Annotated in this window: 58 protein-coding genes; 24 read left to right on the plus strand and 34 right to left on the minus strand. The window is 42.3% G+C overall.

Annotated elements, in window-relative coordinates:
- The 17 genes from WC441_04700 to WC441_04780 form a co-directional block, all read left to right on the plus strand.
- Positions 1-477 (plus strand): hypothetical protein (locus WC441_04700; GenBank protein ID MFA5163783.1); only part of this gene is annotated, 477 nt, incomplete at its 5' end.
- A gap of 453 nt (positions 478-930) precedes the next feature.
- The gene (locus WC441_04705; protein MFA5163784.1) at positions 931-1,260 is read left to right on the plus strand and encodes a hypothetical protein; all 330 of its coding nucleotides are present in this window, start codon (positions 931-933) and stop codon (positions 1,258-1,260) included.
- Positions 1,250-1,585, plus strand: a complete 336-nt coding sequence (locus tag WC441_04710; GenBank protein MFA5163785.1) for a hypothetical protein — start codon at positions 1,250-1,252, stop codon at positions 1,583-1,585. Before WC441_04705 ends, WC441_04710 begins: the two co-directional genes overlap by 11 nt.
- A gap of 88 nt (positions 1,586-1,673) precedes the next feature.
- Positions 1,674-1,826, plus strand: a complete 153-nt coding sequence (locus tag WC441_04715) for a hypothetical protein (GenBank protein MFA5163786.1) — start codon at positions 1,674-1,676, stop codon at positions 1,824-1,826.
- Positions 1,823-2,014: a hypothetical protein gene (locus tag WC441_04720; GenBank protein MFA5163787.1), complete on the plus strand. Its 192-nt coding sequence runs from the start codon at positions 1,823-1,825 to the stop codon at positions 2,012-2,014. The genes WC441_04715 and WC441_04720 overlap by 4 nt, the downstream gene beginning before the upstream one ends.
- A gap of 2 nt (positions 2,015-2,016) precedes the next feature.
- Positions 2,017-3,030 carry a hypothetical protein gene (locus WC441_04725; protein ID MFA5163788.1) on the plus strand — a complete coding sequence of 338 codons (1,014 nt, stop codon included), beginning with the start codon at positions 2,017-2,019 and terminating at the stop codon, positions 3,028-3,030.
- Positions 3,031-3,086: 56 nt separating this feature from the next.
- Positions 3,087-3,734 (plus strand): hypothetical protein, encoded by a 648-nt coding sequence (locus WC441_04730; protein ID MFA5163789.1) that lies wholly within the window; start codon positions 3,087-3,089, stop codon positions 3,732-3,734.
- Positions 3,722-4,171 (plus strand): hypothetical protein, encoded by a 450-nt coding sequence (locus WC441_04735; GenBank protein ID MFA5163790.1) that lies wholly within the window; start codon positions 3,722-3,724, stop codon positions 4,169-4,171. Before WC441_04730 ends, WC441_04735 begins: the two co-directional genes overlap by 13 nt.
- Positions 4,172-4,387: 216 nt before the next feature.
- Complete coding sequence (locus tag WC441_04740) at positions 4,388-4,843, plus strand: hypothetical protein (GenBank protein ID MFA5163791.1); 456 nt, start codon at positions 4,388-4,390, stop codon at positions 4,841-4,843.
- Positions 4,844-4,860: 17 nt separating this feature from the next.
- On the plus strand, positions 4,861-5,142 hold the full coding sequence (locus tag WC441_04745; GenBank protein MFA5163792.1) for a hypothetical protein: 282 nt from the start codon (positions 4,861-4,863) through the stop codon (positions 5,140-5,142).
- A gap of 180 nt (positions 5,143-5,322) precedes the next feature.
- Positions 5,323-6,102 carry a phage replisome organizer N-terminal domain-containing protein gene (locus WC441_04750; GenBank protein ID MFA5163793.1) on the plus strand — a complete coding sequence of 260 codons (780 nt, stop codon included), beginning with the start codon at positions 5,323-5,325 and terminating at the stop codon, positions 6,100-6,102.
- A gap of 3 nt (positions 6,103-6,105) precedes the next feature.
- The gene (locus WC441_04755; GenBank protein MFA5163794.1) at positions 6,106-6,324 is read left to right on the plus strand and encodes a hypothetical protein; all 219 of its coding nucleotides are present in this window, start codon (positions 6,106-6,108) and stop codon (positions 6,322-6,324) included.
- 72 nt (positions 6,325-6,396) lie between these two features.
- Positions 6,397-6,873, plus strand: a complete 477-nt coding sequence (locus tag WC441_04760) for a hypothetical protein (GenBank protein ID MFA5163795.1) — start codon at positions 6,397-6,399, stop codon at positions 6,871-6,873.
- A 295-nt stretch (positions 6,874-7,168) separates the two neighbouring features.
- Complete coding sequence (locus WC441_04765; GenBank protein ID MFA5163796.1) at positions 7,169-7,603, plus strand: hypothetical protein; 435 nt, start codon at positions 7,169-7,171, stop codon at positions 7,601-7,603.
- A gap of 138 nt (positions 7,604-7,741) precedes the next feature.
- The gene (locus WC441_04770; GenBank protein MFA5163797.1) at positions 7,742-8,074 is read left to right on the plus strand and encodes a hypothetical protein; all 333 of its coding nucleotides are present in this window, start codon (positions 7,742-7,744) and stop codon (positions 8,072-8,074) included.
- Between the two features lie 2 nt (positions 8,075-8,076).
- On the plus strand, positions 8,077-8,901 hold the full coding sequence (locus WC441_04775; GenBank protein ID MFA5163798.1) for a DUF5131 family protein: 825 nt from the start codon (positions 8,077-8,079) through the stop codon (positions 8,899-8,901).
- 148 nt (positions 8,902-9,049) lie between these two features.
- The gene (locus WC441_04780) at positions 9,050-9,376 is read left to right on the plus strand and encodes a hypothetical protein (GenBank protein ID MFA5163799.1); all 327 of its coding nucleotides are present in this window, start codon (positions 9,050-9,052) and stop codon (positions 9,374-9,376) included.
- A gap of 363 nt (positions 9,377-9,739) precedes the next feature.
- Here WC441_04780 and WC441_04785 read toward each other — a convergent pair whose 3' ends face one another.
- The 30 genes from WC441_04785 to WC441_04930 all read right to left on the minus strand — a co-directional run bounded on the left by WC441_04785 (position 9,740) and on the right by WC441_04930 (position 38,237).
- Positions 9,740-10,372: a hypothetical protein gene (locus WC441_04785; GenBank protein MFA5163800.1), complete on the minus strand. Its 633-nt coding sequence runs from the start codon at positions 10,370-10,372 to the stop codon at positions 9,740-9,742.
- Positions 10,372-10,707 carry a hypothetical protein gene (locus tag WC441_04790; GenBank protein ID MFA5163801.1) on the minus strand — a complete coding sequence of 112 codons (336 nt, stop codon included), beginning with the start codon at positions 10,705-10,707 and terminating at the stop codon, positions 10,372-10,374. Before WC441_04790 ends, WC441_04785 begins: the two co-directional genes overlap by 1 nt.
- Complete coding sequence (locus tag WC441_04795) at positions 10,697-10,897, minus strand: hypothetical protein (protein ID MFA5163802.1); 201 nt, start codon at positions 10,895-10,897, stop codon at positions 10,697-10,699. Before WC441_04795 ends, WC441_04790 begins: the two co-directional genes overlap by 11 nt.
- Complete coding sequence (locus tag WC441_04800; protein ID MFA5163803.1) at positions 10,894-11,160, minus strand: hypothetical protein; 267 nt, start codon at positions 11,158-11,160, stop codon at positions 10,894-10,896. Before WC441_04800 ends, WC441_04795 begins: the two co-directional genes overlap by 4 nt.
- A gap of 18 nt (positions 11,161-11,178) precedes the next feature.
- Positions 11,179-14,523, minus strand: a complete 3,345-nt coding sequence (locus WC441_04805) for a hypothetical protein (protein MFA5163804.1) — start codon at positions 14,521-14,523, stop codon at positions 11,179-11,181.
- A gap of 2 nt (positions 14,524-14,525) precedes the next feature.
- Positions 14,526-15,341 carry a hypothetical protein gene (locus tag WC441_04810; protein MFA5163805.1) on the minus strand — a complete coding sequence of 272 codons (816 nt, stop codon included), beginning with the start codon at positions 15,339-15,341 and terminating at the stop codon, positions 14,526-14,528.
- Between the two features lie 8 nt (positions 15,342-15,349).
- Positions 15,350-15,973 (minus strand): hypothetical protein, encoded by a 624-nt coding sequence (locus WC441_04815; protein ID MFA5163806.1) that lies wholly within the window; start codon positions 15,971-15,973, stop codon positions 15,350-15,352.
- 232 nt (positions 15,974-16,205) lie between these two features.
- On the minus strand, positions 16,206-16,628 hold the full coding sequence (locus WC441_04820; GenBank protein ID MFA5163807.1) for a hypothetical protein: 423 nt from the start codon (positions 16,626-16,628) through the stop codon (positions 16,206-16,208).
- Positions 16,621-19,104 (minus strand): SBBP repeat-containing protein, encoded by a 2,484-nt coding sequence (locus WC441_04825; GenBank protein ID MFA5163808.1) that lies wholly within the window; start codon positions 19,102-19,104, stop codon positions 16,621-16,623. The genes WC441_04820 and WC441_04825 overlap by 8 nt, the downstream gene beginning before the upstream one ends.
- Before the next feature lie 117 nt (positions 19,105-19,221).
- Complete coding sequence (locus tag WC441_04830) at positions 19,222-19,662, minus strand: hypothetical protein (protein ID MFA5163809.1); 441 nt, start codon at positions 19,660-19,662, stop codon at positions 19,222-19,224.
- Positions 19,662-21,416, minus strand: coding sequence for a hypothetical protein (locus tag WC441_04835; GenBank protein MFA5163810.1), 1,755 nt, complete (start codon positions 21,414-21,416; stop codon positions 19,662-19,664). The genes WC441_04830 and WC441_04835 overlap by 1 nt, the downstream gene beginning before the upstream one ends.
- A complete protein-coding gene (locus WC441_04840; GenBank protein ID MFA5163811.1) occupies positions 21,413-21,556 on the minus strand; it encodes a hypothetical protein in 144 nt (47 codons plus the stop codon). The genes WC441_04835 and WC441_04840 overlap by 4 nt, the downstream gene beginning before the upstream one ends.
- Positions 21,553-23,313 carry a hypothetical protein gene (locus WC441_04845; GenBank protein MFA5163812.1) on the minus strand — a complete coding sequence of 587 codons (1,761 nt, stop codon included), beginning with the start codon at positions 23,311-23,313 and terminating at the stop codon, positions 21,553-21,555. Before WC441_04845 ends, WC441_04840 begins: the two co-directional genes overlap by 4 nt.
- Positions 23,314-23,315: 2 nt before the next feature.
- Complete coding sequence (locus tag WC441_04850) at positions 23,316-23,759, minus strand: hypothetical protein (GenBank protein MFA5163813.1); 444 nt, start codon at positions 23,757-23,759, stop codon at positions 23,316-23,318.
- Complete coding sequence (locus WC441_04855; GenBank protein ID MFA5163814.1) at positions 23,756-24,706, minus strand: hypothetical protein; 951 nt, start codon at positions 24,704-24,706, stop codon at positions 23,756-23,758. The genes WC441_04850 and WC441_04855 overlap by 4 nt, the downstream gene beginning before the upstream one ends.
- A gap of 86 nt (positions 24,707-24,792) precedes the next feature.
- Positions 24,793-25,611, minus strand: coding sequence for a hypothetical protein (locus tag WC441_04860; GenBank protein MFA5163815.1), 819 nt, complete (start codon positions 25,609-25,611; stop codon positions 24,793-24,795).
- Between the two features lie 10 nt (positions 25,612-25,621).
- Entirely contained in the window at positions 25,622-27,061 is a 1,440-nt protein-coding gene (locus tag WC441_04865; GenBank protein MFA5163816.1) for a right-handed parallel beta-helix repeat-containing protein, read from the minus strand.
- A gap of 96 nt (positions 27,062-27,157) precedes the next feature.
- A complete protein-coding gene (locus WC441_04870) occupies positions 27,158-27,511 on the minus strand; it encodes a hypothetical protein (GenBank protein ID MFA5163817.1) in 354 nt (117 codons plus the stop codon).
- 53 nt (positions 27,512-27,564) lie between these two features.
- Positions 27,565-28,182 (minus strand): hypothetical protein, encoded by a 618-nt coding sequence (locus WC441_04875; GenBank protein ID MFA5163818.1) that lies wholly within the window; start codon positions 28,180-28,182, stop codon positions 27,565-27,567.
- Positions 28,183-28,197: 15 nt separating this feature from the next.
- Positions 28,198-28,830, minus strand: a complete 633-nt coding sequence (locus tag WC441_04880) for a hypothetical protein (protein MFA5163819.1) — start codon at positions 28,828-28,830, stop codon at positions 28,198-28,200.
- Between the two features lie 74 nt (positions 28,831-28,904).
- Positions 28,905-29,663 (minus strand): hypothetical protein, encoded by a 759-nt coding sequence (locus tag WC441_04885; GenBank protein ID MFA5163820.1) that lies wholly within the window; start codon positions 29,661-29,663, stop codon positions 28,905-28,907.
- A 30-nt stretch (positions 29,664-29,693) separates the two neighbouring features.
- On the minus strand, positions 29,694-30,818 hold the full coding sequence (locus tag WC441_04890; GenBank protein MFA5163821.1) for a hypothetical protein: 1,125 nt from the start codon (positions 30,816-30,818) through the stop codon (positions 29,694-29,696).
- An 11-nt stretch (positions 30,819-30,829) separates the two neighbouring features.
- Positions 30,830-31,753, minus strand: coding sequence for a hypothetical protein (locus tag WC441_04895; GenBank protein ID MFA5163822.1), 924 nt, complete (start codon positions 31,751-31,753; stop codon positions 30,830-30,832).
- Between the two features lie 125 nt (positions 31,754-31,878).
- Complete coding sequence (locus WC441_04900; protein ID MFA5163823.1) at positions 31,879-32,046, minus strand: hypothetical protein; 168 nt, start codon at positions 32,044-32,046, stop codon at positions 31,879-31,881.
- Positions 32,028-32,351 carry a zinc ribbon domain-containing protein gene (locus tag WC441_04905; GenBank protein MFA5163824.1) on the minus strand — a complete coding sequence of 108 codons (324 nt, stop codon included), beginning with the start codon at positions 32,349-32,351 and terminating at the stop codon, positions 32,028-32,030. The genes WC441_04900 and WC441_04905 overlap by 19 nt, the downstream gene beginning before the upstream one ends.
- Positions 32,332-33,840 (minus strand): hypothetical protein, encoded by a 1,509-nt coding sequence (locus WC441_04910; protein ID MFA5163825.1) that lies wholly within the window; start codon positions 33,838-33,840, stop codon positions 32,332-32,334. The genes WC441_04905 and WC441_04910 overlap by 20 nt, the downstream gene beginning before the upstream one ends.
- Positions 33,840-35,888: a hypothetical protein gene (locus WC441_04915; GenBank protein MFA5163826.1), complete on the minus strand. Its 2,049-nt coding sequence runs from the start codon at positions 35,886-35,888 to the stop codon at positions 33,840-33,842. The genes WC441_04910 and WC441_04915 overlap by 1 nt, the downstream gene beginning before the upstream one ends.
- Positions 35,888-36,877, minus strand: coding sequence for a hypothetical protein (locus WC441_04920; GenBank protein ID MFA5163827.1), 990 nt, complete (start codon positions 36,875-36,877; stop codon positions 35,888-35,890). Before WC441_04920 ends, WC441_04915 begins: the two co-directional genes overlap by 1 nt.
- Positions 36,878-36,880: 3 nt before the next feature.
- Positions 36,881-37,384: a hypothetical protein gene (locus WC441_04925; protein MFA5163828.1), complete on the minus strand. Its 504-nt coding sequence runs from the start codon at positions 37,382-37,384 to the stop codon at positions 36,881-36,883.
- Positions 37,385-37,703: 319 nt separating this feature from the next.
- On the minus strand, positions 37,704-38,237 hold the full coding sequence (locus WC441_04930; protein ID MFA5163829.1) for a terminase small subunit: 534 nt from the start codon (positions 38,235-38,237) through the stop codon (positions 37,704-37,706).
- A gap of 401 nt (positions 38,238-38,638) precedes the next feature.
- Between WC441_04930 and WC441_04935 the strand changes: the two genes are divergently transcribed.
- The 6 genes from WC441_04935 (at position 38,639) to WC441_04960 (ending at position 42,857) form a co-directional block, all read left to right on the plus strand.
- Positions 38,639-38,869 carry a hypothetical protein gene (locus tag WC441_04935; GenBank protein MFA5163830.1) on the plus strand — a complete coding sequence of 77 codons (231 nt, stop codon included), beginning with the start codon at positions 38,639-38,641 and terminating at the stop codon, positions 38,867-38,869.
- A gap of 86 nt (positions 38,870-38,955) precedes the next feature.
- Positions 38,956-39,234, plus strand: a complete 279-nt coding sequence (locus WC441_04940; GenBank protein ID MFA5163831.1) for a hypothetical protein — start codon at positions 38,956-38,958, stop codon at positions 39,232-39,234.
- Positions 39,235-39,369: 135 nt separating this feature from the next.
- Positions 39,370-39,555: a hypothetical protein gene (locus WC441_04945; GenBank protein ID MFA5163832.1), complete on the plus strand. Its 186-nt coding sequence runs from the start codon at positions 39,370-39,372 to the stop codon at positions 39,553-39,555.
- Positions 39,556-40,033: 478 nt separating this feature from the next.
- Positions 40,034-40,918 carry an IS1595 family transposase gene (locus WC441_04950; protein ID MFA5163833.1) on the plus strand — a complete coding sequence of 295 codons (885 nt, stop codon included), beginning with the start codon at positions 40,034-40,036 and terminating at the stop codon, positions 40,916-40,918.
- Between the two features lie 2 nt (positions 40,919-40,920).
- On the plus strand, positions 40,921-41,850 hold the full coding sequence (locus WC441_04955) for a P63C domain-containing protein (GenBank protein ID MFA5163834.1): 930 nt from the start codon (positions 40,921-40,923) through the stop codon (positions 41,848-41,850).
- A gap of 845 nt (positions 41,851-42,695) precedes the next feature.
- Complete coding sequence (locus tag WC441_04960; GenBank protein ID MFA5163835.1) at positions 42,696-42,857, plus strand: hypothetical protein; 162 nt, start codon at positions 42,696-42,698, stop codon at positions 42,855-42,857.
- A 178-nt stretch (positions 42,858-43,035) separates the two neighbouring features.
- On the opposite strand, the gene WC441_04965 is transcribed toward WC441_04960, so the two are convergent.
- From WC441_04965 to WC441_04980, 4 genes are all read right to left on the minus strand, one after another.
- Positions 43,036-43,212: a hypothetical protein gene (locus WC441_04965; GenBank protein ID MFA5163836.1), complete on the minus strand. Its 177-nt coding sequence runs from the start codon at positions 43,210-43,212 to the stop codon at positions 43,036-43,038.
- A 129-nt stretch (positions 43,213-43,341) separates the two neighbouring features.
- Positions 43,342-43,476 carry a hypothetical protein gene (locus WC441_04970; GenBank protein ID MFA5163837.1) on the minus strand — a complete coding sequence of 45 codons (135 nt, stop codon included), beginning with the start codon at positions 43,474-43,476 and terminating at the stop codon, positions 43,342-43,344.
- 310 nt (positions 43,477-43,786) lie between these two features.
- The gene (locus WC441_04975; protein ID MFA5163838.1) at positions 43,787-44,089 is read right to left on the minus strand and encodes a hypothetical protein; all 303 of its coding nucleotides are present in this window, start codon (positions 44,087-44,089) and stop codon (positions 43,787-43,789) included.
- Positions 44,090-44,691: 602 nt separating this feature from the next.
- Complete coding sequence (locus WC441_04980) at positions 44,692-45,375, minus strand: site-specific DNA-methyltransferase (protein ID MFA5163839.1); 684 nt, start codon at positions 45,373-45,375, stop codon at positions 44,692-44,694.
- A gap of 529 nt (positions 45,376-45,904) precedes the next feature.
- Between WC441_04980 and WC441_04985 the strand changes: the two genes are divergently transcribed.
- Positions 45,905-46,309: hypothetical protein (locus WC441_04985; GenBank protein MFA5163840.1), on the plus strand; the 405-nt coding region annotated here is incomplete at its 3' end.

Consider the following 46,309-nt stretch of genomic DNA (forward strand, 5'->3'; position numbering starts at 1 on the left):
GGAGGGTATATCAAGGCCGGATGGTATATCAAGGCCGGAGAGTATATCGAGGCCGGATGGCATATCAAGGCCGGATGGTATATCGAGGCCGGAGGGTATATCAAGGCCGGAGGGTATATCGAGGCCGGAGAGTATATCGAGGCCGGAGGGTATATCGAGGCCGGAGAGTATATCGAGACCGGATGGTATATCGAGGCCGGAGGGTATGTTTTTAGTTTCACCTTTGCCTTAACTTGCAAGGTTTTGATAACGCACCAATTGCCCTTTGGTCGGGAATTTTGGGCAGGCATACCCGCATTGCCGGAAAAATTTAGAGACAAGATTTTGGATACAAGTAAATGTTGGCCCGATTATCAACAGATGTTCACTAAAAAACAGGCACAGCAAATTTGCAAATGGGAAGGGTGGCACTGGATTTTACGTGCGCAACTTGAAATGTTTTTTGGTCTCAAAGAGGAATACAAATTGACAAGTTAATAGGAAGTATTTCGGCTGGGCACAAAGTCTTCAGTAGAGTGGCGCACGGACGGTCAGGGTATTCAACTGCACCTGTCCCGCCGAATATCTTTAGGTTGTGTAGCATCTAAAATGTCCGGCTTCGTCCGTTGATTTGACTAAGTTGCTACACACCTTTTTATGACTTTTAAGGCGGTTGCGGTTTTAGCTCCTCTTTTCCTCCCTCCTGACCCAGCCGCCTTTTTGAACTTAACGGGGGCAGTTTACGAGCGGGCTAATCACCGCACCTTGCGAAGCCTCGGCGTTGCAAGTTTTAGGGACGATAACCCTGCTGCCCCCATATTTTGCCGTGAATAGCGGGGCCGGTGGAGTATGTGCAAGACGCGAATATGAATAGTAAAATGACAGTAAAATCTATGTCGAGGATAAATCCGGCTCTGCTTTTTTAGGCATTATAAGTAAAAAGGAGAAATTATGAGCAAGCGAACACAAGTAGTATGGTTCTGTCTTTTTGCAGCGATGGTATTGTTCTTCTATACTTTCAAAGTATCAAGCCTTATCGCCCCGCCGGTGAAGCCTGACCATATCGTTGATGCCAACGAATTGGTAATATGTGAGGTCGAGGCGAATGTGCGATACTTACAGAAATTAGTCGGCGCAGAACAGGACGGCGTTGTCGGCTACGACACTATGAAAAAAGTCAACGATGCAGTTAAGGCCGAGCGCAAACAGGCCGAGAGGGACAAGGCTAACAAGAACGCAGAGAAATACTTTACAGTTACGGGAGAACCTAATGGAGAGTAATCAACTAACAATCCCCTACGAAGCGAAGCTAATAGCCCGCGCAAGCGACCCTGAAACCAGCCACGATGCTGCGAAGAAGATGGTGAAAGGCGGAAAATTGACGAGGCAGCAGGAATTAGTTTATAGTGCTTTGGTGGTTTACGACAGACCGCAAGGATTTACATTCAAGGAATTACCAATACAAGAAGGCCGTTGTTTGAGCGAATCGACCTGCTGGAAACGTCTCGGCGAATTAGGCCGCAAAAATATGGCCTACTTTCTTAAAGATAATGATGGTAATTTAATTAAGCGTAACGGCAAAAGGTGCTGGAGGGCTATTATATGACTGACGCAGGCCACTTTTTTCTTAGAAGGAGAAATAAATGATAGCCCCAACAGAAAACAAACCGACGGTATCTTTCGCAACAGAGCTAATGCGACTCGTGCAAATTAACTGCACGGATTCTATGGAGTTTGTAAAAGCAAATTTTACGGCCAAAGGCGTAGAGGCCGTATTTGTCGACAAATTTGATAACCAACTATACCGGCTTGTGATTGAGCCGATGCACGAAAGGAAGGAAGGATGAATACATATCACGTCCAAGTCAAAGTAACTGGTTATGCGACTCTCACCATCCTTGCCGAAAACGGGCAGGATTTGCAGGACAGGATACATCACCAAGAAGGATTTGGCAAACACGACATCGACGACATAGATATTAACGAAGTGGAATTTGAACAAATAATTTCTACGGACGAGGCGAAAGAGGAATAAATATGAGATGGACTTTTTATAATCTTTGGAATAGCAGTCTTGAAAACCGAGAGGAGCGGCTACTTAAAGAGCGCAAACATATTTGGGCCTCAGAAATGGGCGGTGCTATGGTTGATAGATTCTTAAAGATGAACGCTGTCTTACCAACTAACCCCCCTAACCCTCGCAGTTTACGCAAGTTTGAGGCGGGCAATATATGGGAATCAATTATAGGCTTTGTATTGTCGAGGGCGGGAATCCTGATAAGCAAACAAACTTACTTGTCCTATCAATACCCGAATCTGTTAGAGGTTACTGGCAAACTTGACTATTGTGCCGGGGGCAAACCGGATTACGACAGAGCTAAGAATCTGGTTAGTAATGAGTTTAATTGGTTGCCGGAATTTATATCCAGAGCCACTATACATATCGTTGAAGAACTGAAAGAGAAATACCCCGATGGACTTGATGAGATAGTTTTGGAAATAAAATCCTGTTCGTCTTTTATGTTTGAGCTATACGAGAAAAAAGGTGTCGGCTCACCAAACCACAAATTGCAGTTATTTCATTATCTCAAAGCTGCTGGTAAGTCCGAAGGGCATATAGTCTATGTGTGCAAAGACGATGCTCGGTTATTAGAGATAGGAGTGGCTAATCCTTCGTCAGTCGAGGATATTTACAAAATGGATATTGCGGAAATTACGACCTACATACAAGCCAACGAAAAACCGCCACTTGAAAAGCCGATTGTATTTGATGATGAGTTTGGCAAGTTTTCTGCGAACTGGAAAGTAGCTTACAGTAACTACTTGACTTTGCTTTATGGTCTGGAAAATCAGTTTGCTTTCGATAGCAAATTTAAGCCAACGGTCGAGAAATGGAATCGGGTACTCGGCAGAGTAAAGAACGGCGACAAAATGACGGATAAGAATCTTGAAGCATTAGACGAAATATCCGAAGCTGGTTTTGACATTGAACAAGTAAAAAAGGCGGTGTTAAGTGAAAATAACATTACAGCAAATCAAGAAGTTGAATAAGAAAGAACAATCATTTTTGAAACGATGGATAAACAATTTTTTAAGGAGAATGAAAAATGAACTTCGAGCAAGTAAGGCAAGCTAACGGCCAACTCGTGACAATGTTGGCAATGGTAGTAGAGGTTGGCCCAAGCAAACTGAATAGAAATCAAAAAGCGTTTAGACCCTGCAAATTACAAGACGATTTAGGCGAGCAGCATTCAGTCACCGTAAATCAAGGCAAGGGCCTTTTAATAGGCGATGCCGTATTGGGCAAGAGATGTCAATTCTCCCTTAGTACTTATGCGGGCCAGAACGGTGTAGCGTATTCCGGCTTCTGGAGTGATAAGGCACAGGTCAATCAGGCTACACAAGCTCCACAAACCCCCGCCAGAGTGTCTTTTCCGCCACAGAATCAATCAAAAGCCCCGACACCTACCGTTGCCCCCAAAGTGGATTGGGACGCTAAAGACCGCCGTATGGCTAAAATAAGTGCCTTGCGTGGCGCAGTAGAAAAACAGGTAGTTATGGCCGATATAGCTAAGGACTTGACTGTAGTAACGAAGGACAAGATTATCGAAACTGCCGAGTTTTTCCTCGAATGGATTTATCGTGAGCCTGAATCGGATTTACAAAAACAGGCCGGTGATTTATTAGCAGGCGTAGCCGATTTCGACCAGCTTAATGCCGAAGCGCGGGCAGATGAAGGGGAATGTCCAATCTAATGGAACTTTACCCTACAATCAGGAATCACAGGAAGCATTACCCGCCTGTCCAGATGGCGTTCAAAGAGGCTTATTTCTTATCGATTAAAGATGGGACAATACTGAAAGAGTCCTATTCTAAAATGGGTAAGCCTAAAAGCCACAAGCAATGCAAAGCGATGTTTGCCGTGCCAGTAGAATTGGTCAGATTAAAACTTAAAGAAATGCACATTGACGTTTGCTGTTGCGAAGTGAACAGGGAACAGGTTTATGACATTCTTAAAAAAGCCTGTTTTGGCGTGGGTGACCACGGCGAAACACTGGGCTTGTCAGAGATGACAACGGAGCAAGCAAATCAGGCTTACAAGAATTGCCAACAGTGGGCGGCATCGCAAATATTCTTAGACATCCCCGACCCCGACCCTAACTGGCGTGAAAAAAAGAAGGCTAAGCAATGAAAATCTCCGCAATAAAGCAGACAGGCGACAGGACGTTTGAGATACCCGATGTATTTAATTGCGTACTTCGCCATACCGACCCGATGGGCGACAAAAAAGAGACGGCCTGCTTATTAGACCCGACATTGAATACGCCCTGCCCTGATTACAAGAACGTGCCGACAGATTGTTTGTTAAGAAAAGGTATTACGCTTACAATAAGGAGTTAAAGAAGTAATGGGCTTTGCTAAGAATTACAACAACAAGCGGAGAATAGACACTATCGGCGGAAAGACGTGCAACTTTCGCTCTAAAGGTGAATGGAGGCTTGCTCAATACTTTCAGTTGCTAAAAGACGCTTGCGAGATTAAGGATTGGGAATATGAAACACATAAGTTTGTATTTCCCGATAGCACTTGGCTTGTGGATTTTGTTATCCGCAATAATGACGACACTTTTGAGTATTGGGAATTCAAAGGATTGTTTGAAGCTGATACAAGGCTAAAGCTTAAGTTGCTAAATAAGTACGAACCTCAAGTGAAAATCACTATGGTATTTTACTCAAAGAACGATGCCAAAAAGATTAAACAGTCTTTGAAATATCTCGACAAGGTATGCGTTTTAACGACCAACGGAATCAATACTATTTACAACAAGGCTACTGCCGGTACTTTCGGCAGGCTCGGCCTGTAGAAAAGGAGAATGGAAGTATGGCAAAGATGAAAGAACCAACAAGTTTCAATCAGATGCAGGTAAAATTAAAAGATTTGAGGTATAAAGTTCGCGCCCTACAAAAAGGCATAAACGAACTCAAATCCACCGGAATTAGGGAAAGCGAGATATACCAAATGGTTTTGCGTTCTGCGAACAGATTTTATGATAGCCCTCGAAAGTATCAGAAGCCACTTAGTGTAGTTATGGTCAAAGCCATTATAAGTGGAGTGGAACACCTTGAAGATTTTGTATATCCCGATAAGAAACTTAACCCTTAACTTTCAGCGTGGAGAATTAACTTGCCACACTACGGAAAGTGTGTTATAGTTTAGGTGTGAGTATGGACGTAACGACAATCAAACAATATGCGGTTAAAAGGGTTTTCGGACTGACGCACCGTTGCGCCCGTATTCACACCGAGAACCCTTTTTCACTTGCAAGGCAACGAAATGGCAATTATGGAATGGTTCAAAGTAAATGGTTATAATGTAGTCTATGGTTCTTTAAGGCTTGACCCACCAATACATCAACTCGTATTCTTGAAGTTGTTGGCAATGGCCTCTATCAGCCGTGTTGCCGGAACGGTCTGTATCGCCTCTGATGTGCCATATCCCGATGATGTTTTAGCAGCCACACTCGGCGTTTCAGTCGAAGAACTACGAACAGCCATCAAACACCATCAAGAACAACAACAAGCTCGCATCAAAATCAACAGTTGGGGTGGCATTGAAATACAAAAATGGGCGGAATATCAGTCAAAAAGCTATTTACGGGTCAGAAAACACAGAGAATCGTTGCGATGTAACGCTGATGTAACAGATAGTAACGTTGACGTAACGGATAGAAGAGAAGAGAATAGAATAGAAAAGAATACATACAGTCAAGAGTTTGAGATTTTCTGGTCAATCTATCCGAAGAAAGTCGGCAAGGGGGCCGCTTACGTTTCGTGGCAGAAACTATCGCCTGATTTGGCGTTGCGTAATAAGATTAAACTCGCAGTCGAATGTCAAAAGCAATCCAAAGACTGGCTGAAAGACGGCGGTCAGTTTATACCACACCCCTCAACGTGGTTAAATCAACGCAGGTTCGACGATACCGGCTTGAGCCTACCACAGAAACCCCCGCCGAGAAAATGGGTCTGTGTAGTTTGTGGTAAGGAAGCACATAGTCGGGAGAGTGATGGTAAAAGTTTCTGCTCAGATAAATGCCGATACGGAGGAAATTTTGGAAAGGGCTAAAAGATGAAATCGAAAATTGTATGTGGATGTGCCGCCGGATTCAAAGCTGGTCGGGTTAGAACAGCCGAATTAGAGTCGAAGGTTCGCGGGTTCTGCGAGCGGTTTGTTAGTAGCGCAAAAGCGGCGAATAAAAACGGCAAGGTTAAAATCACAGACCTCGTCGGCGAAGCGGAAAGTATTTTGAAAATGATGGATGAAAAAACGGAGACAAAAAATGAATAAGGTTGAGTATTTTAACAAAGAACGGACAGTTTATAGGCAAATACGAATCTGCCCCGCCGGAAGGAGATAAGAATGGACACTGTAATTTATAGAGCGTTAACAAAAGACTTAGGCCGAGAATGTTTCGGATACTATGGTAAAATCGAGGGCAAACATTGCATCATTCTTGATGATGCAGAAATAAAACCAATAGACCCTGATAGGGGGCTGTGTGACGGTATTTATGGCTTTGTCGAAGTCCAGCCCCACACCGTTGCCCAATACACGGGCAGGCTGGATAAGAACAAAAAACCTATTTTTGGCTCGATAGAGATTGATGGGGTAAGAAACAAAGGCGGTGACAGACTAAGGTACAATTACCATATAGATTATCCCGACTGTGATTTCTTCGGAGATGTGGTGTGGGACATAAGAGTATTAGAGCCAAACGATGAAGAAGCAATGCACGTTGGCTTTGTATTGTACGCCGAAGAAAAAAACGGCGAGGTCTGGTATAGCTGCATACCAGATTTGAAAGATGTTGAGGTTATAGGCCGCCAATATGATTAGGAGAACGATAATGGTAAGTAAATTGTTGTGCTGGTTAATGGGTCACAGATGGGAAGTTTTTACTTCAATAGATAATAGCAGTTTCACTGTTATATGTAAGCGGTGTTTGAAATGCGTAGGATTTGATGATGAAGATTGTGGCAAGGAAATAGAGGTGAAAGATGAGTAATTCAGGATTGATTTGTGAGTGTGGATTTAAGTTTGCAGGAGCAGGCGAGTTTCGCAACTGCGGAGCATTTATAACCAAAAACGTCCTCGGCCCCGAATACTTCGAGGAAATAATGAAGGAGAAAAAATGAGATATAAAGTTTATTGCGAATTTGAGATTGACGGGATAGTTCATCGGGAAATCGCTGGAACAGAAAATTGGTTTTTATTGACACAAGCGGGCCGTCTTATGTCGCACGGGCCAATGAGCTTTAATCCCAATGTGGAACAACAACACAAAAACCTTGTGGTTCTTCTAATGACCAACTACCAAGATAAATATGGCACAGAAATTGGAGTGGGGGATATTCTGATGCCCGGGAAACGTGAAGTGCTTTTTGGGGAATATAGGAGTCCAACGGAACAAGGCACTGGCTTCTATACAATATCCCACCATAAGAATTTTTTGGAGAAGATGAGAGCCGAAGAGGGGATACCATTTAGTTTTTCATCTTGTCAGGCGATAGATTCGGAAATCATCGGGAATAAATGGCTAAATCCTGAATTGTTGGAGGAAAAATGAGTAAGTTAAAATAGTGTCCATTTTGCGGGGACGAAGGGAAAGTCGAAGTTTTCAGAGATTGTGAATATCGAGTTGAAATGGATACAAAAAAAGCCTTCATAATGATATTTGCAGCCCCGCCGGAAGGAGATAAGTAGAATGGAAAAACCAAAAACACTATTAGAAGCACTTGAAAAATCACAGGAACATTGGATTGACTTGATTGAGAGATATAGCAGTATAAAAAGTAATCCCGCAAGGCTTTATATTTATTCAGACTCCTGCCCGTTATGCCAATTTTTGCAGACGAATTGTTATAATTGCCCACTTAAAAATGTCAAGGTACGCTCTTGTTGTTTAGAGTGGATAAATGCTCTTAATGCTTGGGGCACTTATGGCTTTATCCCCGCCGCTTGGAAAATGGTCGAGAGATTAAACAAGGAAATAATGAATAAACTAATCAATACGAGCCACCCCGCCGGAAGGAGATAAGAATGAGTAACAGTAAAATAGATTGGTGTGACAAAACGTGGAATGTTACCGGCGGCTGTTCAAAAGTATCTGCCGGTTGCCTGAATTGCTGGGCAGAAAAGCTAACCGCTAATCGTTTCAAGAATAACCCCCGCTATGACGGCCTCACGGAAAACGGCAAGTGGACAGGAGAGATAAAACTGTTCGAGGACAGACTTGACCAGCCATTGCATTTGCGCAAGCCGCAGCGAATCTTCGTTTGCAGCCAGAGCGACTTGTTCCACGAGGAAGTGCCGTTTGAGTTTATAGCAGAAGTGATGGAACCTATGGCGTTCTGTCAAGAGCATACCTTTCTTATCCTTACTAAACGGCCAGATATTGCCGCCGAGTTTTTCAAGTCAATAAATATCTACATAATATTTCCTAATCTCCATCTTGGCGTATCAGTCTCCACGCAGGAAGATGCCGACGAAAACATACCGATACTCTTGCATATTCCGGCGGTGGTTAGGTGGGTTAGTTTTGAACCACTGTTGGCCGTTATAGACTTAAACAGGCATTTTTGGCGACCCATTATCGAGACAACGCATAATGACCCTCTTGGTGAGGTTGTAGATTATGAACCTCGGAAAACATTTAATTGGTGCGTAATTGGTTGCGAACATCTCGGCGGCGGCAAAGCAGGCCGCTTTCAGGACGGATTCATAGATGCGGCGATAGATATTGTGAAACAGTGCAAAGAAGCCGGTATCCCCGTATTTGTTAAGCAGATACCAATTAACGGTAAAGTATCGCATAATCTCGCGGAGTGGCCAGAAGAATTAAGGGTGAGAGAGGTTTTGAAATGAAAAAGATAAAACTTAATACAAGCAATAAAAGCATACGACCAAAAAGCTAAGGAGTTGTTTGGAGAATTTGCATATACCAACAACGACATATCGAAGTTCCCGAAGGAATTGCGGCACAGAGAGATATTAAAAAGCGGAGTTGCGTAGCATGAGTGATATGAAGGAACAGGATATTTTTGGGAAGGGCATTTTTAAAACTTGGTTGGAAATAAGTCCCAAAATAGACTTAGATGAATTTCTCGCTACTTTTACGGGATTTTATTTTCAGGGCAGGAAGGGATTCCTGAAATCTCAAGAGTATCTCCGGGAAAAAAGGGGCGACTGCATAGTGACTTTCCATAGTTGGTGGGTGGTACTAAAAAATGGGGCGGACTGGATGAATTGCCTCAAGTTCAGTCGCCACATGAATGACTGGAAAGGTGACGAAAACACATATTTGGGTGAGTTTATAAATGGCAAACGCAAATCGGAATGAAAATAAAGGACAATATTATGAATCAAATAAGCGAAGTATATACTTACCGCACAAGCAAATAGGGGATTTTCCGCCAATTCAGCAAAAAACCGCAAAATTAAGAAAAAACAATGTTAATTCGTAAATTTTTTCAATATCTATCAATTTTGCTATTGTGGTTTAACGCAAAGGTGTATAATTGCTACTGGAAGAAAAAAAGGAAGAAGGAATCTCTAATGGCATATGGTGCGGGAACAATCGCTAATTATTTCTTGCAAAAAGGATTGGAATCCGCCATACCTATTACACACTTAAAACTTCAAATAAAAAAGCGGCCAGCACTTGCCAGCCGCTAAGCGATGAAGAAGCAGGAAAGTCATATCGTTATGGTTTTACTGTTATGAGACTGCCGAGACAAGGCTTTGGCTGTCCGTATTTCTTGCTTAGCAAATAAGCCGCCCGTCGCGGCGATACTCGTTTGCGCCGCTTATTATCCACTCTTAAAAGAAACTTGAGCCAACCACAAATCTCCGAACAATACCATTTTTTATCATTCTGAATAGGTAAGGGAAGCACAAATCCGAATATGCCCCTAAAGTCATATTTGGCCCCAACGAGCTTATTGGCTTCTTCCAGAACGACCTCCAGTCGTTCGCTATCTACCTCGCATTCAATATAGTCCCACCTTCTCAAATGATTACCTAAAACATTGACAGCAGGCGCAAAACGAACACCTTCGGCATCGCCTCTCGTTGTCGATGAGAAACATCGCCCAAAAATCATTGGTGCAGTAGTTCTGTCCTTTTTTCTTGTCCAACAGATACCTTCGTTGTTACATTTACAGAACCTTCCCTGTTCGTCTGGCAGCCATACCTCTTCGTGGCTATAGTTATATTTGAGAACTTTCCAGTTATAAAATAAGCCAAGCAGCCAAGTCCAGCCGACTATCGCTTTGCCTACCCCGCGTTCACCTTTAGGCTTATGGAATACAAACCTAATCTTTGTTTTGGCTTCCATTATTCACCCTTCGATGTGAAACCAGCCTCGAAACCTAAGCTGAATGCTCCGAGCGCAATGTTTTTAACGTTATCACCAACCTCAAATTCGCTTTTCTGCTTTGCAAATTCAATAACAAGATTACCGGTATTGGGGTCGATTTCTATGTGAGCATCTTCTAACGTCTGCGGGCCGTTGCGGTCATAAACAACTTCGATGGTTTCTGTAATAGCAACAATTACACCTTCTGAATAGTCCGTCTTAATGGTTTTGCTTAGATGTGTTTTAACACCACACCCACTAATTACGACCGTTGCTAATATCAGGCATAGCACTATTAGTATTTTAGCCTTCATCTTTTGTCTCCTTTGTATTTGAATAAATTGTTTTCTTTGCGAAATCTATTTTAACACCAACGTCACTAATAGCGATAAAAACATCAGGGCTATTGGCGAAGTGGTCTTGTTCGTCCATCTTGGCGATTAGATTCTCCAATTCCTCAAACTTGTAGTCAAGTTCTTTAAGATGAGTTTTTAGGTTGCTCATTTACTTACCCATATTATTCTTACAACTGTATTTGCCACTACAACGACAACACCACCAATAATAGAACATATCAGACCGAACCCTGTCTTGAATTTTCCTACATCACATTCGGCCTTATGTAGTCTAATATCTTTAGACCACTCAGTCTTGGCGTTTTCTATGGCCTTATATGCAGCACGGTCGGCAGCAAGTTCTATGTAAGCTCTTTCGCCTTCGGTAAAGTGGCCATTGAATTTCTCTGTATTACCTGTGTTGCCATTCATTGCTTAGAGTCCTTTCCTTTAGTTGGGAATATCTGATAGTCTTTTTGTTTTAACGTCTCTTTGAGCGTTAGGATTATAGAATTTTCGGGGATTAGACAGCGACTCTTGTATCATTTTTATTCCCGCTCTTTTTTTTGCCTGTTCAATTAAACTTGTTAAATAGGTTCTATTTTGTAAAGACTTTTTTGTCTGTTCAGGCTTGCCAACAAAAATTTTAAGGCGACTATCATTGTTAAGATTAGTAGCGACTAATTCCTGATAATGTTGGTATCTATTATCATTCAAAGTCCAATCACGCCCAATCGTTCTTTCAATGCCAATGTCAATTCCAAAATCCTTAAAAACTTGTCGGTATTCAGAGTTCAAAAGACTTTCGACTTTTTCACCTGCCCTCTTAGTGGATTCGGAAGGAAATTCATAACTTTTATCATATTTACTCTGTTCGATTTTCTTTTGCAATTCTAATGGTTCGAGGTCTTTTTTGTATTTCTGTTTCAAGTTGGTCTGTTCAAATTGATTAAGGTCTTCCCACTTTCTATTGTATTTTTGTTGGGCAATCTTATCCTTAAGTTCTGTAATTTTTTTATAAGACGATTCAGGATAAGTCGAGACATTGGCGGAATATGCCGATGCCGCACCTGCTGCCAAACCTTGTACCAAACCATCCGAAGCCATTGCATCGTAAATGCTTTGGGCAATTTGCGGAGTAATGCCTCTTGCAATAACTTCCAATTTGTTGATTTTGTTGCCCTGAAAATCCTTACCTGAAAATAGCTGCCTTGCAAACCCAATAGCTGCTGTTTCTCTGCCCTTGCCGTAACTTGTTAATGTCTCAGACATGGCAGGAACCCTGTACTCACCAATTTTTGTCTGTGTTTTTCCGTTTATTGCTTCTTTGGATTTAAGATAAGTACCCGCAGCAAGGCGGGCAACAGTTCGATAGAATTGTGCATCGCCACCACCAATATCATATCGAGTGTTTTGGGATTTAGTCTTACCCCAATCACTTGAAAATATATTTATATCACCATCAATGGGCGGTTCTTTGTCGGGGTATTTACTTCGCCAGTAATTCCCTGCCATTTGAGATAGTAAAGAGATTAAATGTATCTTACCCACCTCTGTCGCTATAAGTTGTGCAGCATAACCACGACTTCCCTTGTTGGCCAATAACGCTTTAATCCTATAGGGCCTTGAAAAAGTCATACTCGGAGAAAATAGGATATAATTTGCCAACCGCTGTATTTCCTTGCCCTGTGGACTTTTTGCTCTTAATAGTTTCATAAACGCGTTAAGAGTATCCGCATAATTAGCTTGGTGTTTCTCAAGTGTAGCAGGAGAAAGATTTTTTGCGTGCGACCATTTTTCGGCCTGTTTATCCCATATACCCTGTAAGATGCTATCTGTTCCGGCAACCATAGAGCGTTCAGAGGCCATCATCAATTTACCATAACCCCTAATTGGTTTACTTATTGTGTTTAATACCCTCCCTCTTTTCGTTCCAACTTTTGCAAGTGTTTCGCCTAATCCAAATTGAAACCATTCCGCCCTATTCTTCGAATAAGGCGACCTACTAAGAAAATTAACTCCTGATTTTACTGCGATTTCGTGGTTGGGATTTGACTTAAGTTTATTCATCGAATCATTAAAAAACTGTTCACTCCCGTATGCTTTAGTAGCCACTCCAACGCCTTTGGCATACGCGACCGGCTCTCTTGCCATAAAGGAAGATGCTTGTCTTGCCGTTTGAACATCTAAAGCAAATGGAGACTTAAACACCTGAATAATTAATTTTGGAATATCCCACGGATTAAAAGGCCTTTGACTAATTATGTTACTGGCGATTTTTTCTGTAACTTCCCGTCCAATTACTTTTTCAATTTGCTCAAATTCCCTGTTGGTAGGTATTTTGCCATTGCGCAAACGGTCGAGTGCATCAACTATTTCACTCCTGTCAAACTGGTTTTTTACACTGGTTTTGGGATACAATGCCAATACTTTTTTGGCGTAACCATTCCATTCTGTATCGGTTAAATTTGGTGGCGTTATTTCAGGAACATCGGCCCGTCCTTTATATCCACCCTTAGACCTCATTATGGAGTCCCACTCCGTACCACCTCTTTTTAACGAGCTTTGCAGGTAACTTGTCCCCTTAGCGGCTTGCTTGCGGCGCAATTCACTTATGGCCGGTTCGACTTCTGATTTCCGCACCTTCTTTGCCACCTTAGACCATTGTAGCAATTTCTGATTAGCAGAGTTTATCTCGCTTGCCCCACCAGTTCCCATTACCGGCTCAGCCTCTATTATCCTTTTGCTATCGGCGGTTACTATCTGTTCTTCGGGTCTGTCCAAAAAACCTTTTTTATTTGCATACTTCCCTCTCTTCTGGACGATAATGGAATTTCCCTTTGTCTTGACAGTAACATTATAACCGTATTTATCGGCACTTGCCTTCACTGATTCCGCTTGCGTCTTTGCGTATTGAGGATTGTAAAAGGTGTATTTAACACCACCTTTAGGAATTTTTTCCACAGACTTCAACATCTTGAGATTTTCAGGCATATCCGGCGTAGTTCTTTTACCACCATAAGATGATAGTAATGCACCCATAGTTGCTTGAGTAGCAATTTCACCTGGCGTTCCACCTTCCACGGCGGCCATCCCTCCTAAAACTGCCCCGCCCGCCCCCCTCCTTAAAATAGGGCCTTTAACCTTTGAAACACCTCGTAGGGCTTTACTAAGAGCAAATCTTTTGACTCCACCTTTCACACCTGACAATACTTCATTTCCGGCAACTGGCGTACCTTTTTTATGAGATTCTGCCATTGAAGAAATAGCCGCATAAGGAACATTGCCCATCCATTCAGCTGTGCTAACAGGTAGACTGCCTGCTATATTTCCTGCAATACCAGTTATGCCGCCTCCACCTACATCGGCAACATCTTGTTCTTGATTAGCAACATTACTTCTAAGAACTGTTGCTATTTTTTGTAAAAATTCCGGTTTTTTGATATGCGGAATATGAAGTTGGTCGCCAATATCAGATGACATATCGGCCATTTTGTCAATTTTCTCTATAAATGCTAATTCAGAACGACTCGCACCAAGAGCTAAATTTGTACCAAAGGACAATACTGGCTGGACAATGGGACGCGCAATTTTGGGAAACGCGTTCAATAGCGGTCTGTCATAATCCCAATCCGTTTTGGAAAGTTCTGGATATTTCTCATAAATGGTAGGTATCTTCTTTTCTGTTTTAGTAACCTCGTCAAAGACGTTTCTTTTGGGGGATACCGACACCTCGTCAAAGACGTTTTTCTTTGGAGGACTTGATTCTGTTATTGTATCAAAGATATTAGACATATCTAAAACGTATAGCCCCTCTGTCTTGCTATTTCTTCAGCCTTCGCTCTATCCCTGCCAGCTTCATTTAGAATCTGTTCGGCAGTTTGTCTATCGAGTATTTTCTTGGTTGTTTCCCCAGTTGGTTGAAATTGAAACTGATTTGGGTCAAATTCAGGTTGCGGAACCAGATTCTCTGAAGGAGACATGCCCATCCAGAGTTGATTGTACTCGGCATATTCCTGTGGGGTCATTTGTTCAAACGGTATCTTTTTTAATTCATTGAGTCTGTCTATTCTGGCCTGCGTGAGTTGTTCTTGTGGAGTTTGTTTGCCTCTTTCTTCGGCTCGTTTTTGAATATCGAATATCTCTGCGTCCTGTTTCGTTCTGGCCGCTGCCTCATCCGCATATTTCTGGGCTTCTTCAATAATGCGTAACTTCATTGCGGGTTCAGAACTAAGTGTATTTGCTTTTGTTATTTCTGGCGCAGTAACTATATTTGCAACATTTACGGGCGATTCCGCGGCGATACGTTGCGTATCGGGTGTCATCTCTAAACCCTTTACTTCTGCTGCCGCTTTAGGCAAGGCATACTGGCCCTCTGCTTCCGATTTCTTTCTCGCAGCAAGTTGGCCTAAATAGTCAGTAAAAGCCTGTGGAGGCGCATATTGCTCATAGACATTACCAAATTGTTCTCCATAAGACGTGTCAGGATTAAGCATACTTCTCTTGCGAGCTATGACCTGCGCCATCTGTTCAGGGGATTGGTTTCTGTTGAAACTTGCATAGACCTGCTCATCCTGCATCTCAGGGTCTAATAATTTTCGTCTACTTATCATAAATCTCCTTAGTAATTATATATCCCGCTTAATGAGGATTGTGAATTTAACATATCACGTCTTTTTTTCTTTTTAGTTAAGGCATCTGCGCCATTCGCTGACTTCATAGGTATAAAAGATGAAGGTGTAAACGCACCCATAGTCGGCGATGTTTTCATTCCAGCATTAAATTTCCCATAGGTGTCCTGTGAACCCCATCCCTTAGAAGGCGGAGAAAACCACTTGCCAGTATCGTAATTTACCACGCTGCCAAATTGTGGGGTCGGTTTTCCACCAGAACCCCCTTCTCTCATAGGGATATTAAACGCTGAACTCGGCCAGTAGGTCAGGGGATTTACTTTAGCCACGTTTGGTTGTCCTATATTTCCCATGCCCATATTAAAACTGGATGTCCTATCGTAATCACTCGAAGGTGTAATTCTGTTTATCATTGACTCGCCAGACAATGCACCTTTTGGCAGTATCCAAGAAGATGACAAGTTCGGTTCTTCCTGTTGTGGCGTAGATTGATAACCCATATTACCACCGCCCCACCCGTTTTTGCCTTTGAGCATAGATGACCTTGTTGGTGCTTTGAAATAGCGGTCAAATCCCATTCCTGCTATTTCAGAGGGCATCTCTGGTTTGGCCATACTCTTGGTAGCCGTAACCTGCCCTGTAATGGGGTCTGTTTTGTAAGTTAATGGCTGTTGGTTGTATAATTCAGTGTAATAGTCTATAATCGCATACGGGTCGGCATGGCTCCCTACCGGCACTATCCCACTTGACGGTGCTATTTCGGACATCGACCTTAAAGGGTCTGTGTTTGACAAATATCCCGCCCTATTTGGCATTGTTTTACTACCATAGTATTTTAACGACATATTATTTTCCTTTTGGACAAACTACTTCTTTATATATCAAACTTTTATACCCGCAACAACCCCTCCAGATAGAGCAGCTTGGCTCATCACAATCGTAACATTGCTTTCTCTTGGTACTATAATCTTCAAAATTGACAATCGTAAACTGCCCGCCGGTTACTGCGGGAAGGCTTTTACGTTCTTTTACTATTTTATCATAGTTAATCTTCAAAGAATCTGCATCAACGGGTCTAACCTTGTTTCTGGGAAACGGTTTTGCAATCTTTCTATTCGGTTGTATTATTCCGTCACTTTCTTTTACCCAGCAACCAAAACGGCAACACCATCTTTTTTTAGCTGATATATCCCTACACTTCCGGCAATCAGCAATTTGCTCAGGCGTAAATTTTGGTTGGGATATTCGATTACAAAGGTTTTTAGTCATTTATAACTATACCTCTCACCACGACATCGCCCGCACGAAAGCTCCAGCTTAAAACGCCTAAACTATCCAACACCCAAACATACTCGTAGCCTCCTACATACACATTACCATCTGTGCCTACTGCAATACTGTATGTATCAGACCCAGTATTAAAAGGAAAAGGCAAAATTATGCTTCCTGAACTGTCTAATTTCCAGACACTCTTCAAATCACTGTTAGCTCCTGCTACATAAACATTCCCTTCTTCATCAACTGCAATACCATACGCATCGTCTCCTGTATCATAACTCCACAATATACTTCCAGAGCTATTTAACTTCCAAACACTTTTCCAGCTGCCGCCGTCATACACGCGATTACCTGCCACATAAACATTACCCGCGGAATCCGCGGCCACGGCGTTATTAACGGTACTCTTTGTATTAGCAGTCCAAATTTCATTATGGTCAAAGTCGAGCTTTATTACGTTTATATTGTCGACTAATGTACCTGCTACATAGATATAGGCCCCCTTGGCGGCAATGCCGAAGGGGTCTATATCAATAGAATAATCCCAAAGCGGATTGCCCGAATTATCTATTTTCCGAATGGCGGCGTCAGTGGGTGGTACTTCTAATGGTTGTATTATAAAATAAGCATTCCCGTCAGCACCCACAGCAACACCACGTGCATCTGCACCATTATAAATCTCCCAGAGAAAGTTGCCGCAGCCGTCAAACTTTGTAAAATTATATCCCTCCGCCACAGTCGCGACATATACATTAGAATCAATATCTAAAGCTATACCTCCTGACTCATAATCTGTATGCTGACCCCAGATAGTACCGCAACAGCTGCTAATTTTTTGAACCGATATAGTATTCAGTGGGTCTGCCTGCACACCTATTACACAGACATTTGAAATACGAAAATCAATCTCATTTAATTTTATATCGGCAGTATTAGAAGAAGAAAAACGAATACGTGCTTTTGAAACAAGCGGCCCAGCCGCTATACTCTTTTCAACCCATTCCGATTGTGCAAATTCCCCCTGATAAATATCGTGCCAGTCACCGTCATAGTAAACGTCTATGTCTACTATCGGACTACCTGCTCCTTCGAAGACCGCTTGGAATCGAATTTTATCATACGTGTCAGGAGTGATTAGCAATTCAAGAAAACTGCTCCAAGTCCCCTCACAAGAGCTTATGGCAGAAGATAACAAACTGCCATCATATGCAGCTATTTCGTTGACCCACAAATTATCGGCATCGTTATATCCAGTAGGTTTTTTCCACAAGTTGGTTGTAACAATATCACTTTGAGCGTATGCTTCCGAAATATATTCCCAGACTTTATTTCCTGCACTATCGAGTTTCCAAACACCGCCGTTTATCCCCCCCACCACCAAACTATCATCAGCATCAACGTTTACAACATTCCCGCCGACAGAGACCTCCCAAACAAGACCTCCTGAATTACTTAATTTCCACGTGTGACCAATAGCTGATTCCGGCCCCGCCACGTAAACATTGCCTGCTGAATCTACATCAATATCTATCAAAGATTCTTCTGGATTTCCCGTGTCATAGCCCCAGATTATACTTCCCGAACTGCTTAGTTTCCAAACAGTGTTTTCTTCATCATTAGTATCAGTAACTCTATCCCCCGCTACATAAACGTTGTCGTCAGTGTCGACAGCAAGTCCGAGAGCAACCTCACCTCGTCCTGTCCCAGTTTTGTAAGACCATAGTAAATTACCGTTCGTGTCCAGTTTCCATACGTTTTTATTGCTTTCTAAATTTACTGGCCCGCCGACATAAACATTGCCTGCTGAATCCACGGCTACACAGAGAAGAGAAACCTCTGTATTATAAGACCATAGTAAATTACCGTTCGTGTCCAGTTTCCATACGGTATCCACTATTTCAGACTCTACTACCAAACTGCCTACCACATAAATATTATCATTAGCGTCTATAGCAATACCATATAAATTTCCTCCTGCCCCAATATCAAACGACCAGTCTAAGCCGCCGCGGCTGTTTAACTTCCATATAGTTTTACTATCCGACCTCAGCCCCGCTACATAAATATTACCATCCGAATCCGCAACCCCGCCATTAAGATACGTGACATGGGTAACACTTTTCCAAACGCATGTATGAAGCCTCCAATAAGTCTCCCAATTTACGCCGGTACCAGGCTCGTCATCGGCTGTAGAGGTATGCGGCAGTATGCAACTATAAATTTTATTGGCATCTCCCGCCTCGCTTACATAAGATAAGGAATTGTACAATGTATCCGCAGACCAAACTGCGGTAGCTTCGCTGGCAATATCGAGCTTCCAAATATCCGCTCCGGCAGTTGGATTAGTCGCAATAAATATATTTGTATTTGGTATTGTGACCGCGAACTTTCCAGTCCCCCAGTCTACACAACCATAATATGTATCTTCGCAGTCTTCATTATACGAATCAATAGTGAGGGCAACCATACCAGCGTGTTCACCTGTCCAGTTGATACAGGCTGACTGCGACAAACATGCGTATTCAGCTAAGTCGAATGTTATCGTAGATGGATATGTCACGCAACCATATATGGTAGTAGCCATTTAACATTCATCCAGAGTAGAATATATTGCACCATTTTCATCAAAAGCAAGACCCTTTGAAGCTGTCAAATTTACATACAATTTACCATTTTCATCAAAAGCAAGACCCTTGTCCTCGTCTATTTCTATATTGCCTGCTCTATAAGAATAATTCATAACTGATTCGTTTAAGATATTATAAACATCTCCATCGGTCATCATTATGTTTTTAATGCCACTCAAAGCATCCTCGATTGATTTAGATACCTCGTCAAGAATGTTTTCTTTTAGTTCTTTTAGTTCTTTTAATTTATTCTCATCACTGGCCATTTCAGGCATCGGCCCGACCAGACTACCTCTGACAGATTCGGTGTCTATACCTTTAACACCGTTAACCTTGTAAATCGCACGTTCCTCAAGTCTGACGGCAACTGCGTTTATAAATTCATCGGTTATTTCCATTATCTCAACGCCCTCTCCCGCCTAACCACACCCAAAGCGGAATAAACTATACCCGAAATAGGCGCAGTACAAGCAGCCGGAACGGACAGTGATATTTCAAAGTATCGACCGGAATTTATGGGCTTTAACTTTCCCACTAAATCAGCGTCAGTATGTAACCATTCCGTGCTCGACATAGCACTTGTTTCGCTCGCCCTTTGATTCTGGTACATCGAAACAGTAACGGAATATCCATTCGTAATACCAGTATATAAAACGTCTATATCTAATTCCTGTTTTACTACACCGCCACTTTCCTGCCCAAGCCAGAATTTAAGAGTTTGTGTACCACTTCTGCTATCGAGAATCGGAGTATTCCCACTCCTAACTAAATGCTGCTGATATAATCCGCTAACATAGGCCACTTTAGACTCTACCGATAAATTATAACATCCTACAAATCTATCCTTATCGGCTTGATAGACTATCTGCTTACCAGACAAAGACCACCAGTATTCGTTTAATTCGCCCACCCAAACACCTCTGCTCGAACCAAGATTGGCGGGATTGAAGTAAGTATCTTTGCTGCTATCGAATATGTCAATCTTTCCAAGATTCAATCTTCGTGGAAATTCAGTTAATAACCACAATCCCTTACTATCCGCACCGAATACCCCATAAGGAGTTGATGCTAAAGTCCACGCACTGCACAATCCAAATCCTTCGGCAACGTGGGTATATCTAAAACCTTCAACATCAGTTGGTGAAATATACCCTATGGAATCAGCCGTGAATACCCATAGCTTACCGTTGATATTTTCCGCCCTTATTACCGTTTTTCCGATAAGTTCCATAATCGGCATTTTACAAGCGGCTTTTAGTCCACTATCAAGTAACGGTTTTCGGGTAAGTACAGAACTTCCCCCTGAACCGATAGTTAATTGTTCCTTGAATGTTCCGGTAGTCCATATACCACTGCTATAAGTGTGATTTATGGTAAGGGTATATTCCTGCGGAACCTCCTCTGGCCTACCGGAACTCGAAAAATAAGCGATATTATCAACAAAGTAAAACATTCGGTTATTTATAGAACCGATAGCGTCAATTCCTGTAGTTGGCCTGAAAGAACCCCTGCCACGGTAAAGGTTTTCTGGTTTAGCTATTTCGTTATCATTAGCATAATCGTTCCAAGTCGCACCCTTGCCAAGATAGTAAAAATTAAGTTCAAATAAATTACCAAGTTGGACAGTATCGCCCTTCTTGGCTTTTATTACTGTAGAACGATACCATTTTGTATTAACAGCGCCAGAAAGAACAGGAACATCCGCAACTCTCACATCGGTAGTATCATATTGCTTACCTATCCAATGTTCCACTACCGCAGACGGTAAAGATTCAAGATTGTAAGTAGCATCATCGTTTATACCCATATAAAAATAGATACCACTTTCCTGACGCGCACCAATGAGGGAACCAGATTTTGATACCGAAATAGACGGCGGAGAAACCAAACCACCTTTTCCTCCTGTGACTAATCCGCCCGAACAAACAAAAACTTTGTTATTTGAACCTAATACGATATTTCCACTGGCACTTCTCTCATCATCACCTGATATTTTAGTATAGGTTAGAGAAGGCCCTTTGTTCCACGTTCCATTCTCATCTATCCGGCTGTTGGTGCTAACGTAAGCAGCCCCCTCTGGGTAAGAAGGCGAAGAAGGGTCGATAGCGTTAATTAACCCGTGAGCAAGATTTACATTTTTAGATATTATCACGATTCACTGCTTGGCATAACAATAGGTCTGATTACTTCGTCGTCCTGTTCATTGCCGCCATATCCGCCAACACCATCCTGAAAAGCCTTTTGACGTTCTTCGTCACTTGCTGATTCTATAACCTCTGTCCAGTTACTCATCCTAAAGTATCTCCTGCCGGATTATATTTATAGTTTATCGCAGCTATCGGCGCGCCCGCAGTCGGCAAGGTCACTTTCACCATAAAAAATCTTCCACTTGACTTTCCGAGTACCTTACCACAAACCGAGACATAACTTATCTGAATAGGAGAAGTCGCACCAGTTGTTGACGTAATGCTATTTTGGTATAAATCTAATAGTACCGCTGCGCCCGGAGTCTGTGAATGTAAAACCTCTACTATAACTTGGTCTTTTATAGTCGTTAATGTAGCCTGACCAAGCCAGAATTCAAGAATTTGCTGTACCGAAGTCTTTAATGTGGGATTAGGTGCTAAACCTCCAGTAAAGTAATTATGCGCCCTCATAGTTCCTATAGTACCAGAAGGTATCATACAACCGCTATCTATCGAATAGTTATACGGGCCTACAAAAATATCCCTATCAGCTTGATATGCCAATACTTTGCCCGATACACCCCACCAAAATTCATTAAGAGCAGGAACGTAACAACCAAAACTATTTGCAAAATCTGTGGTTGAAAAAGTAGTATCCTGACCCGATAATAGATTTATTCTTTTATCAGTTAATCGTTTAGGTCTACCAGTACCAGTAAAGAGCCATACGCCCTGATAATCCGCCCCGAATAATCCATAAGGTGACAAAGATAATACCTTATCACTCGTTACTCCTACTCCTTCGTAAGCGAGATAAAATTTATAACCCTCGTATCTATTAGTAGGTTCGAGACAGCCCATCATAGTTTCAGTCCAAATCCACAACTTCCCACCCAACGGGAAAGCAGCCAGAACTTTATGTCCCCTTAATTCTGATATTTCATATTTGGCTTCTGCGTAAAGACCTATGCTTAATTTAGGTTTGCACTCGATAGACTTACTGTTGAAAGATATAGTATAATTTTTAGCAACTTCTTCCGGCCTACCGGCACTCGACCAGCCGAGGACATTTCCTCTGAAATATAACATCCGGTTATTAAAACTAATCAGATAATCAGGAACCCCGCCAAGTGCCGTAACTGGGTCTGTTCCGCGGCCTTCATATTCGGAGTTTTCTATTTCGGTATCGTGAAGATAATCATAATAAACCTCATTTGAAGCCTGTTCAGTAAGGAAATAGAATATATTCGTAGCATTGTATTCGTTATCATTAGAACTTGTTCTTTTGGAACGATAAATACGCACTTTGCAATTTGCAGGAATAGTTCCAGCAGGAGTAATCTTAATGTTAGTCTGCGCTCCAGTGGTATCTAAGTCAGCCGAGTCTACCGGAGAAGGCAAACTCTCTCTTAAATAGACCGTATCGTAATAGGTACACATATAATAATATGTACCATCCTGCGCCCGAGATGCCGCAGTCGTGTCAGTTACCGCCGTAGGAACGGAAGGCCTTGTCATTGCTACTACATTGCCTGCCACGTTTTTAAGATAACTTCCGTTTGTTGAATAGATGTGTTTGTTCGGGCCTACATCACAACTTACACTGACAAGCATATTTACGATTTTCTCTACGCCGTTTACGTTAAGACTTTTAAGGTAATTGCCACCGCCCGTAGGCGATGCGATTACAGACGGAGCATTTGCCACGCCGGACATAAATTGCTGTGCAGACCATAAACCCTTTTCGTCTATTCTGGCGCATAGACTCCTATATGCCATTCCTTCTCTGTATTCAGCAGACGAAGGATTGAGTAAATTATTCAATCCGAGAAAAGAATCTATTTTTTGATTGATGACAGGCATTGTTACCTTGTTCCGAACACGACATATTCATAAATCGGGCTTTCTGTGGAATTTGGGCCAACAACCCTTACTATTCCAGAAGGTTTGAAATAGGCGGCCTCACCTTCTAAAATTCTAAAATCTTCGGTAAAAGACGAAACGTAGTTACAATCCACCGCCAGTCCACCATTGGTGTTAGGGTCACTGTCATCTATACAAGCCAGTACCATACCAGTAATAGCGTTAACGTCACCCAACGCCACCACCTCGCTTGTTCCATTGGTGTCAAGAACGCGATACTGTTGTGTTACGGCGTCAGGTTCAGTAGCACTAAAACTCTTACTGTAGCTTATGGTGTTATTTCCAAGTCCGCTTATGGTTAGATTTATGCCCATACTCGTTGTTACCGCAGCTACGCAAACAGCAACTAAGAATAAACTCACAATTACAAAAACATACTTTTTCACGATATTATCTCCTTTTCTATATCTCTAAGTTTCCATTTACCGGGTCTTATACATTCTAAAGGTTTTGCCACTACCGGCATATAACTCGGCCTTGCCGCGTTAAAGGCACGACCTACTTTTGCCATAAAGTCATTTGAATACATTGCCGCCCCGCCAGAATCTCTATCTGCCGATGCCAGTCTCGTCTTGAGTGCGTCAATTAAAAGCCATAATCTATTATTAGGCCAGTCTGTTTCGTCGGTATTATTCGTTAGCCACGCAGGTTCAGACTGATAAGTATAATACAACGTAGTCGAAGCTGAAGGCTTAGGATAGACATACATATCAACCGCAATCAAACCAGAGGCCGTACCTCGCCTTAAAGCATAATTGTTTGGAGGACCAGTTCCGGCGTGATATTTAGAGGCTGAAAGATGTTCATCTAAAGACCATTCCTCTAAGGGTGATGCCCTGTCAGTACGAATTACTGTACCTATTCTTATAATTCCAGTATCAGTAAGGGTCTGTTGGTCATCGGAAGCAGAAAAAGTCACCGTTCCGTCAACGTGATTATACTCCGGCCACGGTGCAAGTTGAGACAACATACTAATTGTAAAGTTTATAAAGTTAGCCAATTCTGCCGTTCCCGCAGTCGTACCATCACTCCAACCGTTATATTGGCAGATTGTTTTGAGTTCCGCTAAAGTCTTTCCACTTCCGGCACTCGGAGTCGTACTTACAGTTTGTCCATTCCAGACAATCGTACTCCGACCTACGATTTTATCGGTAGTCGCCGGAGATGCACCTAACTGTTCAAAATAGATAACAAGATAAGTTGCCGCCGTAGTGCATAAAACGGGAAAATCTTCCGAATAAAGACCTCCGCCGTTATCAGTTAGTGGTATATCACATTCGTCTATTCGTGCAGCGTTCCACGTTCCTATTGCTTCAAGTGCGGAATCACCCACATCCCATATATAGGCATTAGACTGCCTTCGTACTATTGCATAGATAGTTTTATTTAGTAAATATGAAACTGATAATTCGTTAGCCATCAGTTACCTCCAGTGCCCTGACCAAGCCACATATCATATATTCTATTATAAAGAGTTAAATAATCTTCCTGCATATCGTTTGAATCGCTGGCGATGGAATCAAGAATTAAATCAAGTCTGCCCCCATTGGCCCATTCCTGTTGTAACTCATTAGTATCTGCTACTATCACCGCTCCCATTACTGAATTATCGTCCCATGTCGTTACGAAAATGTCGGCGGTTTCCTGCCCTGTTAAGAAATTATTCGGGTCTGTGTAAGATTCGATTGTGCCTGCGTGGACGTGAACCGCAGCAACATCGGCTTGAGTAAGGGTTATATTTCCATTGGCATCTTTTACAATATCCCATATTTTATTCGGGTCGCCCGTGCCACCGGATTTAACGATGTTGTAGATATTGGTCATATTTGAATCGGTACTGTTGGCCTCGGCCCACATTGTGTAATTAGTTATCTCGACAGTCCCGGACCATACAATTTCTGAGGGTCCAGCTATTAGAATATCGCTTGTAGCTGGCGAAGCTCCATTCTGCAAATATCCCCTGACCGTATAAACACCCGCATTGGTAATGCCTACCGGAAAATCACAAAAGTAACTATCCATATTGGCATCGGAACAGGCTATATCATAGTCGGTAACATTCGCGTCCATAGCAGGCCGCCATCCACCAACCGCCACGTTCCAGATGTATGTATCAGACGACCTTCTTACAGTCGTATAAAGTGTATGGCCGGATTCGTACCCTATTTCGATTTCGTTTACTGCAAAGAGGGGCAGAAACATCAACAAAAACAAAAATAGTATAAATAGTTTTTTCATTTTCAACCTCTTACTTTACAGTGTTGAGCGCATCGCCGTCGGTGGCAGTGACAGTCAGGTTATTTGAACCGGAATCACTTATAGCAGTTCCACCATCATCGTCTATAAGATTGCCGGTAACTACGCAATTTGCGGCGTTCGCAGTCAATTCAACACCAGCACCCGTGCCGGATACATATTCATGGCCGATGTAGTTGCCTGTTATTATGTTGTTTGGCGAGTTCAAGTAGACAGTGCTGTAATTTGCCTGGGCTGCCCCCTTGACGATATTGCAGCCGGTAAATATATACCTGCTTGTGCTGCCTATAGTTATCGTTCGTGCCCCTGCTGCCGTGCCTCTAAAATCGCAGCCACTAAATATACCTCTTGATAGAGTGTTGTTACTGAAAACCAACGCCAGCCCTGCGTTGGCAAATACACAGCCATTAAAAAGAAAATTATCATCTGTTTGTACACAAACGGCGTAAGAAGTATTGTCGACAAACGAACACGCAGATACAATTACGTCTGCCGTACCTTCGCAGAAATACATACCATACACACTGCCGCTTTCGTGGCAATTCGTCAATGATACATCACTTGACGAATGGGCCACTTCAAACCCTCGCTGAGCAGTGCCGGAATTTTGACTTATGCAGTCTTTTACAAAAATATGTTTGCCGTTAACCGTCACAAAGGAAGCACTTGTGGCGTTAATCAGCCGCATATTAGAGATTGTAACGTTTGTCGTGCTTCCTGCGGTTTTACCGGAAATCCAGACTAAAGCATTTCTGCTTTCGCCTATAACATCATCCGCCCGATTGGCTGCGTTGCCATCGAGGGTAATATTTTTTATTTGAACATTGTCCCTGTTGCAAGAATCTGTGCCGGTATATTTACCAATCCGTATAGCAGGAAACTCGTTAGACAAAACGGCTGCTTGAGCAGTGGCGTATGTGTCATCTATGACAGGTGTCACATACACGATATTCCCTGCAACAGAAGTTATAGTATGATACTCCGTGCTCCAACCTGTTTTGTTATCCGCCCTGATAAATACTTCATCACCGGCCAAAAATCCATTGGAATCAGTAATATGTATGTGGTCTTCTGCCGCGACAGCATCAACGGTCAATAACGACCTTTTTGATGCTGGCTTCTTGATTATGGTCTTGTGCGTTTCTGACAACATAGATGTATTACTCAAAGGTTTTATGGAGCTTCGTATATTGAACGTACCCGTAGAAAGTTTGACGTAGTAGTCGCCTTCGTTGGCATCGCTTATAGCCTGCTGAATCTCGGCATCGTCTCTAACGCCGTCGCAGCAATAAGGTGCGATTAGCCTTACATATGAAGGCGCGTTAGATGCCGCAACCAAGCCGGGGAAGAAAAACTCACTCGCTGTTTGCAGCACGAGGCCGCTGCAAAACAAACCCAAAATTAACATCGAAACTATGATAATTTTTTTCATTTTTTCACCCTTTCGTCATCATCTAACAACTCAAATTCCGCTCTCCTGTGCAGTTTAATCTGCACCGCCGGAGTTTTCGCAATCAATTTTTTCATATTAATCACCATACGCAGTAACGGTAGCCGTCCCTGTTGCACCACCTTCTGCAACATAACTTCCGACAATCTCTGTATTGACACGAGTCCAGCGATACCCGCTTATTGAAGCCAAGGTAGTTGTAATCCACCAGGTATTATTTACCTCGCTTCGCCAAATGAACCACGAATCAATACCTCTGCGATAATACGGTTTGCCATTTACAATTCCTGTATAATAATAATTACCGGTCGCATCGGGCGTTAAGCTGCCTGTAACAACGTAATCAGGAAGCTTTCTTATTTTGACCCTGTCACCCCACACTCCGCTAACAAGGAAGGTAATCAAAAACAATAATAGGATAAGTTTTTTCATATAGAGGGAATATCCCCGCCTATGCTTTTACACATAGGCGGAGAATATGTCCTTTAGTCAATGTAATGCCCAACAATGGTACACTTAAAGACCGCACTATCAGCAACCAAATCAACCGCTATCGCTTGATTATAGTCAAGGATAATCGCACCATCCAAATTGCACTTAATAGAAAATTGGTCAGTTGCAAGTTCGTTAGTAGTTTTGGTTATAATAATACTGCCCTGTGTATTGCCAGATTCGTTAGTATACGCAATGGCATTGGCAGTATTTGCTGATGTTCTATTTAGGTTGACACCGGTTACTTCCGTTCCGGCCCAAGTGTAATTTGCAGTAGCGTGAACCTGAACCTGTGTAGGCACATCAGACCACACATAAACACTGTCAATAACAAGTTTCCTTGTCTTTGATTGATTGGCTACGCACAAAGCCGTACCAGCAGCGGCCAAATCCTCACTAACAGCCGTCCAGCTATACGAATCACCTTTTAATGATGCTTCATTAAGTTTAGTTTTGCTCACGGCATTTATTAGTAATCGACCATCTTTGTTAATCGTTATTGTTTCGGTAGTTCCCTGACCGTCTTTTATAACCGCTTCTGTCGTAGTCGATGCGGCAAAAGATATAGACACTATCAGGAGAACCAAACTGAATAATACTAACTTTTTCATAATTATTCTCTCCTATTACTCAATGTCCACATAATATCCGATAATCGTTACGTTGAAGGCGGCACTCTCTTCGGTCAAGTCAACTGCGATGGCCTGATTGTAACCCAATATCACAGAATCCTGAAAATCGTAGTCAATACCGAACTCGTCAGTAGTCGTTTCGTTGGTTTGGAGATTAACTACAAGATTGGCCTGCGTGTTGCCAGTTTCGTCACGATAAGCAAGGGCGTCGGCAGTAAGCGTAGATGTTCTATTCAAGTTCACTCCTGTTATAGCCGTACCTGCCCACGTTGCAGCAGCAGGAGAATATACCGGAATAGCAGTTGGAACATCGGTGTAAACATACATTTTTGAAATAACCAAATACCGTGTCCGCGAACGGTTTATGACACACAGCGCGCAATCGGTAGCATCTATATTAGCCGTGCCGGTAGTCCAACTATAAGCATCGCCTTTGGTCGAAGCATAAGCTAATGCTGATTGAATCGAAGCATCTACTTGAAGTTGTCCATCTTTATTTACGCCTGCGAAATACTTACCGCCAGCACCTCTTAGTACCAGTTCGGTAATATCTCCAGCAAAACAAATACTTACGAAGCAAAGGCAAAGGCAAAGGCAAAGCAATATGCCCAAAATCTTCTTTTTCATAAAAATCTCCTTATAAAAACCCACTCACCAGAGGCAGAGAAATATCTGCCTCCGGCGAAAGGATAAAAATGTTATTACTCGTGGTATCTCTGTTGGATACAGAATACATAATCAACCCACATTATTTCTGCTGAAGCAGTAGCGTCAGAAGTAAACTCGATACTCGGAGTCATCATAATCAGGTCGGGGACGTAATCCGTAGCAACACTCAATTTACGACTGCAAATCTCGGTGAACTCACCTTTGTCATTGGCATCAACACTGGCTATTACCGTATCAGCACCATCATAAAAGAAAGCAAGTCTAATCCAGTCATCGTCAGCTTCGGTGATACCAATATCGGTAGTCTTTTCAGTAGATGCGTGTTCGGTCAGGAAGTACCATATATCGGACGCTATACGGAAACCTATGTCGTCAACGGCACTTGCGAGAATCGCCGTATCAGGGATACACAGCCCGATAAACGCCTTAGAATTTGATACGTCTTTTAGGTTAATCCTTGTCTCGAAATAAAGCGGATAACCGGCTTTTATTTGAAACGCAGCACCATTGACCTGAAGGTTCTCACCGTCGCCAGCAGTCGCCTCGGTGGTTATCGCCAAGATACCGCCGGTCTCATCCTGCGAGCCAGAAGTTCCGTCTACAACAGACACTCCTGTAGCGGCCTGAGCCACTAAAGTTGAAAGCCAAGTACCAAGTTCAGCACTTGCCGTTGAATTATTTCCGATAAAGTCATCGGAGAAATAAAACACATCTTTCGGCCAACGTGCGCCAAGAAACCCCTCGAAGTCGATGGGTATACCGCAATTCGGTTGAAATTTACTATTTGCCATAAAACAAATCTCCTATATTAGAATTTTTAGTTAGTCATTGCAGCCGAGAATCGCACCAACTGCGTGAGGCGTTTCGCAAACAATAGCCATATTGCTCTTGTAAACACCGTATCCACCGATAATTTCAGGGTCGGTATTTCCCTTCCACTCACCTTCAATAAGACCTTCACTCTTAGTATTAAGAGTGTCGATATAGAAGGCTTTGGAATCAAACACAAACGCGCGCTCTTTAGCACCGACGTCATCGGGCGTGCTTTCGTCACAAAAAACATCAAGGCCGGAGACGTTTACTGACGGGAAGTTAGCAAGTTCTTTTGCCGCAGTTCCAAGTGGAATGTTGTAAGTCAACTGGCTCTTGGTGAGCAACTTAATCAATGCGTTCCACGGGTCTGTACCTACGAAGGCCATATCCGGTTTGATTACCTTGCCCGTACCCGATACATCAACTGAACGCATCATATTATTAGCAAGCCATTCCAAATCGTAGATAGCGTCTGTTGACCACGCAGGAGTAGAAGCGTCTTTATTGGGACACTCTCCAGTACTAATAACGTGGGGATACCAATACTTATTATCAAAACCCATAGTCGCATACGAGGCGTTATAAGCAGAAACACCAGCAGTAGTAAGTGTTATTCCTGCATAGGACTTGAGGGCAGTTATGGTAGTAGAAGCTGTTGACTCGTAGGCATCGCCTATGATAGCCGCAAGGCCCACTGGAGAAAGAGCGCTTGCGCCATTAGAGAACAACGCGTTTTTAATCGCACGGTATATAGCGGACTGGGCGACCATAGCGTTTTCTTTCTGAATGTCGTAAATCTTCTCACTACCGGCTGCTCGGTTAGTCTTGATAGATTTTTCCGATACACCGTATGTCTTGGATGTGAAACAGTACGGAACTTCGCACTTTGCTATACAATCCTTTTCCTCAAAGGTTCGTGTTCCGAGTTGTCCGGTTTGCCACGATGCTTCTTCTTCGAGTTTGCGGACGTACCACTCTGCGTAAGTACCGTATCCATTCCATTTAATTTTGTTTCCTTTAATCATTTTCGCAAGTAGGGCATTTACTTCCACTAATTGCGCCACAACGGCTTCGATTGACTTCCTGTGTCGAGTAGCCATTCCCTGTGCTGTTGCTGCTGCACTTAAACCCATAATATAATCTCCTAATCAGAACCAAAGGCATCGTCCATAGTCATTGATTTAGACTCGGATGCCGCCTGTTTTGTTGTCGTGCGCTTGCCGCCCATTGCGGCTTGCGTAACATCTTTTTTAATCTGGTCTATTTTGGCCTGTGCAGATGGTATTGCGTTTTTTCTTAGAGATGCGTAATCCTTAGCTTCATCAAACAGCAAGCCGCGTTTCATCAACTTGCAGGTTTCGTTGAACAAGGATTGTTCCTTGTCCGCCATTACCGCAAGTTTATAAACTTCGTTAAATTCAAACTTATCACCGAGGTAAGCATCGGTCATAAGTTCTTTCATTACGTCTTCATACTGTCTGTAATCAGGGTGTTCTCTCGTAAAGCTCACAAACTCATTCTTCACAGCCAAACTCTCGGAAGTCTCTTTTATTACCGGGTCGTATTTCTCCTTAACCTGCTTGAAAATTTCAGGCATAAGTTCTGGAAGAATAGAATCCTTTAGTAATTTATTTAACGCAGAACGTGGATTTTTATTGAACGCCTCGGCAAAATAAGCAAGTTCCAGTTCATCCATATCAGCCATTTGCGCTTTGACTTCCGTGGATTGAGGACTTGTCATTTGCGATTTAGACTCAAATTCCGCCAACTTTTTGCGCATTTCACCGATTTCATTCTGTTGTTTGCCATAGATACGGTTTTGATATTTCAGAAAATTCGCTATCTCCTCCGGTGATTTTCCTGAAAGATTTGACAAACCATATTTAGACCAATCAACGCTCGGTTCCTGCGTAACAGTTGGTTGTTCTACTACTTCCTTTTGACCAGTTTCTACTTCTAAATTTTGTTCTTCTGTCTCGAAAGCATCGCCCATTGTTTCTATTGTTTCTTTGGGTTCTACTGCGGTTTCTGTACCTACTATCTGTTCGGTTACTTGTCCGTCTGCCATAATAATGTTCCCTATCTGCCATTACTCCTCTTTCGAGGGTTGCTTGGCTCAAAATAAAAAACCCCTGCCAATCCCGACTGTCGGGACTGAAACAAGGGTTCTGTTGTTCAGACTACCTTAAAAAACTATTTCTTTTCTATGTGTTCAATTATTTCCAGATTACAAAAAGAACCTTTCTTGAAATTAAACTTCACCGAACCATACAGATTCGGATAAACTTCCTTAATCAATTCTGCTACCTTATCACCAAGTTGATTCAATAGCAATGTTTTGTCTATATTATCGACGGACACTTTTTAAGTCGTTCCTCCATCGTAGACGGATTCTCTAAAGACTTAATATCAATTTCCTGTAAGCCTTTTGCCTTTACTCTGTTCCAGAAATCCTGTCTTCCTTCTATCTTTCCACCCCCAAGACGGCTGTCGAACTTGCCAGTATACCCAAAGTTAGTATCGGTAATAAGATTCGGTCGTGATATTATTTTTACCATAGAACCACCGCAGGACTTACATTTAATATATCTGCATTTAGAAGACATATTCTTGTACTCTTCGGTAATATCACCGCAGCCTTTACACTTAAACTCGTACAGAGGCATTTTCAAATATCCTTATTCTTCGGTCGTCCATACAGGCGATTTCTTTATAGCCGCCAAAATACTTTTCAATCCACTTAGTTTCCCATTCACGGTGGGCATCGTGACAGGCGATGAATCTTGTATTAGATTCAGAAACAATTTTATAGTTATCTTCTCTATTTTCTCCACCGGCGGGGCCGTCTATAAATATCAAATCATTCTGTTCCCAACCAGTAAAGAAATCAGACAATACAACTTCCGAATTGCCGGATAAAAGACTCTTTACTGTATCTCTTATATGTGGGATAGTTTCGACTGAAGTTACTTTTAATCCCAACTGGTCGAACATCAAGGTTGATTTTCCCGCGCCAAATTCAAGAACGTTTTTAATGTCGTTGTTTTTAATAAAGGCTTTTAAGAACTCCCAATCCTTCGGCCTTATAGTCTGACCGCCGCCGCCTAATCCGAACATAGGAATATCATATCCGTTGATATATGAGAAATGAGTCACTAACCACGAAGCATCTCTGGTTTGTTTTAAGGGATTATTTATCTTCATAACCCATTGTTCACACAATCTACGAAAAGCGTTCTCTAATTTGAACTTATCTATTGTAAATGGCGTCTTTTCTCGGAATAAATGCGAACAAACCACATCAGTTCGTAGTAAAATCTTCCCTCCAGTGAGCCACGTCTTTAGTGACCATTCGGTACTTAACGCACCCCACACGCCCAAAGACTCATCACAACCGCCGAGACGAAGATAATAATCCCTCTCCATCATAAAACAACATCCAGTGATACAAATTGCCTCACACTCCAAAGGCATCGCGTCTATATTGGAATACGGATGAATATAGTCCATACGCATATTACCGTTTATAGTAGCGAATGACATATCCGCGTCATTGCCCTGCCACGTTAATTCGTCAAGTCGGTCTATGCAGGGGGCCGCCACCACATCACCAACGCACGATGCTTTTATTCTAACGTCCCATTCTGGAGTCATTGCGCAATGAGCATCGAGTTTGGCGATGTATTTACCTTTAGCCAAATTCTTGACAGCAAAATTCAAGGAATTGCGCAAACCTTTTTTATCAGTCGCAACACGTTGAATTACCCAATCTCGGTTAAGCATACAGAATCTATTTACTTCATTTTCCCATTCTATTCCTGTTCGTAACGTATAATCATATTTAGGAGGGTCGTTTCTGTGCCAATCATCACACATAACAATTACTTCTATTTTGCCAACAGCATTATCCTTAATACTTTCTACCGTTTTCTTGAGATACTTAGCATCGTCAACATCACAACAAATTATCACGCTAACTAAATCAGGGTTAGATTTTTGTTCCGAAGTTAATTCAACTTTATTTATCACGGGGTCGATACGTTTCCTGCGATACTCTTTCCAATTACCCTGACAAGCGAGTTCACAGAATACTTCTGGTACTCGTTTACAGACCTTGTCACAATAACCATTTACTAAATTTTTCCTGCACTCCATTACGAAGATTCTCCCGTACTTTTATTTTCCTTAGAATCTGCCTTTGCTTGGGCAACGGTTATCTGGGTCTGGACATCCTTGCCCGCCTGCTGCATTTTTTCTACAGCAACCTGTTGTTGAAATTCCTGAAATTGTTGTTTAACCTGTTGGAGTTCTAATAATTGGCCTTTTAATTCCTCACCTTTAGGCAGGAGTAGGTCAACGCCAGGAAGACCTGAAAGACGACCTATCATCTCCAAAAACTCCCTGCATAAATCCAATCTGCCAGTGGCTTCATAGAACGGCTGAAACACCTCAACATATAACTGTTTCATCACCGCGGTCTGCTGCTCTTTAGTTATAGACCGAGTAGTTCCGGGTTCTACTGCGACTTTTGTACTTAATCTCCACTGCTGGGGAGGGACTTCAAATGACCAGAACTGTGCAAGTTCCTGACCGACTATTGCATCGACGCCGAGTTTGAGTAATGTACCGCCTTCTGAAATCGCCTGCATAGCTTCCGGCCACGGCAGGTCTTGAATATCTTCCTTTTGTTCCGTCATCGGCATATTAGTCAAAGGGTCAATCTGCGGCGCACCTGTCATTTGGTCAGTTAAAGGGAAGTCCTTCATGCCCCTCGATACGCTGGAAAGTTTCGGTACGAACTGGTGTGCTACCTCTAACATCTTAATCGCGTCTTCAGTAATACTTTGTTCGTATCCCCACGGGCCGCCTAATCGCCTATTGACTCGTTGGTGCATATTTGAATCGGCGGTTCTAATACCTATGGCGGTAACGTCCTTCATGGCCTGAATATCAGCATTGGCCATAAGTTCGTTCATTGAGGACGCTTCTTTGGATTGGTCGTGAAGAAGTTTATAACCTTCCATCATAGCCAAGTCTATTTGACCTCGTTGAACCGATAAAAGTTTAGGCTTACCCTCCGAGTCAACCATGCCGCCAAGATATGCGGTTTCGGCCTTATTGAGCCAGTCGTTGAGATTTTCAGGACTAATCATTTCAGTATCTTTGCCTATAAACTTCTGAATAGAAGCCCAAAAACAAGCCACGCCTATATTTTTAATTACTTCGTCTTTTTCTTCCTCAAGACGTGACATCTGTTGATAATCAGTAAACCCATATATAGAATCATTATCCTGATTGAACTGTAGGTGTGTTATCGGAAATTCATCGTGGTCTAAATCGAACTGCCATTGAGGTTGGTCGATTACCGCGGCCTGCCAACCGTCTACGAATTGAAGATATTTACGAGGAGTATCCAACTGGAGTTGTTCCGCAAGTAACTTATTTAGGACTTCATCATCACCGCCTTCTTTTTCTTTGCGAACCGCGTAAGAATCTTTAGCGAATATATGATAAATCCGTACCGCCTTGAAAGAATTGGCAGTTTCAGCATCATCGGGTTGGTCTTTTTTCTCAAGTACCGAACCGGCCTTTTTTAGAATTTCTTTGTATTGAATCTCCGGCATATCTTTATGCCAACTTCTAAACTCCTCCGGGGGAATGTCCTCGAAATACCCTACCCATCCAGCCTTTTCTATAATCCCGTTACAGTCAGGGTCTATTAAGATATTATCAGGTTGAACAAATTCTAATGTAGGCATCCATTTCTTGACATCGAAACGAATTAACGTATCACCATTATTAACCAGTACCGCACTATTAAGTTTCCTGCTCTCGGCCTTCTGGCATTTTTGCTCTCGCCAGACGTACTTTAAGTACGCAGCATCACATTCAGCCATCTTGGTAAACATAGGGTCGCCAGTCCAACCATCGGCAGGCGAAACCTTGAAACTCGGTTCCTGCTGGTCAAGAAAGGCCATCGAAGATTCGTGTTGTTTACGAAGGTCATTTACGAAGGGACGAATATCGTCAGAGGCTGGGTCTTCACATTCAGCTTTATACCTATTTCTTGCCCGTTCCCAATAAGCAGCAGGTTGCGCTTTCTTGGCGCGTTTTATATTACTCTGCCATAACTCATAGACCTTCTTCTGGTCAGGGGTTATTCCAGGAAGATTTAATTCATCAATAGGTTCAATCTCTGCCATTACGCCCACTTTCTATATGCTTTATTACCAGTTCGTATCCGTCTCTTAATTAACTCGTCACGATAAGAACCGTGTTCGAATTTAATATAAGGTCTACGCCAACACAACTCGCTTTGAATCGCATATCTTACACAATCCGGCCCCTCATCAGCGACATCGACCGTTTTTTCAGGTTCACTTCTCTGGCTCATATCTCCACTAAGTTCCTGCCAGCGAAGATTCTCGGTCTCATTAAAAGCGCGACTAACATTTCTCAAGTCAAAAGATATAGCGGGTTTCGCAGCGAGCATCAATAGTTGTTCCTGATTGACCTTCATCTCGAATAGATATTGAGGCATATCACCAGTTCTTAAAGCGTATCTCGCAAGTTGTGAAAGCAATCCATCAGTAACCTTATCATATCCCGCGGCGGAATTATCCGCCAAATCACAAGGCAAACCGTTCTCCTCGTACAAATCAACTAACCTACATAATCCCTTCTTATCGGCAGCGGCAGCAGAGGTTAAATAATTCACACGCTTTCTCGTAGAAGGGTCAATGACGTTCTTAATCACCCGTTCCTTCTCCGGCGTCATAGATAGTATCTGGCGGCAGTTTATAGCCACACTCTTGTCAGTAGCATAGTATTCCTTATAAAAGTGTCTATCTCCGTTGTGATTTATAGCACACCACAAACAACACGTAGGATGACGTATGCCGTGGTCTATAATTCTGTAAATGGCCCAGTTCTCATCCAAAATAACAGTAAGATTGTGATAAGTCCGAGATAGCATCGGCCAAACACGCTGACCGCCATAGATGTTCCAATCGCCCTCCATCTCCCTGCGCCACTTGGCAGAATTAACCCCACCGTACTGTAGAGATTCCTTAGCCACCCAATCGGAATCTTTTGCAGGGTCGTCATAATAACCCACCCAACGGTGAAAGAAACCCGTCTTTAACATATTGCCCTGATGAGAAGGACACCAAGTTTTAGAAACTTCTGTCATATTTTAATTCATACGGTCATGATAAAAATCATCGGCCCAGCCCGGATTCGCACTCGTAACTAAAGTAATCCTCTGGCAACACGCCAAAGCCGACGTATAACTCTCCTCAGCCTCGTTCTGAAAAGCTATCTCATCACTCAATAAACAATTCGGATTATGTGAACGTATCTGGTCAGCCCCAGAAGGAATACCCTTCATAAAACACTTTGTCTTGTTAAACTCAAACTCCGTATAACTATACCGACCCATATTAAACCGCCTTAACCAGATAGGCAACTCCCTCCAAACAAACGCCGCACGCTGTATCATCTCGGCATCGGCATCCTCCTCCTTCTTCGTCTGACAAAATACCGTAAAGTTCTCCCTAAACATACACTCCCTTAAATGAAGAACAATCATTAACCAAGTCGCCATTAACTGCCTGCTCTTACTCAAAGCATACTTGGAATTCTCAAACCAGTCCTGAGCTATCATCCTAAGATATTCCTTAGGAGGAACCCGCTCCACATAACTGCCCGTAGAGTCCTTCCTAATCGTATAACAGTAATTAACTATCATATACCACGGCTCCTCCATACACCGCGCTATCTCATCAACCTGCCACGACCTGTCCTTCAATATCAAATCAAATATCTCACGAGTAATTACAGGCTGTAAATCACTCTCATAAGGCATTATCATAAATTATTGCGTAAGTCCTTGTCCTGTATATAGTTATGACAGAATGAGCTAATTTGCCAAAAAGTTAAAGTTGAGGGTATAGAATTACAACATACCTTACCCGTCAAGGCCCTCCCCCAGCCTGTCTGATTCGGTTGGTTCGTACTCATCCGTCTCCTTCTCGCACCCCGCTCTGAATAGCCCTAATTCGTGCCTTAGATGCCTCTACAGCCTCTTTACGCACCTCTTCGGGCCGTCTACCAACATATACATCCGTCTCGCTGTGGTCGAGGTCTAATCCGTATAAACGGGCCTTACCCTTAACCGTCGTGGCAGCTACCGATAAATGGCCTGCGGATTGTGGCTTTTTAAGACCCAAGAGGCGTATTTCATCGTATTCTGCAAGGGCTTTTTCACGGGTATAGCCGATGTTTTCCACCCTTTGTGCCTTTATTGCGTCAATTTTGGCCTTAACTGTACTATTATGTAGAGTGCTTCGAGCTATTTGGTTTAGGTAGTTTTCTGAGGGTTTTTTCCCCTTTTTTTGTCCATAACCTGCGGCTCTTGCAGCCCTAACGCCATTAAAGCCATTAGTTACATACTCAGCTACAAATAACTCTTGTTTCCCGGTTAGTTTGTGCTCTTCGGTGATTTTTTCGCTCCAGAATCGCTCAGGTTGGTTTTGGAGTGTGCTTGGCACCCCTTTGATATGTTGTTTTTAGGCTGATTTTGCGGTTTTGTCATTTTGCAATACCTGCAAACAGTTTTCTTCGAATAGTTCCAGTTTGCTTGAGTTTTTCAAAGTACTCAACAGAATAATCCCACATTTTAGTACCTTTTCAAAAAATCTATTTGACGTAACTACCTAACATATATACAATTATACCATATATTTCTGCCAAGTCAAATTATTTTCACAAAATCAAAAGATTTTTCTTGTATTTTCACCAAAAACAGCCGATACTATATATAGTCAAGAATTGAAAAGTTAAAAACTGCTAACAAATTCACAAAACTTTAATCCCGCTGGTGCTGCCGGTTTACTTAGCAGTTCCGGCACGCCGGCGGGGATATTTAACAAGGTACTGAAAGGATTAAAAAATGGAAACTACACTAAACAAGGTCGATACCATGTTGCTGCGGATAAACACCTTGCGCAAAGATTTGCACAAAAAGGTAATGACTCTCGATTATAAATCACCGACTCGAAATCGCTGGCGGAATCTAACGGCATACTTAGCCAACATCAATACGGACTGCCACGATTATGGCTCAAGCGACGTCAATCTGTCGCGACTCGCTGAAGAATTAGAGTGGCTAAAATCATTATAAATACCGGCCCTGAACGGTTCGCCGGTTCGACTCCGGCACAGGGCTTTGTTTGAAACATTATTAAAACTTTTTAGAAAGGATAAAAGATGAGATACAAGCACAAACACAGTGGAAAAAGCGGCACAGGACTTTACGGCTATGATACTCCCAAAGATGGACTTATGGAGTTTCACACCAAAAAGGCAGCGATTAAAAATGCTGCGAGGGCAGCCCGCCGAGAACACCGAAGCGTTGATGTCCTCAGCCCTACGGGTTTTGTCGTGGCGACGCTCGGCACTTCTGTAGAGGGTCTTATTGACTCTTTCTGTGCGCAGGATTATACCCCTTTCGAAGCCGCGGATATACTCAACGTCGCCGAGGAATAAGTTCGCAAAGGTAAAAAATGAAACAGAAGCAAGGCGGCTTATCGAGGAAAAAAGAGGTTGCAGGGTTTGCGATTGGGGCGACTTGACCGGTTATAAGCAGGAAAAAGAGTAGTTGTAAGTAAAGCAGGGAAAGTTATGGTTAACAATAACTGGGTTCCGTTCCTGATGCAATACAACCTGAAAGAATTGAGACGGCGGCAGGAGATTAACAATCAGGACATCGCAAGGGCAACTAAAATGAACACAAGTGACGAAGTGATGCGGCGGATACAAGATATGCAGGACAGTATCGCCGAAGCCATATTGATTAAATATACTTAAAGGATAAAGCCTATGAACAACAACCTTATATGCGAATCGCACGTTAAGAAATTCATTTTGGCCAAGTGCCTATCATTGCGTCCAGGGCTGAAATTCAATCGAGTAAGTCAAGATGCACTGGATAAAATCGAGGCAAAACTACACAATATGATTATCAATGCTATTAAGGCCCACCCATCTGTTGGCAAAACTTTTAACGATATAATATAAACCCTTTAACTTGTCAAAGAACAGAGACACTGACCCAGCCTGAATAGCTTTATAGTTCAATCTGTTGAGTAAAATTTGCTCTATTTCTCACTGGGCCGTGCCCATCCTGTCGCGAAATTAACCTTTATTTAGTTCGCTCATATCGTTTTTTGGGGAATGTCCCATTTTAAGGTAGTAAATTTTTTCATTTTCTTCTTGACTTTATTTCCTTTTGACTTATATTATACATAGTTACATAATTACTGGTAGAGATTAAAAGGGTATAAAAATGGACATTATCGAGATATTTGAACGTTTTCCGACCCAAAAAAGCTGTTTTGAGTATTTAGAAAAGCTACGCTGGCAAGATAAGCCGCGCTGTCCATACTGCAAGTCCATTAACCAAACTCCACTAAAAAAAGAACATCGCTATCATTGCAACCAGTGCAACACCAGCTTTAGTGTTACTGTTGGCACGATATTTCACAAAACCCATTTATCCCTTCAAAAATGGCTGTTGGCCGTTTCGCTTATCCTTAACGCCAAAAAAGGCGTTTCCGCTCGCCAATTAGCCCGACACCTTAAAGTCAATCGCAACACCGCTTGGCGTATCGCTATGAAAATCAGAGAAGCTATGTTTGAGCCGGAACAAAGAGGTATGTTGCAAGGAATCGTAGAAATGGACGAAACCTATATCGGTCCTCGGCGGCCTCGAAAAACCCAAAAAGAGAAAATGGCCGGAAAAGACTTTAGACGCGGTGGCACAAACAAAATACCAGTTGTCGGAATGATAGAACGGCACGGCAAGGTTAAGGTTAAAAGAGTACGAAAAGGCCAAGTTAAATATAAGAGGCTGTCCAGTTTGGTTCGGGACGCAGTAGATTTAGAAAAGTCTGTTTTAGTAACCGACCAAGCGGCATATTACAAAAGAATGCGTAATTTGCTGCCGCACAAATCCGTTAACCACGATATTATGTATTGCGACGGCTGGATTCACACAAACACAATCGAATCGTTTTGGGCTTTGCTCAAACGTGGCATTGTCGGTCAATTCCACAAGGTTAGTGCTAAACATTTGCCAGCATATCTAAACGAATTTTCATACCGCTTTAATAACAGAGACAACGGAAATGTCTTTGGTTTAACAATTCGTAAAGCATTAGGAGTAATGTAAAAATGTCTAACAAGGAAGAAAAAATAACCGAAGCTCCTTACAGTGGAGAAATCAAAATTGGCGGCATTACTATTGCTTGTGCTGTTTTAGAGGACGGCACTCGAATAATCACCCAGTATGATTTTTATAAAGCAATTGGACGTTCCGGCAAGCCTGCCAAGGGACGAGGTTCAGCAATCGAAAAAGTAGCCCCTTTCTTGGCCCTCAACAACCTTAAACCCTATGTAGATAAGGATTTAGAGGATTCGACAAAGCCCGTTAAGTTCAAAATGCCCAAAGGTGGTATTGCGTGGGGCTATAAAGCTGAAATACTACCCAAAGTTTGCGAGGTGTATTTGAAAGCAAGAGACGACGACGCATTATTAGCCTCTCAAGAAAAGTTTGCAGTTGCTTGTGATATAATTATGAGAGGGCTTGCTCACGTTGGTATTATAGCTCTTGTCGATGAAGCCACTGGCTATCAATATGCACGAGCAAGAGAAGCTCTTGAGCAAATTCTTGAACAATTTATAGCCAAAGAATTATTCAAATGGGTAAAAACGTTTCCTGATGAGTTTTACCAACAACTATTCCGGTTACGGGGCTGGCAGTATTCACAAGGTTCGGTTAAGAGACCTTCTGTGATAGGTAAACTGACCAACAATTTGATTTACGAGCGTCTTGCGCCAGGAGTTCTTGACGAGCTTAAACAGCTTAACCCCAAAACACCCAAAGGCACTCGCCGACACCATCACCATCGTTGGCTTACCCGCGATTTTGGCCACCCACGATTGTTAGAACATTTATGGGCAGTTGTTAACTTAATGAGGGCTTCAGCAAATTGGAGTGAATTTCAGCGATTGATAAATCGAGCATTGCCCAAATATGGCGATTTGCCTTTGATAGAAGACGCCGAAAGACGAGCTAAGGAACGAGATAAAGCCGCTTTGTAATCTCTACCAGTATTAACTTGTCAAAGAACAAAAAATCTCTACAATAATTCTTAAATATTAACTTTTTTAAGGAAGCCAATTATGGCTAAAGTAAAACCATTTCACACAAAAGAAAGAACGGACGTATACCACGATGACTCAAAATGCACCGAAGGCAATAATATCGAAAAAGGCAATAAACGGTCGGGAACTGGTGGAAAGCGTAAATGTAAAGGCTGTAAGTAATTCATTGGTCTGCTTTCCTTGAAAATGTCATTGCCCAATCAGGGCCAACGGGCTGTTTGTCCTCAATAGACCAAAACTGCCTTATTTCATTCACGGGTAAGTCATTGTCTAAAGCTATAGCCAAGGCCCGAAAGCCCTCTTGTATCTGACCGTAAAAACAAATTGTCGGCTCAGGATAGGCGTGGTCTGCACCGCCTTCGCAGGATTCGTACGTTTCGATTCCCTCGGAGGCCAAAACCTCAACAAATCGCCTTATTCCCTTATCAAGGGGAGGACAATACTTTCTTTTTTTGCCCATTTACTCTCTACCTCTAACTAAGACATTCCGGTTTTTTGTGTTTCCTTAACCATTTACTAACAAAAGTATAATTCTTTTCGCCGAGCTAATTACTCATCTTGACTTCTTTCAAATGAGTCTGCATACTTATTGGATAAAATTTGATATGGCGGTCCCAAGGGAGTAGTTTTTCATCTGCTAAATGGGCAAAGCACGAAATACATACAACTTTTGACTGATACTCTGGTGGAATAGCATCACACCAAAGCTCGTTTGGTACAGTAAACCCAACGGGATTGACCCTAAAGCACATTTTACAAATTTCTCTTGAAAGGGGCATATTATGGCCTACCGTAAAAGAAAAGGACATGATGCTTGGCATTGGTGTCGGAACTGTTCCAATTGGCCGACAAGCGACTATGTGGAGCAACAGACAAAGCCGACGTCCGGTGAACTTTGCAACGAATGCAAATCCAAACAGGCTGCTGGGACTTGTCGTAACTAATCTGTTGCATTCTTTGCCACACCTTTATTATTAATTAAATAGACGGGGTGTTTGAGATGTACAAGCCGTCTGTGGTTGTTTTTTGCGCATACCTTCTCCCTTAAAAGTCGGCGAAAACAAAATTTGCCTATTCTTGTAATTTACCAAAAATCACCTTGTGCGTTAAGTATATACTTCGCTAAGTTGTTCGTAAGTGTCCAATCTTGCCAGTGTTATCATCGTCAGTATTTTTTTGGGATTGTATTTGCTCACGAATTTTTCTTATTGTATAAACACTTTTGGTACGTATCTTATTCAAGTCGGAATTAGAAAAACTGCTCTCTTTGTCTTTTAATTTTTTATCTTTTGCTTCCATTTGCAAGCCCCTTTCAATATTCAAAAATCCCGTGCTTTTGTAGGGGGGTATTATTTACAATCCTGTCGTACAAGGGGCTTTCCCTTCCTTTTTTTATGCGCATAATTCTCCTTTTTCCAAACTGACCCACTACCGATTTATGCCGTATTTTCGCATCAATTTCTCATCACCGGCCACTCTTTGACAGTGATATTCCACCCTTGCCTCGTGCAAGGCGGCGTAATGCCCCTTAAATCGTCTTTCGGCTGATTCAAGGCGAAACATCCGTCTGATAACCATCAATGGCCTTGTCGCCCATCCTGACGCGAAATTAACCTTTGTTTAGTTCGCTCATATATCTTAACTATAACACATTTTTTCGGGGATGCAAATCCCTAAATTTGTCTGCGATATGCAAAACCTGCGTATTTGTGGGCCAGTGACCTCGATTCTCTTGTGTACGCCAGTTATCGAGAAATTTCAACCACTCGACATCGTCGTCGGTGTATCTGTTCAGGTAGCTCAAAGCGTTAGCTTTGTTACTACTCCTGTCATTTGTGTTGTCGATTCCATTCGACATTATTAAAAACTACTTTCAGGTTCGGTGCAATCGCGGGTTTAATTCCAACAAACCTTTTTTACCATTATCCGCATTGTAATAATACTCGCAACCATTTTTCAGTTTATCTGTGCAGGATTTTGTCTTGCCGTGTATGCAATCTTTACAGTCATATTCCCCCTCGTGGTTTTTCATCAAAGCAATCGACCTGTTACGCCGCCTGTCAGCCTTAGCCTGCATCGTTTTTTTAATAAAAGCGGATTTCTGTTCAGGGGATTGGTTATGATACCACTTCCGGCGTTCAGTCACAGTCATTGATTTTGACCGTTTTTTTGCCACGATAATCTCCTTTTTATAAATATCACTTTCAAGAGATATTAAATCAAAGCCTTACTCTTAATTCTCTATCTCTTCGACAACCCACATCTTTGTATATAGATGGTTATATGGCTTTTTGGGGAAAAGAACACTGGAAGTGATTTTACCAAGAATGAAAAATCTGTAAAGCTATTTTTTTTATTAGCATATACCATCTTGTGTGTATGGTGTGGTTATATGAACAAAAACATACCACATATAGTAGGTTGGCCCCATTAAAAAAATTATTACATATCTTCAATTTTCTTGTAAATGCAACTAAGTTGCAAAAGCGGTTCTGATTAACAACGCCCATATACTATATATTGTGGTTTTATATAAAAAATAAGACAGAATATACTATATGTTGTGGTTGTGTGTGTTATTGTTTTTTAAGAAACCGGGTAGAGATAGGCTCGAAACGCCAACTCACTGGGGCAAATTTCCGCAGATAACCTTTGGGCCGCCGAGAATCTATTGCCGAGACATAACCAGCACTGGTAGTTAGGCAAGTCTGTGGATTGTCCGCCGCCGGTATCTCGTAGTTAATTTTGGGCGTTGGCAGCCGGTAGGCGTTAAACTTGTCATTGGCTTTTGGTAGCCACTTGTTGTTCGGTGTCCCTGGTGGCATTTTCATTCCCTTCTAATTCTTTTGTAATCTGTTCACAATAAAACGGGCTTATTTCGATGCCGATACAATCTCGGTTAAGCCGCTTACAAACTCTATTGACGGTTCCGGTTCCGGCAAACATATCAATCACCAAATCACCCTCGACCGTGGAGAATTTTATCATCCGTTCAATCAGGGCTTCGGGATGTTGGTTTATATGCCATTTTCGTTTTTCTTTGAACGTGCCACAAACGCGGGGGAAATCCCAAACATCGTCTGGTACGCGGCCTGCGGGATTAGCTCGTTTGTCGTGGTAGAGCGTTTGTCGTTTAGATGGCTCTCGAATAGCATCGGGGTACAATTTTGCCCCCTGATTCATTATGCGCAAAATTGGACGGTATCCATTGCCACAATCATTGTTATTATGCTGTCCAAATGTAAAACGCCAGATAAACAAACGTGTATCGCCGCAGCCTTTGGCGTGAAACAAAGTCTCAATGAGATATTTGTGATATATACTAAACCATACCATCTCCGACAAACTGGTAGCTAATTCTAACCAACGGAATAACTTTTCGCAGTATTCAGAATATGGTATCTTGTCAACAAACCCGTTATATTTCAGCCCCAAATTGTCAGGCGGGTCTGCAAATATCATTTTCGCTTTCGGTAATGTTGGTAGAATTTTAAGGCAGTCGCCCTGTATGATTTTGTTCATAGCCCGTTCCCTTCTATTAGAAACCTAATGTAACATGCTCATATTTTCGGCATTGCAGTTTGGTTTGTAAAACAAAATCCGGCAAGATTTTGAAAATATATGAGATTTATTTTAAGTAGCGACTTCGCCCTGCCGATCAAGGAGGCCGCGTCATTATTGCGATTTTAGAAGTTACTACTACTCGGTTTTTTGAAGATATTTTGGGCTATTTTGCAAAAACTACCACAAGTCTTTATGTAGCAAGGAATAAAAATCTTTTGGGTACATAGGGTTTTTCTAAAGATTTTCCTTGCGTTGTCCGATGTATAGTATATACTTTAAGAAAAGTAAATAAATAGGATTCAATTATGAGCCGTCACAGAATAGTAACCGAATTAGCAACGCACACAGGGCCACTGGTGGCACGCATATCAAGCTTGACGGCTCGAATCCTCACTGGTGGCCCATATTTTTTTAAGGCAGGATAAAAATGATTGTAATAAAATCACAAAAAGATTTTGAAAAGTTTTGGGACAAAAAACGGAATGTTTACTATATTGGTTCAAATGTTGAGTTTGAAGTTTCTATTGATACGCCTAAATCAATAATATGTGAAAAATCTTTATCTATCGAGGCCGGAGAGTATATCGAGGCCGGAGGGTATATCAAGGCCGGAGAGTATATCGAGGCCGGATGGCATATCAAGGCCGGATGGTATATCGAGGCCGGAGGGTATATCAAGGCCGGAGGGTATATCGAGGCCGGAGAGTATATCAAGGCCGGAGGGTATATCGAGGCCGGAGAGTATATCGAGGCCGGAGGGTATATCAAGGCCGGAGGGTATATCGAGGCCGGAGAGTATATCAAGGCCGGATGGTATATCGAGGCCGGAGGG

The organism is Patescibacteria group bacterium (assembly GCA_041651355.1).
Taxonomy (GTDB): Bacteria; Patescibacteriota; Patescibacteriia; order Patescibacteriales; family UBA12465; genus JAPLVX01.

What these genes read in the sequence shown, in the direction of transcription:
- WC441_04705 (MFA5163784.1), top strand. Translation starts at nt 931, where the DNA reads ATGAGCAAGCGAACACAAGTAGTATGGTTCTGTCTTTTTGCAGCGATG.
- WC441_04710 (MFA5163785.1), top strand. Translation starts at nt 1,250, where the DNA reads ATGGAGAGTAATCAACTAACAATCCCCTACGAAGCGAAGCTAATAGCC.
- WC441_04715 (MFA5163786.1), top strand. Translation starts at nt 1,674, where the DNA reads ATGCGACTCGTGCAAATTAACTGCACGGATTCTATGGAGTTTGTAAAA.
- WC441_04720 (MFA5163787.1), top strand. Translation starts at nt 1,823, where the DNA reads ATGAATACATATCACGTCCAAGTCAAAGTAACTGGTTATGCGACTCTC.
- WC441_04725 (MFA5163788.1), top strand. Translation starts at nt 2,017, where the DNA reads ATGAGATGGACTTTTTATAATCTTTGGAATAGCAGTCTTGAAAACCGA.
- WC441_04730 (MFA5163789.1), top strand. Translation starts at nt 3,087, where the DNA reads ATGAACTTCGAGCAAGTAAGGCAAGCTAACGGCCAACTCGTGACAATG.
- WC441_04735 (MFA5163790.1), top strand. Translation starts at nt 3,722, where the DNA reads ATGTCCAATCTAATGGAACTTTACCCTACAATCAGGAATCACAGGAAG.
- WC441_04740 (MFA5163791.1), top strand. Translation starts at nt 4,388, where the DNA reads ATGGGCTTTGCTAAGAATTACAACAACAAGCGGAGAATAGACACTATC.
- WC441_04745 (MFA5163792.1), top strand. Translation starts at nt 4,861, where the DNA reads ATGGCAAAGATGAAAGAACCAACAAGTTTCAATCAGATGCAGGTAAAA.
- WC441_04750 (MFA5163793.1), top strand. Translation starts at nt 5,323, where the DNA reads ATGGAATGGTTCAAAGTAAATGGTTATAATGTAGTCTATGGTTCTTTA.
- WC441_04755 (MFA5163794.1), top strand. Translation starts at nt 6,106, where the DNA reads ATGAAATCGAAAATTGTATGTGGATGTGCCGCCGGATTCAAAGCTGGT.
- WC441_04760 (MFA5163795.1), top strand. Translation starts at nt 6,397, where the DNA reads ATGGACACTGTAATTTATAGAGCGTTAACAAAAGACTTAGGCCGAGAA.
- WC441_04765 (MFA5163796.1), top strand. Translation starts at nt 7,169, where the DNA reads ATGAGATATAAAGTTTATTGCGAATTTGAGATTGACGGGATAGTTCAT.
- WC441_04770 (MFA5163797.1), top strand. Translation starts at nt 7,742, where the DNA reads ATGGAAAAACCAAAAACACTATTAGAAGCACTTGAAAAATCACAGGAA.
- WC441_04775 (MFA5163798.1), top strand. Translation starts at nt 8,077, where the DNA reads ATGAGTAACAGTAAAATAGATTGGTGTGACAAAACGTGGAATGTTACC.
- WC441_04780 (MFA5163799.1), top strand. Translation starts at nt 9,050, where the DNA reads ATGAGTGATATGAAGGAACAGGATATTTTTGGGAAGGGCATTTTTAAA.
- WC441_04785 (MFA5163800.1), bottom strand. Translation starts at nt 10,372, where the DNA reads ATGGAAGCCAAAACAAAGATTAGGTTTGTATTCCATAAGCCTAAAGGT.
- WC441_04790 (MFA5163801.1), bottom strand. Translation starts at nt 10,707, where the DNA reads ATGAAGGCTAAAATACTAATAGTGCTATGCCTGATATTAGCAACGGTC.
- WC441_04795 (MFA5163802.1), bottom strand. Translation starts at nt 10,897, where the DNA reads ATGAGCAACCTAAAAACTCATCTTAAAGAACTTGACTACAAGTTTGAG.
- WC441_04800 (MFA5163803.1), bottom strand. Translation starts at nt 11,160, where the DNA reads ATGAATGGCAACACAGGTAATACAGAGAAATTCAATGGCCACTTTACC.
- WC441_04805 (MFA5163804.1), bottom strand. Translation starts at nt 14,523, where the DNA reads ATGTCTAATATCTTTGATACAATAACAGAATCAAGTCCTCCAAAGAAA.
- WC441_04810 (MFA5163805.1), bottom strand. Translation starts at nt 15,341, where the DNA reads ATGATAAGTAGACGAAAATTATTAGACCCTGAGATGCAGGATGAGCAG.
- WC441_04815 (MFA5163806.1), bottom strand. Translation starts at nt 15,973, where the DNA reads ATGGCCAAACCAGAGATGCCCTCTGAAATAGCAGGAATGGGATTTGAC.
- WC441_04820 (MFA5163807.1), bottom strand. Translation starts at nt 16,628, where the DNA reads ATGACTAAAAACCTTTGTAATCGAATATCCCAACCAAAATTTACGCCT.
- WC441_04825 (MFA5163808.1), bottom strand. Translation starts at nt 19,104, where the DNA reads ATGGTTGCCCTCACTATTGATTCGTATAATGAAGACTGCGAAGATACA.
- WC441_04830 (MFA5163809.1), bottom strand. Translation starts at nt 19,662, where the DNA reads ATGGAAATAACCGATGAATTTATAAACGCAGTTGCCGTCAGACTTGAG.
- WC441_04840 (MFA5163811.1), bottom strand. Translation starts at nt 21,556, where the DNA reads ATGAGTAACTGGACAGAGGTTATAGAATCAGCAAGTGACGAAGAACGT.
- WC441_04845 (MFA5163812.1), bottom strand. Translation starts at nt 23,313, where the DNA reads ATGCCTGTCATCAATCAAAAAATAGATTCTTTTCTCGGATTGAATAAT.
- WC441_04860 (MFA5163815.1), bottom strand. Translation starts at nt 25,611, where the DNA reads ATGAAAAAACTATTTATACTATTTTTGTTTTTGTTGATGTTTCTGCCC.
- WC441_04865 (MFA5163816.1), bottom strand. Translation starts at nt 27,061, where the DNA reads ATGAAAAAAATTATCATAGTTTCGATGTTAATTTTGGGTTTGTTTTGC.
- WC441_04870 (MFA5163817.1), bottom strand. Translation starts at nt 27,511, where the DNA reads ATGAAAAAACTTATCCTATTATTGTTTTTGATTACCTTCCTTGTTAGC.
- WC441_04875 (MFA5163818.1), bottom strand. Translation starts at nt 28,182, where the DNA reads ATGAAAAAGTTAGTATTATTCAGTTTGGTTCTCCTGATAGTGTCTATA.
- WC441_04880 (MFA5163819.1), bottom strand. Translation starts at nt 28,830, where the DNA reads ATGAAAAAGAAGATTTTGGGCATATTGCTTTGCCTTTGCCTTTGCCTT.
- WC441_04885 (MFA5163820.1), bottom strand. Translation starts at nt 29,663, where the DNA reads ATGGCAAATAGTAAATTTCAACCGAATTGCGGTATACCCATCGACTTC.
- WC441_04890 (MFA5163821.1), bottom strand. Translation starts at nt 30,818, where the DNA reads ATGGGTTTAAGTGCAGCAGCAACAGCACAGGGAATGGCTACTCGACAC.
- WC441_04895 (MFA5163822.1), bottom strand. Translation starts at nt 31,753, where the DNA reads ATGGCAGACGGACAAGTAACCGAACAGATAGTAGGTACAGAAACCGCA.
- WC441_04905 (MFA5163824.1), bottom strand. Translation starts at nt 32,351, where the DNA reads ATGCCTCTGTACGAGTTTAAGTGTAAAGGCTGCGGTGATATTACCGAA.
- WC441_04910 (MFA5163825.1), bottom strand. Translation starts at nt 33,840, where the DNA reads ATGGAGTGCAGGAAAAATTTAGTAAATGGTTATTGTGACAAGGTCTGT.
- WC441_04915 (MFA5163826.1), bottom strand. Translation starts at nt 35,888, where the DNA reads ATGGCAGAGATTGAACCTATTGATGAATTAAATCTTCCTGGAATAACC.
- WC441_04920 (MFA5163827.1), bottom strand. Translation starts at nt 36,877, where the DNA reads ATGACAGAAGTTTCTAAAACTTGGTGTCCTTCTCATCAGGGCAATATG.
- WC441_04935 (MFA5163830.1), top strand. Translation starts at nt 38,639, where the DNA reads ATGGAAACTACACTAAACAAGGTCGATACCATGTTGCTGCGGATAAAC.
- WC441_04940 (MFA5163831.1), top strand. Translation starts at nt 38,956, where the DNA reads ATGAGATACAAGCACAAACACAGTGGAAAAAGCGGCACAGGACTTTAC.
- WC441_04945 (MFA5163832.1), top strand. Translation starts at nt 39,370, where the DNA reads ATGGTTAACAATAACTGGGTTCCGTTCCTGATGCAATACAACCTGAAA.
- WC441_04950 (MFA5163833.1), top strand. Translation starts at nt 40,034, where the DNA reads ATGGACATTATCGAGATATTTGAACGTTTTCCGACCCAAAAAAGCTGT.
- WC441_04955 (MFA5163834.1), top strand. Translation starts at nt 40,921, where the DNA reads ATGTCTAACAAGGAAGAAAAAATAACCGAAGCTCCTTACAGTGGAGAA.
- WC441_04960 (MFA5163835.1), top strand. Translation starts at nt 42,696, where the DNA reads ATGGCCTACCGTAAAAGAAAAGGACATGATGCTTGGCATTGGTGTCGG.
- WC441_04965 (MFA5163836.1), bottom strand. Translation starts at nt 43,212, where the DNA reads ATGGAAGCAAAAGATAAAAAATTAAAAGACAAAGAGAGCAGTTTTTCT.
- WC441_04970 (MFA5163837.1), bottom strand. Translation starts at nt 43,476, where the DNA reads ATGTTTCGCCTTGAATCAGCCGAAAGACGATTTAAGGGGCATTACGCC.
- WC441_04980 (MFA5163839.1), bottom strand. Translation starts at nt 45,375, where the DNA reads ATGATATTTGCAGACCCGCCTGACAATTTGGGGCTGAAATATAACGGG.